Below are 57,671 nucleotides of genomic sequence, written 5' to 3'. Positions count from 1 at the left end.
GTTATCCACACCCTCGTTCAACCTATTTGTGCACAAGCCGACGAAATTGCCTGTTTTTTGATCAATCACATCAAAGGCTTGCAGCGCAAGGGCCGCATACGGGTGTCCGCAGGTTATCCACAGGCAGACGCATCAAAAAACTGAATAAGTGCCTCATGGGTGTCGAGAGGCTGGCTTAAAGAGGGTCGTGCTCCAGGTTCAGCTCCACCATCAACTCATCGGCCAAGGTCTCAAGCCGTTCCTGTAACGTCTCCAGCGAAAGGCCCGCAGGTAGGCCCAGCAATGCGTGGGCACGAAACAGCAGCTCGCTGCTCATCGGGGCCGGCTCCACGCTCGTCTCCAGTTCTTCAACGTTAACCCCTTGCTCGGACAACACTCGAGACAGGTCACGCACGATTCCGGGCCGATCGTTTCCCACCAATTCCATGCTGATTGGCTTCCACGCATTTACTGGCTCATTGCCCAATTCCGCGAATTGCACGCGAATGCCGTGGATCGTCAGTTCTTGCAAAGCCGCCTTCAAGGCAGGTTGGCCCTCGAGGGGCGCCCCGATGCGCACGATTCCGGCGAACTGCCCCGCCAGATGGCTCATACGGCTTTCCAGCCAATTGCCGCCGTGATTTGCGATGCATGAGGCGATCCGCTCGACCACCCCAGGTTTGTCTGGGGCGAATACGGTCGCAATGAGATAGTCCATGGTCCACTCCTGATGGTCTTGTGAGTACAAGCCGATGAACGAAGCCTGCACAGGGATCGACCGAGTATAGGCAACCGCACCCAATGCGCGATTGAGGCCTGAGGAAACATTTTGTGTACTATTTATTCAAATCCATGGAACAATTCACCCTCTTCTTGAGAACATCCGTAACCTTGATGTGACTCTGCGAAGAGATTCAGTCGCTTGGTGACATATTTAGTCTGATTTTCACAACGCAACTCATCATGTAGTATCCGGCAGCGTTCACTACATAAGCACTACCACAACGAAGAAACAATGCCTGACTTAGCATCGCCGCCCCTGAAAGCCTGTTCCGCAAAGTGGATCACGCCTCGTTTCAGGTTACCCCTTCGGCCCAGCCGCCTGACAGGGCATGTTCTGGCAAGGGTAAGCGGCGATCACGATGGCTTTAACAAGAGAGCGCTCGAAGCGCACATAGCTAAGCAGAGTGAGGCAAGCAATGACTGAACACGTTCAAGTCGGTGGTCTTAAGGTCGCCAAAGTCCTTCTGGAATTCGTGAACAACGAGGCGATCCCCGGGACCGGCATCGACGCCACTGCATTCTGGGCCGGTGCCGACAAGCTGATCCATGAGTTGGCCCCGAAGAACAAAGCCCTGCTCGCCAAACGTGACGACTTCCAGGCGCGCATCGACGCCTGGCACCAGGCCAATGCCGGTAAAGCGCACGACGCCAAGGCCTACAAGGCCTTTTTGCAGGAGATCGGCTACTTGCTGCCGGAAGCGGCAGACTTCCAGATCACGACGCAAAACGTCGACGAAGAAATAGCCTCCATGGCCGGGCCGCAACTGGTGGTCCCGGTCATGAACGCCCGCTTCGCCCTCAACGCATCCAATGCCCGTTGGGGCTCGCTGTACGATGCGCTGTATGGCACCGACGCCATCTCCGAAGAAGGCGGCGCGGAAAAAGGCAAGGGATACAACAAGGTTCGGGGCGATAAAGTCATTGCGTTCGCTCGGGCGTTTCTCGACGAAGCCGCCCCTTTGGCGACCGGTTCCCACGTCGACTCCACCGGCTACAAGATCGTCGACGGGGTGCTGATTGTCGGCCTCCAGGACGGCAGCAACACCGGTCTGAGTGATGACACGCAACTCATCGGCTTTCAAGGGGAAGCCTCGGCCCCCACTGCGCTGCTCCTGAAACACAATGGCCTGCACTTCGAAATCCAGATCGACGCTGGCAGTCCGGTCGGCCAGACCGACGCGGCAGGTGTCAAAGACGTGCTAATGGAAGCGGCGCTGACCACGATCATGGACTGCGAGGACTCCATCGCCGCCGTCGACGCCGAGGATAAGGTGGTGGTCTATCGCAACTGGCTGGGCCTGATGAAGGGGGATCTGGCCGAAGAAGTGGCCAAAGGCGGTACAACGTTCACCCGCACCATGCATCCGGATCGGGTCTACACCTCGCCAAAAGGCGAGCCTGTGACGCTGCATGGACGTTCGCTGCTGTTCGTGCGCAATGTCGGGCATCTGATGACCATCGACGCGATTCTCGACAATCAGGGTAATGAGGTGCCTGAAGGCATTCTCGACGGTCTGCTGACCAGCCTGGCCGCCATCCACAACCTCAACGGCAATACCTCCCGAGCCAACAGCCGCACGGGGTCGGTGTACATCGTCAAACCGAAGATGCATGGTCCGGAAGAGGTCGCGTTCACACACGAACTGTTTGGTCGCGTCGAAGACGTGCTGGGCCTGCCGCGCAACACGCTGAAGGTCGGAATCATGGATGAAGAACGACGGACGACGGTCAATCTGAAAGCCTGCATCAAGGCCGCGAGTGAGCGCGTCGTGTTCATCAATACCGGTTTTCTGGATCGCACCGGTGACGAGATCCACACGTCGATGGAGGCCGGCCCAGTCGTGCGCAAGGCGCAGATGAAGGCCGAAAAGTGGATTGGCGCTTACGAGAATTCCAACGTCGATATCGGCCTCAAATGCGGCCTTCCAGGGCGTGCGCAGATCGGCAAAGGCATGTGGGCGATGCCAGACCTGATGGCCGCCATGCTCGAGCAGAAAATCGCTCACCCCTTGGCCGGGGCCAATACCGCCTGGGTCCCGTCACCGACCGCCGCAGCGCTGCACGCCTTGCACTATCACAAGGTCGATGTGTTTACCCGTCAGGCTGAACTGGCGCAGCGCGCACCGGCATCGGTGGACGATATCCTGACCATCCCGCTGGCCCCGAATACCGACTGGACACCTGAAGAAATCCAGAACGAATTGGACAACAACGCGCAGGGCATCTTGGGGTACGTGGTGCGCTGGATCGATCAAGGCGTGGGATGCTCGAAGGTGCCGGACATCAATGATGTCGGCCTGATGGAAGACCGTGCAACGCTGCGGATTTCCAGCCAGCTCATCGCCAACTGGTTGCGCCACGGCGTGGTCAGCGAGCGCCAGGTGATGGATAGCCTCAAGCGCATGGCGCCGGTTGTTGACCGACAAAACGCCCATGACGCGCTATACCGCCCGCTCGCACCGGACTTCGACAGCAATATCGCCTTCCAGGCGGCGGTCGAATTGGTGATCGAAGGCACGAAACAACCGAACGGCTACACCGAGCCGGTGCTGCATCGCCGCCGCCGCGAGTTCAAGGCCAAAAACGCTCGCTGAGCCGGGGAAACGAAGACGGTGTGTCTGCCAGGCACACCGTCTTTTTTATCGGCCAGGACCGACTGCCGTGCCTTCGGCCATCACGCGAGAGACTGGACTACGGATCGACACTTGCCGTCATGCCATCCCCAACTCGCGTTTCACCACCTGCAGCAACTGCTTGGTGTTGATCGGCTTGAGCAGAAAATCCACCACGCTGAGGTGCATTGCGTCGATGGCATCGCGCAAGTGAGCGTCGCCCGACACGATAATGATCGGCATCGCAGCGCGCTCCGAATCCCTGACCTGGCGAATCAGGTCCAGACCGTCGCAAGGGGCCATCCGCAGGTCAGTGATCAACAGCGCTATGGAAGGTCGGGTCTGCAGCAAATGCATGGCGCTGGTCCCGCCCGCCGCCGTGATGCAACTGATGTCATTGAGGCTGAGAATCTCGGCCAGAATTTCCCGGGCATCCTTATCGTCATCGACGATCAACACCCGTTGTGGCGATTGCGATGGAGGCGCCAGCATGACCTCATTGAGGGCATCGCGCTCTTCATCACTCAAAATGTCGTGATCGAACATACCCGTCTCATCTTCCCGTCGACTTCATACTGACAGCGTCATCAGACCGATACGCTGCATCCCTTTGCTGGCTTGCAACCAGACCTACACAGCCGTTACGTGATGCGGTTCTACACCAAGCGAACATCGCACTCCACTGTCGATTGGATGCCTAAGACTTACGTCCAATGGGCACTGCCCGATAAGCGGTTGACCATGGGGCCATAAAAACAAGCGGTATCGGTCATGAGCAAAGCGGACGCTTTCACCCAGGCAGGCAAGACAGCCGTGCTGCAGAACATTCACGGGACCATGCAATTCCTGCAAAAATTCCCGCCGTTCAGCCAGATGGAGCACGCCCACCTCGCCTACCTGGTCGAACAATGCCAGCTGCGTTTCTACGCTACGGATGAGAGCATCATCAAGCCTGGCGATGGGCCAGTAGAGCACTTCTACATCGTCAAGCAAGGTCGCGTTGTCGGAGAGCGCCCGCACTCGGCCAAGGGCGGCACTGAAACCACATTCGAAATCACCACCGGCGAATGTTTTCCATTGGCCGCCCTGTTGGGCGAACGTGCCACCCGGACCGAACACCTTGCAGGTGAAGATACGTTCTGCCTGCAATTGAACAAACAGGCGTTCATCAAGCTGTTTGCGCTTTCCAGTAGCTTCCGCGACTTTGCGCTGCGCGGCGTGAGCAGTCTGCTGGAGCAGGTGAACCAGCAAGTCAAGCAGAAGGCGGTGGAAACACTGGGGACGCAATATTCCCTGAACACGCGGCTGGGTGAACTGGCGATGCGACACCCCGTGACCTGCTCCGCGGACACGCCCCTGCGCGACGCGGTCAAACTGATGGACGAGCAGCAGGTGGGCAGCATCGTGATCGTCGATCAAGCCAAGGCACCCTTGGGCATCTTCACCCTGCGTGATTTACGGCAGGTGGTGGCCGACGTCCACGCCGACTTCGCAGACCCCATCAGCCGCAGCATGATTCAATCGCCTTTCCATCTGAGCCCGGATGCCAGTGCGTTCGACGCGGCCATCGCCATGACCGAACGGCACATCGCCCACGTCTGCCTGGTCAAAGACAACCGCCTGTGCGGCGTGGTCTCCGAGCGTGACCTGTTTTCCCTGCAGCGAGTGGACCTGGTGCACCTGGCACGCACCATTCGCACCGCCCCGCGTATCGATGCACTGAGCAACCTGCGCGGCGATATCGTGCAGTTGGTGGATCGCATGCTGGCCCACGGCGCTTCGTCGACCCAAATCACCCAGATCATCACCTTGCTCAACGATCACATGGTCTGTCGGGTCATCGAGCTGACACTGGAGGAAAAAGGCGACCCCGGTATCCCGTTCAGTTGGCTGTGCTTCGGCAGCGAAGGGCGTCGCGAACAGACCCTGTACACCGATCAAGACAATGGCATTCTTTTCGAAGCCAGGGACGCGGCCCATGCCGCCGAGATTCGCGGCCGTCTGCTGCCAATTGCCGATCGCATTACCCAAGCGCTCGCGCTGTGTGGCTTTGCTTTGTGTAAAGGCGGAATCATGGCCAGCAACCCTGAGCTGTGCCTGTCACGCATTGAGTGGGCGCGTCGCTTCAGCGGCTTCATTCGTGAGGCGACCCCGGAGAACCTGTTGTCGTCCAGCATCTACTTTGACTTGCGGGTGGTCTGGGGCGATGAGAGCGGTGGCGAGCAACTGCGCCAAAGCATTCTGGACCAAGTGGCAGACAACAAGCTGTTTCAGCGCATGATGGCCGACAACGCCCTTCGTCAGCGACCGCCGGTGGGGCGTTTCAAAGACTTCGTGGTAGCCCGTAAAGGCAGCGAAAAAGACACGCTGGACCTCAAGACCCAGGGACTGACCCCGTTCGTCGACGGCGCCCGGCTGTTGGCGCTGGCCAATGGCGTGCCCGCCAACAACACCCTTGAACGCCTGCGCCAACTGGTCGCGAAGGGCGTCATCGATCCGCTGGATGGCGCCGCTTATGAAGAGGCGTATCACTTCATTCAGCAGACCCGAATGCAACAGCACCAGCTACAGGGCCGACAAAACCTGCCGTACTCGAACCGGATCGACCCGGATGTGTTGAACCATCTGGATCGGCGCATCCTCCGTGAATCGTTTCGACAGGCGCAGCGTCTGCAATCCAGCTTGACCTTGCGTTATCAACTTTAAGCGACCGATCGATGAAGCTGTTTCAGTGGTTCAAACACGCCAGGCACAACCCGGCACCCGAGTTGCTCGCCGAACACCTGCTGCGCCTCAGCGAGTTGCCTCAAGCAGCGCCGCTCGGCGACACGTCGCTGCGCGACCAGCGCTGGGTGGTGCTGGATCTGGAAACCAGCGGCCTGAACATGAACCGCGACCAGGTGCTGTCCATTGGCGCCGTGGTGATCGAAGACGGCGCCATTGATCTGGGCCAGCAGTTCGAGCGCACGCTCCTGCGCGCCGATCACAAACTCAGCCCAAGTGTATTGATTCACGGTCTGGGGCCCGATGCGATCGCCGCAGGCAGTGAGCCTGTCGAGGCGCTGCTGGACTTCATGGCATTCGTCGGCGACAGCCCGCTGCTGGCATTTCATGCGCCCTTCGACCAGCACATGCTGGGCCGGGCGCTGAAAGAAAGCCTTGGCTACAAGCTGCAGCATCCATTCTTCGACGTGGCAGACATGGCGCCGCTGTTGTGTCCCCAGGCCTGTGCGCGTCAAGCGGGGCTGGATGACTGGACGGCTTTTTTTGGTTTGCATGCCCAAGAGCGTCACCATGCCAGTGCCGACGCGCTGGTGACCGCCGAACTGGCGCTGATCCTCTTCAGCCATGCGCGAAAGCAGGGAATAAACAGCCCCTTACAGTTGGAGCAATGCCTGGCGAAATGGCGTCGAAGACAGCAGTCGCATTCATTCTGAAGGGCGATGCCGTCATCGTCGGACCGGGGCGCTTTGGCACGTGCGCAACAAGCCGGGCTAGACTGGGAGCAATGGGTACCGTTCCTAAGCACCTTCAGCCGACAGCATCCGTTCCCAATTCCCACAACAATTGCTCGGCTCGTTCCGATAAGCGCCAATTGCCAGCATTCAATCGCTCTGACACAATCGCGAATAATTCTCGTTAGTTACTTTGTTTTCTTCGGTGCCCTTGTGTCGTCATTCCAAAGTCCTCAACATCAGCTCGTCGGAACGCTCTATCGCGATCATCGCAGCTGGTTGCTGGCTTGGCTGAAACGAAACGTCGCTTGCCCGCAACGCGCCGAAGACCTGAGTCAGGACACCTTCACTCGCCTGCTTGGCCGGGAGCGCCTGGAAACTCCCCGCGAACCCCGGGCGTTTCTGTTGCAGGTGGCCAAAGGACTGCTGTTCGACCATTTCCGTCGCGCGGCGCTGGAACAGGCCTACCTGAACGAACTGATGCTGATTCCCGAGGCGGAACAACCGTCGCTGGAGCAGCAACAATTGATCCTCGAAGACCTTAAAACCATCGACCGTTTACTGGGCAAGCTTTCCAGCAAGGCAAGGGCCGCGTTTCTGTACAGTCGGCTGGACGGCCTGAGCCACGCCGAAATCGCACAAATGATCGGGGTCTCCGTTCCCCGCGTGCGCCAGTATCTGGCCCAGGGGACGCGCCAATGCTATGTCGCCCTGTACGGCGAACCGACATGAGCATCAGCACCCGCCCCGTCTCATCCAAAGTGCTCGACGCCGCAATCGCTTGGCAGCTCTGCCTGGACGGAGGACAAGCCAGCGAAGCGGACCGCGAGGAATTCGCCAAATGGTATGCAGCCAGCGACGAGCATGCCCGCGCCTGGAGACAATTGGGGATGCTCGACCAGCGTTTCGCCAGCACCACCGGCCCCGCACGGTCAGCTTTGATCCGCTCGCGCGAAGGTGTCAGCCGGCAGATGCGCAAGCTGGGGCGCGGCGTGGCCGGTATCGCAATCGCCCTGGGGCTGACCCTGGTCCTGGGCGAGCGTTTTGTGCCGATCGACTACTGGCTGGCGGACCAACGAACGGCCACCGGCGAGCAACGTACCATTCGGCTGTCCGACCACACCTTGATCCGACTCAACACCCACAGCGCGCTGGACGTGAAGTTCGATGCCAAGCAGCGTCGGATCATTCTTCAGGCAGGCGAAATTTTCGTCGAGACCGGCAGCCATAACGACCCCAGGCCGTTCATCGTCGAAACAGACGAAGGGCAGATGCGCGCCCTGGGAACGAAATTTCTGGTCAAGCGCCGGGACGACGGCACACTGCTGAGCGTCCTGCAATCGGCCGTGGCCGCGCATCCTCGCGCCACCGGTAACGAAATGATCCTGCACGAAGGCCAGCAGATGCTCATCCAGCGCCACAGCCTGGGCCCGATGGTGGCACTGGAGCCTGGCGCCGATGCCTGGCTGCGCGGGATGTTGGTGGTGGATAACGCCCCCCTCAAGGATGTTATCGCGGAGCTGAGCCGCTACCGGCCCGGCTACCTGAGCGTGGCGCCCAGCGTCGCAGACCTGCGCATCACGGGCAGCTTTCCACTGAACGACACTGACCTGGCGCTCAAGGCGTTGACGCCCACGTTACCCGTGGCCATCGAAGCGCGGACCCACTGGTGGGTGACCGTGATCCCCAGCGACACCCGGGAAACCCGCAAGCTCTAGATTCAAGCGCTAGGCCGAAGTCGCGCGCAAAGCGGCAGCAATCTGTGCTCAAGCGACAGACCTGACCCCACGCGCGCCGGCGATGGAACCGTCATGCAACCGATCGCCCAATCGACCCCGCCCTGTCAGCGGCGGTCAAAAAATACGTCAAAATGTAAATCTAAATTATTTTCGATTCGGCCCTATCACTTTGTCCTTTTCGTTCGGCACATAGGCATTGAGAACCCTTCCACTCAGGAGCCGCCCATGTCTCGCACGCTTCAAACCTATCTGCGCCCGAGCCTGCTGGCCGTCGCTGTCGCCCTCGCTTCGCCCCTGGCAAGCAACCCATTGCTGGCGGCCTCGCAGGCATCGAGCGTTCGTGCCTACAACCTGCCTGCCGCCGCGCTGTCGACCACGCTGACCCAGATCGCCAGCCAGGCCGGTGTGGCCCTTTCGCTGGACCCCGCCTTGGCGGCCGGTCGCACCTCGGCGCCTGTCCAGGGTCAGTTCGACGCACCGGGTGCGATGGCTCAGGCCTTGCGCGGCACCGGCTTGCAGCTGAGTCAGACCACGGCCGGCACCTACAGCCTCGTCGCCGCGCCGGAAGGTGTGATGGCGTTGCCGGAGACCAGCATTCAGGGCCGTCAGGATGGTCTTGAAAGCGCATGGGGGCCTGCCGAGGGCTATGCCGCCACTCGCACCGCAGCCGGTACCAAGACTGACACTGCACTGGCCGAGGCGCCCCGCTCGGTCTCGGTCGCGACCCGTCAGCAAATGCAGGACCGCGCCGTTCAGAACCTCGATGACGCGGTGCGTTACATGCCGGGCGTGGTGGCCAGCAGCTACGGCAGCGACACGCGGGCCGAGTGGCTGAAGATTCGCGGCTTCGAGCCGACCCAGTTTCTCGATGGCCTGCCATTGCCGAAAGGCGCTTACGCAATGCCGAAAATGGAAACCTGGGACTTGGAGCGGGTAGCCGTGCTGCGCGGACCGGCGTCTTCGGTGTATGGCCAGACGCCGCCTGGCGGCCTGGTGGACATGGTCAGTCGTCGTCCGCAGGCCGAAGCCAGCCATGAGGTCCAGGCTCAGGTGGGCAGTTATAACCGCAAGCAAATCAGTTTCGACAGCACGGGCAAGATCGACGATGCCGACACGTTCGAATACCGTGTCAGTGGCGTCGTCCGCGACAGCGGCACCAGCGTCGACCATATCGACGACAAGCGTTACAACATCGCGCCCAGCCTGACCTGGAACATCGATCCAGACACCAAGCTCACGTTCCTGAGCATGTTCACCCGGGACGATACCGGTGCGACCAGTCAATTCCTGCCTCTGCAAGGCACGCGTCTTTCCACGCCCGCGGGCAAGGTCGGCAGCCACGAGAACCTCGGTGATCCGGACTGGGAGTTCTACGACCGGACCTATTATTCGCTGGGCTATGCGTTCGAACACCGCCTCAATGACGTGTGGCAATTCCGCCAAAACCTGCGCTACACCAAGAGCGATCTGTCGTTCCAGACCATCACCTCGGGAGGCAGTGCGTTTGCCGTCCAGGACGATGGCACCTTGAGCCGCGGTGCCAACGTGGTCAACGAGGACATCAGTCAGTTCGCGCTGGACAACAACTTCGAAGCCAACTTCGACACTGGCGTCATCAAGCACACGTTGCTGCTGGGCGCCGATTACCAGCGCATCAACCACAATTACAAATGGCTGTTCGGATCGGCGCCCGATGGCAACATCATCACCCACCCTTATGGTCTCGACTTCAGCAACGTCTCCTATTTCGCATTTCAGAACTACAACCAGAAAACCGATGATTTCGGCGCCTACGTCCAGGATCAAATGGCGCTCGACAATTGGCGCCTGACGCTGGGCGGTCGCCAGGACCTGCTCAAGACCAAAACCAAGTTCTACAACCTGGCCGATGACCGCGACGATCGCACCGACAGTGCCTTCACCGGCAACGCGGCTCTGAGCTACGTCTTCGACTCAGGCTTCACCCCGTATATCTCCTACGCAGAGTCGTTCCAGGCCGAGCAAGGTGGCGCGGCCAACGCCCAGACCGGCCAGAGCAGCGCCTTCAAACCGGGAACCGGCAAGCAATATGAAGCAGGCATCAAGTATCAGCCGCCAGGCACCGACATGCTGTTCACGGCCGCCGCGTATGACCTGACCCGCCGTGACATCGTGCTCAGCGACACCTTCGGCACGTCCCGCCCGTTGGGTGAAGCAAAAGTGCGCGGTTTCGAACTGGAAGCGGTCGGTAACGTCACTGACGAGCTCAAGCTCACAGCGTCCTACACCTACGCCAACAGCAAAATGACCAAGGTCACTGACCCGCGTGACAAGAACCGTCCACTGCCGCTCGCCCCGGAAAACGCTGCCTCGGTATGGGCTGACTACACCTTTCATACCGGGCTGCTGGATGGCTTCGGACTGGGCTTCGGCGCACGCTACATCGGCGAAACCGACAACATCGCGATCGGAAGCCTGGACTTCGTGCGAGACACCGACGACGGGCACAGCTCGTCCTATACGGTTTACGACGCTGCCGTTCATTACGACCTGGGACGCATGAACACTTCGCTCAAAGGCCTGAGCGTGGCGGTCAATGCCAATAACGTGTTCGACAAGGAATACCTATCCACCTGTGACGGTTTCTACTGCTATGCCGGCGACCGCCGCAATGTACTCGCCAGCGTGAACTACAAATGGTAATCGCTTAGAATCCCATTGCTGAAAACAAGGGCCGCTCGCTACAGCGGCCCTTTTTGCTTTCGCTCAACCGGGTACCCGCACCATGAAGAGCCAAACCATCCGCCGCTGGTCATTCATTCACACGTGGAGCAGCCTGATCTGCACGCTGTTTCTGCTGATGCTGGCGATCACCGGTCTGCCGCTGGTGTTCCATCACGAGATCGACCATTTGCTGGGTGATGCCCCGCAAATCAAGGAAATGCCGGCCGATACCCCGCGCATGGACCTTCAGCGATTGGTGAAATCCGCTGAAGCCCATCGTCCCGGCGAGGTCGTCCAGTACTTCGGCTGGGATGAAGACGAACCCAACGGCATGTACGCCTTCATGGGCAAAACGGCGGGCGGCGATCCCAACGATACCCACACGTTCATGCTGGATTCGCGTACTGGGGAAGCGGTCGAAACGCCCTCGGCCAACGGCGGCTTCATGATGGTGATGCTGCGTTTGCATGTCGATATGTACGCCGGGTTGCCCGGAAAGCTGCTGTTGGCGTTCATGGGTTTGCTGTTTGTATTAGCGATTGTTTCCGGAGTGGTGCTATACGCCCCCTTCATGAGACGGCTGGATTTCGCCACCGTGCGCCCGAACAAATCGACGCGCGTGCGCTGGCTCGACCTGCACAACCTGATCGGCGTCGTGACCCTGACCTGGGCCTTCGTCGTGGGGTTGACCGGCGTGCTCAACGCCTGCGCCGATTTGGTCATCGCCCAATGGCGCAATGATGCGCTGGCGGCGATGGTCGCGCCTTACCACGATGCTCCGCCACTGACCGAACGCGCCCCGGCCACCCGCCTGCTGGACATCGCCAAAACTGCCGTGCCCGGCAGTGAACCGTCGTTCATTGCGTTTCCCGGCTCGCGGTTTTCCAGCGAGCACCACTATGCGGTGTTCATGAAGGGCAGCACCCACCTGACGTCGCATCTGCTGACCCCGGTATTGATCGATGCGAAGGACCTGAGCGTCACCGCCATCGTCAGCAGCCCGTGGTACATGGATGCCTTGCTGTTGTCGCAGCCCTTGCACTTCGGCGATTACGGTGGAATGCCCATGAAGATCCTGTGGGGCCTGCTCGACGTACTGACCATCATCGTGCTCGGCAGCGGTCTTTACCTGTGGTGGGTGCGTCGCCGTGCAGCGGCGGGCGCGAATGTCCCTCAAGCGGTGGAGGCGGCATGACTCGACACAAGAAACACCCCGCCTTCTGGAAAACCTTCGGCAACCCGATCTGGATCGCGCTGCTGACTGCCACCGGCCTTTTCGCCGCATTGTTGGGCGATGGCGCCTGGGATGTGCTGTCGTGGCTCGGCATGGGCATTCCGGCGTGGTTGAGTCTGAAGGGGCTTTTGGTTCGGCGCCGGGCCTGATCCGCACCGGATCGGCACAAGGGTGGCTGCCTTGTGAAAAATGGCGTGCGAATCGGGCTCATCCATCCACACGCCATGCCGACACAGTGAAGGACGCCGAGCCGATGACTCGTTTGGTGGCCAGTTTGAAAAGAGGAATGTCAATGTCTGCCCCCAGCATGACGCTGTACTACAGCGCCGCTTCGCCTTTCGCACGCAAAGTAATGCTTCTGCTTCACGAAACCGGCCAGACAGATCGGGTCAGCCTCAAACCAGTCACGGTCACGCCGGTCAGCCCCGACGCGCAAGTCTGTCACGACAATCCCTGCGGCAAGATCCCAGCCCTGCGTCTGGCGGATGACAATGTGATTCACGACAGTCGGGTCATTCTCGATTATCTGGATCACCAGCATGTCGGCAATCCGCTGATACCGCGGGATGGATTCGCGCGCTGGAGACGCCTGACACTGGCCTCGCTGGCGGATGCCATTCTCGACGCGGCGGTGTTGATTCGCTATGAAACCTATCTGCGCCCCGAAGCGAAGCGCTGGACCGACTGGCAGGACAGCCAAGGGGAAAAAATCTTTCGCTCGCTGTCCTATTTCGAAACCGAAGCGGTGACCGAGTTGAGTTCGAACTTCGACATCGCAGCGATCAGCCTCGCCGCCGCCCTGGGCTATCTCGATTTCCGCCAGCCGGACCTGGGTTGGCGCAGCAGCTTCCCACGGCTGGCCAACTGGTTTTACGAGATCAGTGAGCGGCCCTCGATGAAGGAGACGATGCCGCCCGCGTAACGGTCTGCGGTGTCGTCAGCACTCTGGCTTGTCGGCGGTATACCGGCGCGCCGGGTTCACCGCTGCGCCAAACTCGCGCAGGGCCTTGGCGCCGATCAGCAGCGGGTAGTTGAAGTGACTACGGTCCACCAGGTTGACTTCGACGGTGCGCTTGACGTCACCCAAGCACAGCTCCAAGTCCACGACTGGACGCTTGGTCGGGTCGACCGGCTCGTCTTCATCTTCGCCATCCGACCGCCCTTTGATGCGGCTGATGCGCGACACCTTGTGTTCATAGACCTTGTTGTCGGCATCTTTGGTGGCGAGACGGAAGCGCACCCAGTCATCGCCATCACGCTTGAACATTTCGATGTCCTTGGCCGACAGCGAGGCGGTGAGTGCGCCGGTGTCCATCTTCGCCTTGAAGGTTTCACCCAGCTCAGAAACCTGGATGTATTCGTAACGGCCATAAATCGTGGGCTCAGCGGCCATGACGGGCAACGCCAGCAAAGACAGAAGCGCCAGAAGGGATTTCACGTAACCATTTCCTCTCGATGGTGGGACGTTGCATGAGCCCGATTTTAGACCGCAACTTTGCGTAGGGTTCGCTTACAAACAAACATCGTGACCCTACAGGTAATCAAGTGAAACATTTGTCGGCGACAGTCGGATTTGGCTCAGATGCTCAGGCTGCTTATCATTGCCGCCCCACTCCCGACCTTGAGTGATGTATGCGTCATTTGCTCACCGGAATTGCCGTTACCTTGTTGCTGCTGCTCAACACGTTGGTGTTGTTCGGACCTCTGATGGTCTTCGCGCTGCTCAAACTGGTGTTTCAGAGTGAAATGCGCGATCGCTGCTCATGGGCGGTCATGTGGATCGCCGAGACCTGGATCGAGATCAACAAGCTGATTTTCAGGCTGTGCATTCCGACACGCTGGGAGATCAGGGGCGATGAAAATCTGCGCGGCGACACCTCTTATCTGGTCATCAGTAACCACCAGTCGTGGGTGGATATCCCGGCATTGGTGCAGGCGCTCAACCGCCGCACGCCGTTCTTCAAATTCTTTCTCAAAAAAGAGCTGATCTGGGTGCCGTTTCTGGGGCTGGCGTGGTGGGCCCTGGATTACCCGTTCATGAAGCGCTACAGCAAGGCCTTCCTGGCCAAACACCCGGAGCTCAAAGGGCAGGATCTGGAAATCACCCGCCAGGCCTGCGAACTGTACAAACGCCAACCCGTGACCGTGGTGAACTACCTCGAAGGCACCCGTTTCACGCCCGCGAAGCATGCCGAGCAGAAATCGCCCTATCGCTACCTACTCAAGCCCAAGGCCGGTGGCGTCGCCTTCGTGCTGGCTGCCATGGGTGAACAACTGGATGCCATCCTGGACGTGACCGTGGTGTACCCGCAGCCACACATCCCAGGCTTCTGGGAGTTGATCTCCGGCCAGGTGCCCCGGGTGATCGTCGACATCGAGACCCGCGTACTCGAACCCGCGTTATGGCAAGGCGACTACGAGAACGATCCGGTATTTCGTGAGTATGTGCAGGAATGGGTCAATCAACTGTGGATCGAGAAGGATGAGCGCATCGCGGCGCTGAGGGAAGACGGCTCGCGCTCCTGACGCGGTGCAAGGCCTCCAAAGGGGGCCTGTGCGCGGCTATCTCAGAGCCGCCGAGGTCTTCGTCGACGGGCCTGAGATGTCACCGGAAAGCTTGCCCGGCAGGGTTGCCAATGGCTTCGTAGTTATTTCGCGCCCCAGACTCCACTCAGCGCCGACAGGGCCGATCCACTGGCACCTTGCTGCCCGAGGTACTGCAGGATCACCGGGACAAACTGGCTGACCATCCCACTGTCCATGCCCAGCGCGCTGAACGCCTTGTTCACGTCGCCCATGCTCTGCACGTTGCCCAGCGCATTGTTGACCGCCGATTGGCTTCCCGCATTGCCGAGCATGCCACTCAGCCCTCCCAAGCTGCCGAGGGCGGAGGTGCCGGACAGCTGATCAAGCCCGGGGACCGATTGACTCAGCTGTGAGAAGTCATTGCTGGAAAGCTTGTTCTTGGCCAGCCCCAGGAGTGCGCCGGTGCCACCCACCGCCTGTTGCGGCGTCACGTTCAATTGGCTACCCAGTGCGTTGAGCAGGCCAGCGGCTTCCGGTGCGGTCGTGGCTTTCTGCTGACCACCGGTGGCATTGGAAACGGCATTGGCCGCGTCATTCAGATTGAAAGCGAATACCGGGCTGGTCGCCAGCGCCATCAATGCCGCCAGCGAGACACCGCGCGCGACTCTCATCGAAACCTTCATTGCATTCACCTCACTTTCCAGGAAACCCTGCCACCGAGAAGAATGGCATGGCCGGATAAACACGCGTTGGACCATGACCCGGAAGGAAGTTCAAACGGTCACGCGACTGGCATGGGTCGCGCGCGACAGCGCCAGTCACCGAGTATCGAGCAACCAAGTGCTTGGTCCACATTGCGCAATAAGCAATCTGGTGGTTACTTCCAATCGATAGCAAAACTGTCATTTCTGACAGTATGCGGAAATAAACGACCTTCGCAGAATGACTACTTCAATGACCCCAAGGAAAACTCATTATGCGAAACGGACTCATGATCGTGCTAACGAGCTTGTGCATCGTCAGCTACTCCTACGCAGATGTTTCTGTCTGCCCAAAAACTTCAGACATAAAGGCTTCTGCCTTCACATCCCCCGACACGCCGGCGCCTTACAACGAAGGCTTCAAATATGAGGCGCCCGCCTCTGGCGGTAAAAAGTGGGAAGGTGAAACGATGGCCACCAGCGATACGTTTCTGGAGCCAAAATACGAGTTGAAACCTCTGTCCGTGGAGGAACAACCTGCAAAAACCATTTGCAGCTATGGCGGTAAGACGATTGAGCAGAATGGCGAAAAGTCCACGCCTTACCTGAAGATGACACTGGCAAAATAAATAAAAAAGGCGACTCACAGGTCGCCTTTTTTATGACAGACAAATGGTTTACGCCGCGCTGAACATCTTGTGCGGGTCGATCACGAATTTTTTCGGCACGCCTGCATCGAACTCGCCGTAACCGCGTGGTGCATCGTCCAGGCTGATGACCTGTACGCCCACCACTTCGGCGATATTGATGCGGTCCCACATGATGGCTTGCATCAAGGCGCGGTTGTATTTCATGACCGGGGTCTGGCCGGTGTGGAAGCTGTGGGATTTCGCCCAGCCCAGGCCAAAGCGCACGCTCAGCGCACCGACCTTGGCCGCAGCGTCCACGGCGCCTGGATCCTCGGTCACATACAGCCCAGGAATACCGATCTTGCCGGCCACTCGGGTCACCTGCATCAGCGAGTTGAGCACGGTGGCCGGGGCCTCATGCTTGGCACCTTCATGACCATGGCCACGGGCTTCAAAACCCACCGCATCGACAGCGCAATCCACTTCGGGCTCGCCCAGGATTTCGACGATCTGCTCATGCAATGGCGTGTCCTTCGACAAGTCGACCACTTCAAAACCCTGTGCCTTGGCGTGAGCCAGACGCGCCGGGTTGAGGTCACCCACGATGACGACGGCAGCGCCCAGCAGGCGAGCCGACGCCGCCGCGGCCAGACCGACCGGGCCAGCACCGGCCACATAAACGGTGCTACCGGGGCCGACGCCAGCCGTCACCGCACCGTGGTAACCGGTGGGCAGAATGTCGGACAGGCAGGTCAGGTCACGGATCTTTTCCATGGCCTTGTCACGATTTGGCAGTTTGAGGAGGTTGAAGTCGGCGTAAGGCACCAGCACGTACTCGGCCTGGCCACCGGTCCAGTCGCCCATGTCGACGTAACCATAAGCGCCACCGGCACGGGCCGGATTGACGGTCAGGCAGACGCCAGTGTGTTGTTCCTTGCAAGACCGGCAGCGGCCGCACGCCACGTTGAACGGCACGGACACCAGATCACCGATTTTCAGGTTTTCGACGTCGCTGCCCTTCTCGACCACTTCGCCGGTGATCTCATGGCCCAGCACCAGGCCGACTTGAGCAGTGGTACGACCGCGAACCATGTGCTGGTCCGAGCCGCAGATATTAGTGGATACCACGCGCAGGATGACACCGTGCTCGATCTTCTTCCCGCGCGGGTCTTGCATTTTGGGATAGTCGATCTTCTGTACTTCGACCTTGCCTGCGCCGAGATACACCACACCACGATTACCAGACATGCTTTTCACCTCGCTAAATTGTTTTTATGGATACAGCTGTGTAGCGGAGAAATGCGTTGCTTGGGTGTTGCCGCAACGCAATGGTTGCTCTGGGTATTTCGTTAGATTTTGATCGCCTGTAGGAGCGCGCTTGCCCGCGACGGCGTCCTACCGATGTTTGTTGATCGTATTGATCGTTCCCACGCTCTGCGTGGGAATGCCGCTCAGGACGTTCTGCGTCCTTCACATGGGACGCAGAGCGTCCCGGGATGCGTTCCCACGCGGAGCGTGGGAACGATCATCGCTCCTACCGTTTACAGCACCACTGTGCGATTGGCGTTGAGGAACACCCGACGCTCAATGTGATACCCCACCGCTCGCGCCAGGGTCAGACATTCGATGTCGCGGCCTTTGGCGATCAGGTCTTCAGGGTAATGACTGTGATCCACCACCTCGACGCCCTGAGCGATGATCGGACCTTCGTCCAGGTCGTTGTTGATGTAATGCGCCGTCGCGCCCACCAGCTTCACGCCCTTGTTATAAGCCTGGTGATAGGGTTTGGCGCCTTTGAAGCCCGGTAAGAGTGAGTGGTGAATATTGATGGCCTTGCCGTCGAGCTTGCGGCACAACTCCGGTGAGAGCACCTGCATGTAGCGGGCGAGGATCACCAATTCAGCGCCAGACGACTCGATCACCTGCCAGACCTTGGCTTCCTGCGCCGGCTTGTCGTTCGGATCGAGCGGGAAGTGGTAATAGGGGATGTCGTGCCAGCGCGCCAAGGGTTCCAGATCCGGATGGTTGGAAACCACCGCGACCACGTCCATCGACAGTTGGTTGATGCGCTGGCGGTACAGCAGGTCGTTGAGGCAGTGGTCCGCCTTGGAGACCATGATCACCACTTTGGGCCGATAATTCGGCGCCGTCAGCTCGAAGTTCATGCCAAAGGCATTGGCGCGCTCGCTCAAGCCCGAGCGGAACGACGCCTCATCGAGGCCGTCCGGCTGACGGAATTCGACGCGAATGAAAAAGCGGCTGGAGAGCCGATCATCGAACGAATGGTGCTCGGTGACGTAGCAACCCTGCTCGAACAGAAAGCGCGTCACCGCATCCACCGTGCCCAGCACACTGGGGCAGTCGGCGGTCAGAATCCAGGTATCGGGGGCGCGGCTCATACTTTCTCCTCAATCGCGGATCGTTCCCACGCTCTGCGTGGGAATGCGGTTCAGGACGCTCCGCGTCCATCACATGAGACGCAGAGCGTCCCGGGATGCGTGCCCACGCGGAGCGTGGGCAAGATCAAAATTCGCTGTAGGAGCGCGCTTGCCCGCGATTGGGCCGCCGCGGCGAATCAGGCAGACTGCGTCACCGGTAATCGCGGGCAAGCGCGCTCCTACAGGGTCAGGCAGCGATACCGAGACCGTATTCGGCGCTCGCATCCTGCAGCCACAACCACCAGTAATCGGCGAAGCTGCGGCGGATGACCAGTTCCCAGGTCTCTTCGCCGGTACGGCGAATCACCAGTTGCGACTTGGCGAAGACAGTGCCCACCGCTTTGCCCACGGGGAAGTTGCTGGGGTGCACGTCGTAGCTGGTGGACTTCATCAGCACATCACGCACGTTCGGCCCCGTCAGCTCCAGCAACGACTGGCCACCGGAAACGTTCACGACCTGAATGTGCAGCCCCGCCAGCGCTTCGCGCAGCTTATGCTCGGTGGCGAACTCCTCGCCGGTCGGCACGATCAGCAGCCATTCGTCCGGCCCCATCCATTGAATCGAGCTTTCGCCGCTGGACACCAGCGTCAACGCGGCAGGCAGTTCCATGCCCAGCGCTTTGTGTACACCGGCAGCGAACGCCGGATCATGGGCATCGCCACGAAGGGTCAGATGGCCCAGCAATTTTTTCTCGCGCAGCACCACACCGGGGTTGGTGCGGCCTTTGCCGACCAGGCTTTTCAGGTCGGCGTGAAACAGTGGCGACTCGGCTTTGACGTCGGTCGATGGCCGCTGTTGGTAAACGTTGGCTGTGGTCATAAAGCACCTGTCTTGGATTCTGTTGTATCGGCCCTGTAGGAGCGCGCTTGCCCGCGATGGGGGTGTGTCAATCGACATCAATGCCGGATGGTATGACGCCATCGCGGGCAAGCGCGCTCCTACAGGTCGGGACCGTGGAGCGGGCTGATATCCGCTTTTACTCCACGTTCTGCCGGTCACCCTTCGGATCGAAGAACACCGAGGACACGATTTCCGCCTCGATGACGCTGCCGTCCGCTTGTGGCGAGAACACCCGTTCGCCCATGCGCTTCAGACCGCCCTTGACCACACCCATGGCGAACGAATAACCCAGCGAGTTCGCCGCGTAGCTCGACGTCACGTGGCCGACCATGGTCATAGGGATCGACTGCTTGGGATCGAACACCAACTGCGCGCCTTCCGGTAGCCATTTGTTCGGATCGATCGGTTTGAGGCCGACCAGTTGCTTGCGATCTTCCCGCACACAGTCTTCGCGTGCCATGCCGCGCTGGCCAATCCACGAGAACGGCTTGGTCCGACCCACGCACCAGCCCATGTTCAGGTCATCGGGCGTCATTGAGCCATCGGTGTCCTGGCCCACGATAATGAAACCTTTCTCGGCACGCAGAACGTGCATGGTTTCAGTGCCGTACGGGGTCAGGTTGTACTTCTTGCCCGCCTCGGCGATTTTTTCCAGAACGCCCATCGCGTAGTCGGCCTGGATGTTCACCTCGTAGGACAGCTCACCGGTAAACGAGATACGGAACACACGGGCCGGCACCCCGGCCACGAGCCCTTCTTTCCAGGTCATGAACGGGAACGCTTCGCGGTCCAGATCGATGTCGGTCACTTCGCTGAGCAGCTTGCGGCTATTCGGGCCCGACAGGGTCAAGGTCGCGTAGTGGTCGGTCACCGACGTGAAGTACACCTTCAGATCTGGCCATTCGGTCTGCTGATAGATCTCCAGCCACTGCAGGACGCGAGCCGCGCCGCCTGTGGTGGTGGTCATGATGAAGTGGTTGTCGGCGACGCAGGCGGTGACACCATCGTCGAAGACCATCCCGTCTTCTTTACACATCAGGCCGTAACGCGCCTTGCCTACGTCCAGTTTGGTCCAGGCGTTGGTGTAGATGCGGTTCAGGAACTCGCGCGCATCAGGGCCTTGGATGTCGATTTTGCCGAGGGTCGAGGCGTCCAGCAGGCCGACGCTGTCGCGCACGGCTTTGCATTCGCGGCGGACAGCAGCATGGATGTCCTCGCCCGCTTTCGGGAAGTACCAAGGACGTTTCCACTGACCCACATCTTCGAATTCGGCGCCGTTCTTGACGTGCCAGGCGTGCAGCGCGGTGAAACGCACAGGCTCGAAGATATGGCCACAGTGACGACCGGCCACCGCGCCGAACGTTACCGGCGTGTAGTTCGGGCGGAACATGGTGGTGCCCATCTCCGGGATGGACACGTTCAGCGAGCGGGCCGCGATGGCCAGACCGTTGACGTTACCCAGCTTGCCCTGATCGGTACCGAAGCCCAGTGCGGTGTAGCGCTTGACGTGCTCGACCGATTCAAAGCCTTCACGGGTCGCCAGTTCGATGGCGGCCGCAGTGACGTCGTTCTGCAAATCGACGAATTGCTTCGGCGCTCGGGACGTGCCCTTCTCGTGCGGTACCTGGAACATGGCCAGCGTGGGCTCTTCCACGCGGCTCAACGCTTTCGGAATCACGCCTTCCACAGGTTGAAAGCCCGCTTCGGTGGATGCGCGAACACCGCCCTCGAAGCCGTCAGCCAGCGCATCGCCGAGGGCATACACACCGTTCACGCCACCTACACACACGCGCTTCTGCGGCGCCTCGCCCGGTACGAAACCCAGGATATCCTCACGCCAGATCGGTTTGCCGCCCAAATGGGACGCCAAGTGAACGACCGGGCTGTAACCGCCGGAGCTGGCGATCAGGTCGCAATCAAGCCATTCGCCGGGGCTGGTCACTTTGTGTGCCTTGACGTCGATGGCCGCCACGCGGGCACCACTGACGCGCTTGCTGCCACGGGCCTCGATCACAGCGCTGCCGGTGAGGATACGAATGCCTTTGGCACGCGCCTCCTCGACCAGCGCGCCCCGTGGATTGTGGCGAGCGTCCGCAACGGCGACCACTTGCAGACCGGCGTCGAGCCAGTCCAGGGCCACGCGATAGGCGTAGTCGTTATTGGTCGACAGCACCAGCTTCTTGCCTGGGGCCACACCGTAACGGCGGACATAAACCGAAACGGCACCGGCCAGCATGTTGCCCGGCACGTCGTTGTTTGCATAAACCAGCGGACGCTCGTGGGTCCCGGTGGCCAGCACGACGCGCTTGGCGCGAACGCGGTGCATCCGCTGACGCACCTGACCGATCGGGGCGCGATCGCCGAGGTGATCGGTCAGACGCTCATGAATGGTCAGGAAGTTGTGGTCGTGATAGCCGTTCACCGTGGCCCGTGGCAGCAGGGTCACGTTAGCCAACCCCTTGAGCTCGGCAACGACGGTCGCAACCCACTCGGCGGCAGGCTTGCCGTCGAGGCTTTCGCGGCTGTCCAGAAGGCTGCCACCGAACTCTTCCTGTTCGTCAGCGATGATCACACGAGCACCGCTGCGCGCAGCAGCCAGCGCCGCCGCCAGGCCTGCAGGGCCGGCACCCACCACCAGCACGTCGGCATGGTGGTTCATGTTGTCGTAGGTGTCTGGATCGTTCTCGGTCGGCGAACGGCCGAGACCTGCGGCCTTACGAATGTATTTCTCGTAGGTCATCCAGAACGATTGGGGGTACATGAAGGTTTTGTAGTAGAAGCCCGGCGGCATCAGTTTGCCGCCGACTTTCCCGAGAATCCCCATCACATCGGTGTTCACGCTCGGCCAGCCATTGGTGCTGGTGGCGACAAGCCCAGCGTACAGTGCCTGCTGGGTGGCGCGAACGTTTGGAATCTGGGTCGCCTCAGTCGCGCCGATTTGCAATACAGCGTTCGGCTCTTCGGCGCCCGCTGCGAAAATGCCGCGAGGACGCGAGTACTTGAAGCTGCGACCGATGATGTCGACGCCGTTGGCCAGCAAGGCCGATGCCAGGCTATCGCCTTCGAAGCCTTGGTATGTCTGGCCGTTGAAGTTGAAGTTCAGGACCTTGCTGCGGTCGATGCGGCCGCCATTGGGCAGACGATTGGACTGGCTCATGCTTTATCTCCCTTTCCGACCGCGGGCACCGGGTTCACGAATTGCGGTTTGGTGCCAATCAGATAGGTTTCGAGAATTTCGTAAGTCACGGTGTCACGCGTGGCGTTGAAGTACTGACGGCAACCGGCCGCATGAATCCACAACTCGTGGTGCAGGCCGCGCGGGTTGTCGCGGAAGAACATGTAGTCGCCCCACTGTTCGTCGGTGCAGGCGGCCGGGTCCAATGGACGCGGAATGTGCGCCTGGCCGGACGAGTGGAATTCCTCTTCGGAGCGCAGTTCGCCACAGTGAGGACAGAAGATGTGCAGCATCGGGATTTCTCCTGTAAGTGGTTAGTGCGCGACCGCAGCGGCGCCGTGCTCGTCGATGAGCGCGCCGTTGTGGAAACGGTCGATTGAGAACGGTTTGGCCAATGGGTGCATTTCGCCTTTTGCCAGGCTCGCGGCGAAGACGTTGCCCGAACCTGGCGTGGCCTTGAAGCCACCGGTGCCCCAACCGCAGTTGAAGAACATGTTCGGAACGGGCGTCTTGGAGATGATCGGGCATGCGTCCGGCGTGGTATCGACGATACCGCCCCACTGGCGGTTCATGCGCACGCGAGACAGGACTGGGAACATCTCGACGATGGCCTGGATGGTGTGCTCGATCACGGGGTACGAGCCACGTTGGCCATAGCCGACCCAGCCGTCGATCCCGGCGCCGATTACCAGGTCGCCCTTGTCGGACTGGCTGATGTAACCGTGAACGGCGTTGGACATGATGACGCTGTCGATGATCGGTTTGATCGGCTCGGACACCAGTGCCTGCAGCGGATGCGATTCGACCGGCAGGCGGAAGCCCGCGAGTTTGGCCATGTGACCAGAGTTACCCGCCGTCACCACACCGACGCGCTTGGCGCCGATGAAGCCTTTGTTGGTTTCAACGCCGACGCAAACGCCATTTTCCTTGCGGAACCCAATGACTTCAGTCTGCTGGATCAAGTCCACGCCCAACGCATCAGCGGCACGGGCGAAGCCCCAGGCCACCGCGTCGTGACGCGCAACACCGCCACGACGTTGAACCGTCGCGCCGATAATCGGATAACGGGTGTTCTTCGAGCAGTCCAGGTAAGGAATTTCTTCAGCGACCTGTTTGGCGTTCAGCAGCTCGCCATCGACGCCATTCAGGCGGTTGGCGCTGACACGACGCTCGGAATCACGCATGTCTTGCAGGGTGTGGCACAGGTTGTACACCCCGCGCTGGGAGAACATGACGTTGTAGTTCAGATCCTGCGACAGGCCTTCCCACAGTTTCATCGCGTGTTCGTACAGATGGGCCGATTCGTCCCACAGGTAATTGGAACGCACGATGGTGGTGTTACGGGCGGTGTTGCCACCCCCCAGCCAGCCTTTCTCGACCACGGCCACGTTAGTGATACCGTGCTCTTTGGCCAGGTAATACGCGGTCGCCAGACCGTGACCGCCGCCGCCAACGATGACCACGTCGTACACCTTCTTCGGGGTCGGCGTGCGCCACATGCGTTGCCAGTTTTCGTGGTGGCTGAGGGAGTGTTTGAAGAGGCCGAAGCCCGAGTAATGCTGCATGGTGCGACTCCTGACTCAGCGGTAAACCGGGAAATCGGCGCACAGCGCGGCGACCTGGCTCGCGACATTGGCCTCGACATCGGCATCGCCGAGGTTGTCGAGAATGTCGCAGATCCAGCCTGCCAGCGTGACGCATTGGGTAACTTTGAAGCCGCGAGTGGTAACGGCCGGGGTGCCGATGCGCAGACCCGAGGTCACGAATGGCGACTGTGGGTCGTTGGGTACGGCGTTCTTGTTGACGGTGATGTGCGAACGGCCCAGCGCGGCGTCGGCATCTTTACCGGTCAAGCCCTGACGGATCAGGCTGACCAGAAACAGGTGGTTGTCGGTACCGCCCGAGACAACGTCGTAACCGCGATCGATGAACACCTGAGCCATGGCCTGGGCGTTCTCGATGACCTGCTGTTGATAAGCTTTAAAACCTGGCTCCAGCGCTTCCTTGAAGCAAACAGCCTTGGCGGCGATGACGTGCATCAGCGGGCCGCCTTGAGCGCCGGGGAATACGGCGGCGTTCAGTTTCTTTTCGATTTCTTCGTTGGACTTGGCCAGGATCAGACCGCCCCGTGGACCGCGCAGGGTCTTGTGGGTCGTGGTGGTGACCACATCGGCGTACGGCAGCGGGTTCGGGTACAGACCAGCAGCGACCAGACCGGCCACGTGCGCCATGTCGACGAACAGCAGCGCGCCGACTTTGTCAGCGATCTGGCGGAAGCGAGGGAAGTCGAGGGTTTTCGAATAGGCCGAGAAACCGGCGACAATCATTTTCGGCTTGTGCTCGACTGCCAGGCGCTCGACTTCGTCGTAATCGATCAGGCCAGTGGTGGTGTCGATGCCGTACTGAACCGCGTTATACAGCTTGCCCGAGGACGACACCTTGGCACCGTGGGTCAAGTGGCCGCCGTGGGCCAGGCTCATGCCCAGAATGGTGTCGCCGGCTTGCAGCAGGGCCAGGTAAACGGCGCTGTTGGCGGACGAACCGGAGTGTGGCTGCACGTTGGCATAGTCGGCGCCGAACAATTGCTTGGCACGCTCGATGGCCAGTTGCTCGACCTTGTCAACGTATTCACAGCCGCCGTAGTAACGCTTGCCCGGATACCCCTCGGCGTATTTGTTGGTCAGGCCGCTGCCCTGAGCTTGCATCACGCGTTTGCTGGTGTAGTTTTCCGAGGCGATCAGCTCGATGTGATCTTCCTGACGCTGCTCTTCGGCATTCATTGCCGCCAACAGTGCATCGTCATAACCCTGGATTTGGTCTTGCTTGCTGAACATCGCGGTTCTCCCAGCGGCGGCGCGGCGCCTGAGTTGTCGAGTCAGAGCGTTTGAATCGCTCTTTGATGGCGATACTAGGGCTGACGCAAACAGACCAGATGCCTACGCACGCCACGCAAAGGCGCGTTTACGACATGGGTTTGGAGAGACCGGCAGATGCGCGATTACGACACCCTTTTTGATCGTTCCCACGCTCCGCGTGGGAATGCATCTCGTGACGCTCTGCGTCACTGCGGTAGAGGGCGCAGAGCGCCCGAGACGGCGTTACCACGCGGAGCGTGGGAACGATCAGTTTCAAACAAAAAATCCCCGGGCTGGGCCGGGGATTTTTAGAGGAGGCGATGTCGCAATCAGACCGGTTTGCCTGGCAGCAATCCGTCGGCCCTGAACATTCCGCGAATACCGCGCACTGCCTGACGAATCCGGTCCTGGTTCTCGATCAGCGCAAAGCGCACGTGGTCGTCGCCGTATTCGCCGAAACCGACACCCGGCGAGACACACACTTTGGCTTCGGCGAGCAACTTCTTGGCGAATTCCAGCGACCCTAAGTGCGCATAGGCCTCTGGAATCTTGGCCCATACGTACATCGACGCTTTCGGGTTTTCCACCATCCAGCCCAGTTCGTGCAGGCCCTTGACCAGCACATTGCGGCGCTGGCGGTATTGCTCGGCGATGTCGAGCACGCATTGTTGATCGCCTTCCAGCGCCGCGATGGCCGCCACTTGCAGCGGGGTGAAGGTGCCGTAGTCGTGATAGCTCTTGATCCGTGCCAATGCGTTGACCAGTTCCGGATTGCCGACCATGAAGCCGATCCGCCAGCCGGCCATGTTGTAGCTCTTGGACAGGGTGAAGAACTCGACCGCAATGTCCTTGGCGCCCGGCACTTGCATGATCGACGGGGCTTTCCAGCCGTCGTAGACGATGTCGGCGTAGGCCAAGTCGTGAACCACCAACACGTCGTACTGTTTGGCCAGCGCGACCACGCGCTCGAAGAAGTCCAGCTCCACGCACTGCGCGGTCGGGTTGGACGGGAAGCCCAGAATCATCATCTTCGGCTTGGGAATCGAGCCGCGAATGGCCTTTTCCAGTTCGGCGAAGAAGTCCACGCCCGGGATCAGTGGTACAGAACGCACCTGCGCCCCGGCGATCACGGCGCCATAGATGTGAATGGGGTAGCTGGGGTTCGGCACCAACACCGTGTCGCCTTGATCGAGGGTGGCGAGCATAAGATGCGCCAGGCCCTCTTTCGAGCCGATGGTGACGATGGCTTCGCTTTCGGGGTCGATGTCGACCTCGTAGCGGGTTTTGTACCAACTGGAAATCGCCCGACGCAGACGTGGAATGCCACGCGAAGTCGAGTAGCCGTGAGTGTCTTCACGTTGGGCGACAGTGACCAGCTTCTCGACGATGTGCGGCGGCGTTGCCCCATCGGGGTTGCCCATGCTCAGGTCGATGATGTCTTCACCACGACGGCGAGCGGCCATTTTCAGCTCGGCGGTGATGTTGAACACGTAAGGGGGGAGTCGATCGATGCGCGCAAAGCGGCGCGGCGAACCTTGGTCAGCCATGAGAGCCTCTAGAAGACGTAAGCGCCCGGAACCGTCCGAGCGACGCTGGCCACTGCGGTGGCCTGTGCGGAAGATAAGGGCCGTGATGGCGGTTTGTCTACAGCGATTTATCCGCTGTCGTCGCACGAATCCGACATCACACATCCCTTGGAGCAGTCCAGCTTTCTTCAGTCTTGTAGGAGCGCGCTTGCCCGCGAATCGCGGAGTGCCCGTGACGAATTTGTCGCCTGACACATTGTCATCGCGGGCAAGCGCGCTCCTACAGGATCAGCGTTCGCAGTGCGTACAACATCAGGAAATGCAGCGGATAAATCAGGTAAGCCCACCTGCGCATTGGCCAGACCCCGAATGCAGGTCGCCATCGCAACAAAGCCAGCCCCAACGCCGGTCCGAGTAAACAGCTGACCAACGCACCGATGGCTATCGGGTCGCCCCAGAGCATGCCGTCGATGATCTTCGGCCACTCGTTGCTCAACAGGCACACCACCCCAGGGACCACCGCCAGCCACAACGAGCCACGCAACACCAGCAGAAAAGCAGTGGGCAGCAACACGCCGAACGCACCGAACATCAGTTGCGGCGCAAACACCACGCCCGTGACCAACGCCAGAAGCCCCAACATCCGCGCCTGCAACGAACGGGCAATGGCGCCCTGTGCGACCAGCAAACCCAACGCTAAGGTGGGCAGAACATTGAATGTGGTCACCTCGTCCGCCATGAACAGCCGATATGGAAACTCTGCAAGCACGGAAAAAACTGCGAGCCATGTCAGGTATTTCCAACTCACGCGGGCACCTGTCGAACCTCGTCCGACGTTCATCGCAATTGCCAGGCAAAACCAAGCAAACGCCAGACGTCCCGGTACGTAGAGCCAGTTCGCCTGCCAACCGACATACCGCAAATGGTCCATGACCATGGTCAGCACCGCCAGCCACTTGAGCAGATCCAGTGCCCTGTCGCGTACCGGGCCAATCGCGGACGATGCCTCGCTTACCACACTGTTTTGCTCCTCGACTGTTTTCATAAATGTTCTGACGCAAGAATGCATGACCAAACCGCTCGTTCTTGGTTACAGTCCCAGCCTTCGATTACAAGGAACCGGCCATGTCAGACCAAAGCCAGCAGTTTGCCAGTGACAACTACTCGGGCATCTGCCCGGAAGCCTGGACGGCGATGGAACAAGCCAACCATGGACACCAACGCGCCTATGGCGACGACCAATGGACAGCACGCGCCGCCGATCAATTCCGGCAGCTATTCGAGACCGACTGCGAAGTGTTCTTCGCCTTCAACGGCACGGCGGCCAACTCGCTGGCCCTGTCGTCCTTGTGCCAGAGTTACCACAGTGTCATCTGCTCCGAAACGGCCCACGTCGAAACCGATGAATGCGGCGCGCCGGAGTTCTTCTCCAACGGGTCGAAGCTGCTGACCGCCCGCAGTGAGAATGGCAAGCTGACACCCGCTTCGATTCGCGAAGTTGCGCTCAAGCGCGCGGACATCCACTACCCCAAGCCTCGGGTCGTGACCCTGACTCAAGCCACGGAAGTCGGCAGCGTCTATGTGCCGCAAGAGCTCAAAGCCATCAGCGACACCTGCAAGGAGCTAGGCCTGAACCTGCACATGGACGGCGCGCGTTTCGCCAACGCCTGTGCCTACCTGGGCTGCACGCCTGCTGAATTGACCTGGAAGTCAGGCGTCGACGTGCTGTGCTTCGGTGGCACGAAGAACGGGATGGCGGTGGGCGAGGCGATTCTGTTTTTCAATCGCAACCTGGCGGAAGACTTCGATTACCGCTGCAAGCAGGCCGGCCAGTTGGCGTCGAAGATGCGCTTTCTGTCAGCACCGTGGGTCGGACTGCTGGAAAACGACGCTTGGCTCAAACACGCCAGTCATGCCAATGGGTGCGCGCAACTGCTGGCAGAGTTGGTCAAGGACATCCCGGGTGTGGAACTGATGTTCCCAGTGCAGGCCAACGGCGTGTTCCTGCAATTGTCGGAAGCGGCCATCGCCGCGCTGACTGCCCGGGGCTGGCGCTTCTACACCTTCATCGGCAGCGGCGGCGCGCGGTTCATGTGCTCGTGGGACACCGAGGTGGCTCGCGTACGGGAACTGGCTGCGGATATCCGCTTGGTGATGGGCGCCTGAGAACAGAAGTGCCCCCTCCCCCCTGCAGGAGCGCGCTTGCCTGCGACGGCGGTGGTGAATCCACCACATTCATCGCCTGAAACACGGCCGCCGCAGGTGAGCGCGCCTTTAGGTGAGCAACGCATTCACCCTTGGGCGATGGTCTTCTCGATCACCTCGACCGTTGCACTGACCTGCTGCTCATACCGGCTCAACTCAGCCGCATGCTGCTGGTTGAGTTCGATCTGTTTCGAGCACAGGTTCAACGCAGCCAGTACCAGCAGACGGTCGCCGATCAGGGTCGGGTAGTTGCGCTTGGTTTCCGACAATGCGGATTTGAGCAACACCACGGCGTCCATCAGCGTCTGCTCCTGACCTGTCGGCGCCTTGATCGTGTAATCGTTGCCAAGAATGGATATGACCTTGGTGGTGTCGCGGTCGTTGATCATGCATTGACCGCGCTGGCGCTGGTGGCCCGGTCAACCAACGCCTGGATGCGGGCGGCCGTAGCGCCCTGCTTTTCTTCCTGCTCCAGCAAGCTCAACTGCAGGCTGTCGTTTTCATCCCTGGCGTGTTTCAACTCTTGGGCCAGTTGAGCGTTCGTGTTCTGCAGCTCCTGATTTTGCTGTACCAGGTCACTGACAAGCTTTTCCAATTGGCTGAGGGATGCTTCCAACATTTTGATTTTCCAGGCAAATTTCAAAGGGCGCGTACGATAAAGAAAAGTCACTCCAGCTACCAGTGAAATCAGGGCACTCACGCCACAACACCGACCAGAAAAAGCACATCTTTCACTTCAATTGCGCAAACGCATAACGGACCCGATTGACTACGATTTGCCCCTGTTGTTCCTGCTGTTCGTCAGGTCGGACCGACTGCGGCATAAGCGCGCAGGCCCGACCAAAGAGTTCAAGTGTTGCGCGGCCTGACCGATAAGGCAGGCATTCCTTATTCACTTCCCTCTCTGCACGCACGGATCGCGGCTTTCTCAGGAACCGTCATGTCCCTTCGCAATATGAACATCGCACCCCGCGCTTTTCTGGGCTTTTCCATCATTGGCCTGTTGATGCTGGCGCTCGGCATCTTTGCGCTGGCGCAAATGAGCAAAATCAACGATGCCACCGAAACCATAACCTCCAACAGCATGCCGAGCATCAAGGCACTGGATAAGCTGACCGAAGCCAGCATTCGCCTGCGAGTACTGTCATACCGCCTCATGCTCAATCGCGAAGCGGATACGCAGCAGAAAACCCTCGAATTGCTGGCCATGCGCAATCGCCAGATCGAGGAAGCACGGTCTATCTACGTCAAATTGATTGCCTCGCCAGAAGAACAAGCGACTTATGATCAATACATAAAGCTGCTGAATGACTACCGCCAGCTTGAAGAGCGCATGAAATCGCTCAGTGGCGCCAGCAAGCTGGATGAGTTGGCCAAACTGCTCAACAACGACTTGCAGACCAACTCCGACCAGATGAACACCGTCCTGGCGAAACTGGTGGACATCAATACCCAGCAACTCAATGATGCCAAACGGACGGCTTCCGATCAGTATTCCACCGCAATCACCATGGTCGTCACTCTGCTGATCGTCGCCACGCTGCTGACCTTGCTGTTCGCCTGGCTGCTCACCCAGAGCATTACCCGCCCTATCGCTTCGGCGCTGCACGCCGCTGAAGAGATTGCCGAGGGCGACCTCAGCCGAACCATTCATGCCGACGGCACGGACGAAGCGGGCCGACTGCTGGCAGCCATGTTGAAGATGCAATCCAGATTGCGCGACACCCTGCAAAGAATCTCGGGCTCCGCTTCGCAACTGGCCTCAGCCGCCGAAGAGTTGAACGCTGTCACCGACGAAAGCGCGCGTGGCCTGTCGCAGCAGAACAACGAAATCGAGCAGGCCGCGACCGCAGTCAACCAGATGACCAGCGCTGTGGAAGAAGTCGCCCGCAACGCCGTAAGTACGTCTGAAGCCTCGAAAAACGCCACCGCCTCCGCCAGCGACGGGCGTGATCTGGTTCAGGAGACTGTCAGTGCCATCGAGCGAATGAGCAGTGACGTTCAGGGCACCGCGACGCTGATCGGTAACCTGGCCGACGAGTCCCGTGATATCGGCAAGGTGCTGGACGTGATCCGCGGCCTGGCCGATCAGACCAACCTGCTGGCCCTCAACGCTGCCATCGAAGCGGCCCGTGCAGGTGAAGCCGGACGCGGGTTTGCCGTCGTAGCAGACGAAGTGCGTGCCTTGGCTCATCGCACCCAGCAGTCGACCAGCGAAATCGAGCGCATGATTGGCAGCATTCAAGGCGGCACGGAGCAAGCCGTGAACTCCATGCGCAACAGCACCGAGCGCGCGGAGTCGACGCTGAATATCGCCAAAGGCGCAGGGGTTGCGCTGGACACCATCAACAGCGCGGTGGTGGAAATCAACGAACGCAACCTGGTCATCGCCAGCGCAGCCGAGGAACAGGCACAAGTAGCGCGTGAGGTGGACCGCAACCTGGTCAACATCCGCGACCTGTCCACTCAGTCGGCGACCGGCGCCAACCAGACCAGCGCGGCCAGCAACGAGTTGTCTCGCCTGGCGGTGGATTTGAACGGGATGGTCGCGCGGTTCAGGTTGTAAGCCGCGGACATCGCCCTGTAAGACCGCGCTTGCCCGCGAAAACCAACCCGTAGGAGCGCGCTTGCCCGCGATGGCGGAGTGTCAGGCAACAGATTTGCCACAGACACACCGCCATCGCGGGCAAGCGCACCTACAAGGTCATGCGTTCAATCTCAATACTCGATCCGAACATCCCCTTTCGGCACACTGCAGCACGACAGGATGTAACCCTCTTCCACATCGTCATCGGTGATGCCGCCGTTGTGCTCCATCTCCACTTCGCCGCTCAGTTTCATGACTTTGCACGTCCCGCAAATGCCCATGCCGCAGGCTTTCGGGATCATCAGGCCCAACTTGGCCGCAGCAGCGTGCACGGTTTCGCCCGGTGCGACGCGGATACTCTTGCCGGTGTCGGTGAACTCCACCTGATGCAATTCCGCCACATCGACTTCCGGCGCTTCGGCCGCTTGCTCCGCATGTTCGACGGCGTCAGCACGGGCTTCTGGCGGAGTCGCACCAAAAGACTCCTCGTGATACTGGGCCATGTTGAAGCCGTTGGCCTCAAGCAGGCGCTTCACGGCGTTCATATAGGGTGTGGGGCCGCAGCAGAAGACTTCACGGTCCATGAAGTCGGGCGCCATCAATTCCAGCATTTTCTGATTGAGGTAGCCGCGGTAGCCGGCCCACGGCTCACCCAGCCCGTGTTTCTCACAGACGATGTGCAGTGAGAAGTTGTTGATCCGCGACGCCATCTGCTCGAGCTCGCGGTGATAGATGATGTCCTTGGGCGAGCGGGAGCTGTGCACGAAAACCATGTCGACGTTTGCGTTGGTGTCGTAGTACCAGCGGGCCATCGACATGACGGGCGTGATCCCGACGCCGCCGCTCAGGTAAAGAATTTTCGGATTCGGGAAGTCGATGGCATTGAACAGCCCGACCGGCCCATGCACCGCCAGCTCCTGGCCTTCGTGCAGGTTGTCGTGCAGCCAGTTGGAGACCTTGCCGCCTGGTACACGCTTGATGGTGACCGAAAAGCTGTACGGCACCGATGGCGAGCTGGAAATGGTGTAGGAGCGCATGACCGGCACGCCTTCGATTTCCAGCTCCAGGGTGACGAATTGGCCCGGCTTGAAGAAAAACAGGATCGGCTGGTCAGCCATGAAGCAGAAGGTGCGAACGTCCCAGGTTTCCTGGATCACTTTGACGACCCGCACCACGTGACGGCCATTGGCCCAGGTCTGGGTGTTGACCGGATTTAGGAAACTCTGGGACATGTTTACTCTCCACGGCCGCCTGTCGGCCTCTTATGGTGGCGATTCTGCGTAACGCACAGGACGCCTATTTACCTATCAGCGACATTCACATACTTATGGCGACCAGCCCCGATCTATAGGGCTTACGTAGTCGGAAACGGATTCGGCCATGTCGCCCATGGATAAGGTTCACGTCGCGCCCGGCTCCACACTCGCGGCTAAATCGAGACACATTATTTACACCCATAAACATGAGCGACAGCGTGAAGGTCGCCTCGCGTGCCAGCAACACAACACAACCGTATTAGCCACATTTCTAGATCGCTGAAAGCGCGGTCTGAGGACTTGAACGATGGACGTCACCGCAACGCTGAGCCTGGGCGATCCGCTGGAACCTGCACGCAAGGCAACCGCCGAGATGCTTCAGACCCGCGAGCGCACCTACTCGCTGCCACAGCCTTTCTACAACGATGACCGCCTGTTTGAAATCGACATGCAGGAAATCTTCCAGAAGGAATGGCTGATCGCGGGCATGACCAGCGAAATCCCGGCCAAGGGCAACTTCCTGACCCTGCAAGTTGGCAAGAACCCGATCCTCGTCGTTCGCAAGCCGGACGGCTCGATCAACGCGTTCCACAACGTGTGCCGCCACCGCGGCTCGCGCCTGTGCACCAAAGAAAAAGGCAAGGTCGCCAAACTGGTGTGCCCATACCACCAGTGGACCTACGAGCTCGACGGTCGTCTGCTGTACGCGGGTACCGAAATGGGCGCCGACTTCGACATGAAGGACTTCAGCCTCAAGCCGGTGCACTGCAAGGTTTCTGGCGGCTACATCTTCATCAGCCTCGCGGAAAACCCGCCAGCCATCGACGAGTTCCTGCAGACGCTCAATCACTACATGGAACCGTACGACATGGAAAACACCAAGGTGGCGGTGCAAACCACCTTGATGGAAAAAGCCAACTGGAAGCTGGTGATCGAAAACAACCGCGAGTGCTACCACTGCAGCGGCTCGCACCCTGAACTGCTGAACACGCTGTTGGAGTGGGACGACACCAACGATCCGCGCGCCGACCAGAAATTCAAGGACCATGTGGCCGAATCCGCCGCCGCGTGGGAAGCCGAGAAAATCCCTTACCTGCACAAGAGTTTCGGCCTGCGTAACCGCATCGTGCGCATGCCACTGCTCAAAGGCACCGTTTCCATGACCATGGACGGCAAGCAAGGCAGCAAGAAACTCATGGGCCGCATCCAGAACCCGGACTTGGGCTCGATGCGCATCCTGCACCTGCCGCACTCTTGGAACCACTGCATGGGCGACCACGTCATCGTGTTCACCGTCTGGCCAATCAGCGCCCAAGAGACCATGGTCACCACCAAATGGCTGGTGCACAAGGACGCCGTCGAAGGCGTGGACTACGACATCGCGCGCTTGCGCGAAGTCTGGGACGCCACCAACGACCAAGACCGTCTGCTGGCCGAAGAAAACCAGCGGGGCATCAACTCCATTGCCTACCAGCCTGGCCCGTACTCGAAGACCTATGAATTCGGCGTGGTCAATTTCATCGACTGGTACAGCGCCAAACTGCTGGAGAACATGGGAGCCGAGCCTGCGCCGTATTTGAAGGGTGTGGCGGTTAACCACGAGTAAGGCTTCAAATCGATCGCGCTTGTACCGACGTCATCGCGGGCAAGCGCGCTCCTACAGGTGGGCGAGTCCACTGTGGAAGCGCGCTTGCCCGCGATGCGTTTTGGAGCGGCACCTAGACCTTGATCAAAAAACGCTCAATCTTCATTCACATCCCTGCGGATGCCTCTCCTTGGCGTGCAGACATAACTTATGCACAGCTCAGGCCACAGCTATGGTGGGAAACTCGATCCGATCCCATGTAAAAGCCGGACAAAGCCAAGACTTATTCACCCCCGACGTGAATCAAAAACCCTTGATCATATTTTAACCAACTCTCTGTAGGCCTCGTCATATAAGGGCTGAAGCAGACCGCAAACACCTTATCCACAGAGCCGCCAACAGAGATTGTGCGCAACTCAAAGGTTCTTGCCTAAGGTTGTGGAAAAAATTCGTACGCAGCAGGAATAAATTCCAGTTCGCCCAAAAAATACCGGATCGGTTAAATAGTGATCAAATCTCTGGAAGCCGCTCGCTATGGGCCTTGTAGAAGGTGGCGAACAACTTATACACACAGGCGCTCACAGACATTGTGGGCAAATACCTATGACCACTCACGGTGGTGGTAGCGAAAAAGCCTTCGAAAACCGTGGGATAGCTTGGTCACTTTTTAAACAAAGGCCTGTAGCCCCCGGATAGTAAGGTGTTCGGCGATGGCCGAACAGCTTATCCACAGGCAGATCAACAAAGATTGGGGGTATGTGGACAGGCGATAGAGCTGACGGATGAGAATCGTCCGACAACGTCGTTTCTCCAGGGGCTCTAAACTCGCCACCTTCGAACTCAGACTAAGAGCATTCAACGGCGCCACAGGAAGCAGGGGCGCCTTCACGCTTGATGAAGAAGCGCTTAACGAACCACCCCCTCCTCCACCAACAGTTTCAAAATCGCCGCAGCGCCTTCCTGTGGACTCACGCCCTTGAGCACCTGCCCACCGCCACCACTGGCCTTCGCCGTCGCAGCCTTCATTCGATCCGCCCCACTTTTCGCCTTGATGACTTTCAGGCGCTTCGGACGCGGTTTGGCCGGGGTGAGTTCGGCGCCTGTGAATAACTCGTCGATGGTGACTTCGATCTGTCCCACATCCAACGTTCCGCGCTGCGCCGGGCCAAAAGCGCTCTGGCGAGGCTTGGGCGCGGCGTTATCCACAGTGGCGAGAAACGGCAGACGTACCTTGAGGCGGCGGCGTTGGCCGCGTGGCAAGGCTTGCAGCACTTGGGCGGAGCCGTTGCTGATGGACTCCACTTCAGCCAGGCCCACAACCAGCGGCCAGCCGAGTTTTTCGGCCAACAAGTAAGGCAACATGCCTGAGCCTTCTCCGGTTTCGGCCTGAGTGCCCGCGAGCACCAGTTGAACGCCGGATTCGCGGATGTAGTCGGCCAAGCCTGGCAGTGCGTCGGCGCCTTGGGGCTGGTCGAGCACATGCAGCTCTTTCAAACCCATACCGAGGTAGGCACGCAACGCTGGCTCGTCGGCGTTACCCGCGTGGAGGACGTGCAAGTTATCCCCAGCCAATCTGAGCCCCAACTCGACGGCTCGTGCATCTTGCTCGGCGCGGCGGGGACGACCCGAGGTCGGGTGCGCGCCGATGGAAACGAGGCTGATCGCGTGGAAGGAGCTTTTATCCACAGAGAGGTTATTTTCAGGCTGCATCGCGTTTCGCCTCATTACGGTAGGCCTCGATCGCCTCAATCAGCGCGTTGAGAATCTCAGCGCTTTCGCCGATCACTGACAAGTCGGCACGCTTGATCATGTCGCAGGTGGGATCGAGGTTGATGGCCACCACTTTGTCGCAAGCACCGATGCCTTGCAGGTGCTGGATCGCCCCCGAGATACCGACCGCCACATAGACCCGGGCCGTGACCCAGGTGCCGGACGCACCGACCTGACGGTCACGGGTCATGAAGCCATCGTCCACCGCCACGCGGGAGGCGCCTTCGGTGGCACCGAGAGCCGCGGCCGTACGGTGAAACAGGTCCCAGTCTTTGACCCCATTGCCGCCAGAGAAAATGAACTCCGCTTCGGCCATGGGGATAAGTGCCGGATCGACCGCCACGGCCCCAAGGTCCTCGATGCGAGGCAGGCTGCGGGCGATGGTTGTGGACAACTCAACCGGTATCACTTCATGGCGGGTTTCGCTGACCGGATCGGCGCACTCGGCAGCGGCCAGAATCAGGCGTGAAACCGGACGGGCGATGTCTTCACGCCCTGCACCTGCGCGACCTGTAGCTTGTTCGTCCTTGACCTGCCAGACACGCGTCGCCGGGCGTTCGCCCAAGCTGGCAGCGAACCGACGCCCCAACTCGCCACCACCGGTGCGACTGTCAGGCAGCAACCAGTGACGTGGATCGAACTGGTTATCCACAGCGCGTAAGCCCTGGACGCGTTGCTCGGGTGCATAACCGGCGAATTCAACACCGTCCAGCACCAGCAGCCGGTCAACGCCTGCCGTGTCGAACGCGTTTTCTTTATGCTCGCCAAAGACCACTGCCAGCACTGCGCCAGCGTTCCCTGCCAGTCCGTGAGCCAGGCCCAACAGATCGCGGTCGTGGCTGCTCAGGCGGCCCCCGACCATGTCCGGCACGACGGCGATATAGAAGGCAGGCTCGGCGATGTGATGAAGCGGCAGTTGTACTTCAACCGACGCTGAGCGCTTGGTGGTGCCACCTTGTTGGGCGCCACTGCGGTCGATGCGCTTGATGCCGTTGGGCCCGATGAACCCAATGCCGTGCACATTCTTGCGAATGATGCCATTCGGCCCCATCCAACTGCTTTGCGCGGGCTGCATCGCAGCGTGCAAAGGATGAAGCCGGTTGCGGGCGATCCACTCGGCTCGAGGGTCACGGCGGATAATGTCACTCATCAGTGCGCCTCCGCAGGTTCACGTTTGACGGGTGCCGGTTTGGTCGGCGCTGCATCTTCTACCAACGCATCGGCGACCAGTTCGGCGAGGTCCTTGATCATCGGTCTTGGCTCGACCACGCCTTCCAGCATCGCCGTGCATTGTGGACAACCCACGGCCACTAGCTCGGCGCCGGTTTCGCGGATGTCTTCCATGCGCATGTCAGGGATACGTTGTTTGCCCGGAATGTCGGTGATCGGCGCACCGCCACCGCCACCGCAGCAGCGAGAGCGGAAACCAGAGCGCTGCATTTCCTTGACCTCAATGCCCAACGCCTTGAGTACCTGACGCGGTGCCTCGTACTCGCCGTTATAGCGGCCCAGATAGCACGGGTCGTGGTAGGTCACGCTGGAGCCTTTGTGCTGACCAAGGCTTAGCGCACCGTCACCGATCAGTTCCGACATGTAAGTGCTGTGGTGCTGCACGAGGTAGTTGCCGTCGAAAGCGCCGTATTCGTTTTTCAGCACATGGAAGCTGTGCGGGTCGCAGGTGACGATACGGTTGAAGGTGTATTTGGACAGCGTTTGAATGTTGCGTTTGGCAAGCATCTGGAAAGTGGCTTCATCGCCCAGACGACGTGCCACGTCGCCGCTGTCGCGCTCTTCCAGGCCCAATACGGCGAAGTCGACTTTGGCGGCTTTCAGTACTTTGACGAACGCGCGCAGGGTGCGTTGGTTGCGCATGTCGAACGCACCGTCACCCACCCAGAACAGCACGTCGGTGCTCTTCTTGTCGCTCATCAAGTTGAGGTTCAGATCAGCCGCCCAGTTCAAACGCCCGCCCGGCGCAAAGCCGCCCGGGTTATCCGTGGCGATAAGGTTTTCCAGCACTTCGGCGCCCTTGTTCGGCGTCGCGCCTTTCTCAAGGGTCAGGTGACGACGCATGTCGACGATGGCGTCCACGTGCTCGATCATCATCGGGCACTCTTCGACACAGGCACGGCAGGTGGTGCATGACCACAGCGTTTCGGCATCGACCAGCCCGTTGACGATGGGTTGATGAGGATTGCCGCCATGCTCGCCCACAGGCTTGCCTGGGTAAGGGCTACCGGCAAATTTCGCGTCAGTGCCACCTGCCAGTCCGACGACCATGTCCTGAATCAGTTTTTTCGGGTTCAGCGGTTGGCCTGCAGCAAACGCCGGGCATGCCGCTTCGCACTTACCGCATTGCACACAGGCGTCGAAGCCCAGCAACTGATTCCAGGTGAAGTCCTTGGGTTTTTCCACGCCCAAAGGAGCGCTCGGGTCTGCCAGATCCAGCGGTTTGAGGCCCGTGGAACGGCCGCCGCCAAAGCGCTCGGCGCGGCGGTGCCAAGCCAGATGAAGAGCGCCGGCGAAGGCGTGTTTCATCGGTCCGCCCCAGGTCATTCCGAAGAACAGCTCGGAAACACCCCACAACACGCCAATCCCAAGAATGATTGCCAGTAGCCAGCCACCGAAGTTTTCCGGAAGGATGCCTGCAACGGGCAAGGTCACCAGAAAGAACGAACCGGAAAAAGCCAACAGGCTTTTCGGCAGGCGCATCCAGGGGCCTTTCGACAGGCGGGCGGGCGGGTTGAGTCGACGTTTGTAAACGAAGAGCGCGCCGACGAACATCACGGCGGTCATCAACAGCAGCGCATAACCGAGGATGCGGTTATGCAGGCCGAAACCGTGAACCAGGATCGCCAGTGCGATAGAGGCCACCGCTCCGCCCGCCGTCGCGACGTGGGTGTTGGCGATGTATTTATCCCGCGCGACCACATGGTGCAAATCGACCATGTAGCGTTTGGGCATGGCCAGCAGGCCGCCGATCAGATCGACCTTGGCCGCACGCCCGTTGCGCCATAGGGCCACCCGCCGCAGAGCACCGAGGATCGCAAGACCCAAGGCGGCGAACAGCAGGATGGGAAGAAGGGTATTTAACATGATGGCTCCTACAGGTTCACCATCAAAAGTCTTTGCAGAGTCGCAGTGCGTCATAAATGGCAGCGTGGGTATTACGCTGCGCCACGCAATCACCGATACGGAACAGCAGGTAGCCTTCACCCGGTTGGCTCAACGAGGGCTGTGGCTGGATCGCGAACAAGGCTTCGATGTCGATCTGGCCCTTGTTGCGCGAGCCTTCCTTGAGGCCGTAATACAGCTCTTCGTCAGGGCGCACGCCGTTTTCGATGACCACCTGATCGACCACCCGCTCCTCTTTGGCGCCGGTGTATTCGTTCTCCAACACGGCCACGACCTTATCGCCTTCGCGATAGACTTTTTCCAGCATCATGTCCCCCGTCATGATCACTTCTTTCGGGTACATGCTGCGGTAGTAAGTCGGGAACGAGGTACCGCCGATGGCGACGCCCGGCTTGATGTCATCGGTAACGATCTCGACCTGGCTGCCCTTGTCCGCTATGAAGTCAGCCACCGACATCCCGGTGAATTCGCAGATGGTGTCGTACACCAGCACGTTCTTGCCGGGGGCAACTTTGCCGTCGAGCACGTCCCAACTGCTGACCACCAACCCCTCGGCCGCACCCCAGTGCTCATTCTGTTCCAGGAACGGATGACCACCGACGGCCAACACCACGACGTCAGGACGCAAGTCCATGATGGTCGGAATATCCGCCGCCGTGCCCAGGCGAAGATCGACCTTCAGCCGCGCCAGCTCCAGTTGGTACCAGCGGGTGATACCGGCGATCTGATCGCGCTGCGGCGCTTTCGACGCCGTGACGATCTGCCCGCCAATCACGTCCTTTTTTTCGAACAGGGTGACGTCATGGCCGCGTTCCGCGGACACCCGCGCTGCTTCCATTCCCGCAGGACCGGCACCGACGATCACCACTTTGCGTTTCACGCCAGTGGTTTTCTCGATGATGTGCGGCAGGCCCATGTACTCGCGGGAGGTCGCGGCGTTCTGGATGCACAGCACGTCCAGGCCTTGGTACTGTCGGTCGATGCAGTAGTTGGCACCCACGCACTGACGAATCTGGTCGACCTGGCCCATCTTGATCTTGGTGATCAGGTGCGGGTCGGCAATGTGCGCGCGGGTCATGCCGACCATGTCCACGTAGCCGCCTTCCAGAATGCGCGTAGCCTGGTTCGGGTCCTTGATGTTCTGTGCGTGCAGAACCGGGGCCTTGACCACCTCTTTGATACCGGCCGCCAGGTGCAGAAACGGCTCCGGTGGATAACTCATGTTCGGAATCACGTTGGCCAGGGTGTTGTGCGTGTCGCAACCCGAGCCCACCACACCGATGAAGTCGATCATGCCGGTCTGGTCGTAGTACTTGGCGATCTCTTTCATGTCTTCATGGCTGAGACCGTCCGGGTGGAATTCGTCACCGCAGATGCGCAGGCCTACGCAGAAATCGGGGCCCACTTCCTTGCGCACGGCCTTGATCACTTCCAGACCGAAACGCATGCGGTTTTCGAAACTGCCGCCCCATTCGTCGGTCCGCTTGTTGACCCGCGGGCTCCAGAACTGGTCGATCATGTGCTGGTGCACCGCCGACAGCTCAACACCGTCCAGGCCGCCGGCCTTGGCACGGGCAGCCGCGCTGGCGTAGTTGCCGATCACGCGCCAGATTTCTTCCGGCTCGATGGTTTTACAGGTCGCGCGGTGCACCGGTTCACGGATGCCCGAGGGCGACATCAGCGTCGGCCAATGGTCGCCGTCCCAGCGGGAACGACGGCCCATGTGGGTAATCTGGATCATGATCTTGGCGCCGTGCTTGTGCATGGCGTCGGCCAGATTCTGGAAATGCGGGATGATTTTGTCGGTTGCCAGGTTGACCGACTTCCACCAGCCCTGCGGGCTGTCGATGGCAACGCTCGACGAACCGCCGCAGATGGCCAGACCAATACCGCCTTTGGCTTTCTCCTCGTAGTACTTCACATACCGGTCGGTGGTCATGCCCCCGTCTGTGGCATAAACCTCGGCGTGCGCAGTACTGAGAACGCGGTTGCGGATTGTCAGTTTGCCGATCTGGATCGGCTGAAACATTGCTTCGAAAGCCATCTCACGGTCCTCGGCTTACAACGGTTTTACGACGAACAGGCCATCTTCGTGGCCCTCTTCCGATCCGCCGTACACCTGTTCGGCTACAGTGCGAACGGAGCTGCCTTTGGCAGCGAGAATCTGGTCCATGGCGCCTGCGAACCAGCCGGTGAACATGTAGTCGACCTTGCGACCGACCTTGCCGTAGACGTACACGAAGGCCGAGTGCTCGAGCTTGACGCTGCAAGTGCCCTTGTCCAGGTCGATATCCTGAATCTTGAACAGGCCCCAGCCACGTTGGGACAGACGGTTCATGTAGTGCTCGAACACCGCGACGCCTTCGATGCCATGGCATTCGGCCTCTTTCTCGCACCAGTGCCAAGCGGACTTGTAACCGGCCTTGTAGAGGATCTCGGCATAGGCGTCGGCGCCCAATACTTCCTCGATGCCCATGTGGTTGTTCACGAAGAAGTGACGTGGCACGTACAGCATCGGCAGGGCATCGGTGGTCCAGACACCGGTCTCGCTGTCGACTTCGATGGGCAATTGCGGGGCGATCTTGGCCATGGAAACTTAACTCCAGAAAATTTATTTGGTTGAAAACAAAGCACGTTGCTTTGCTTTTAAAGATGTTCGCCGGTGGTTTCAGCGCCTTAGCGAGCAAGGTCAAGAGCAAGGAAGGACCGGAGCGAAAGGTGAGGCTGTACGCATGTACGGCGAACCTTTCGCGAGGCCCTGACGCAGCTATTGGCCCGCGCAGTAGGCGCTGGGCGGCCTACCTCATTCGCCCCAGACGTCGCCCAGAACCCTCACCCAGTTCTCGCCCATGATCTTGCGCAGAACGCGCTCCGAATGGCCGCGTTTGAGCAGGGTTTCGGTCAGGTTCGGGAATTCGCCGACGGTGCGGATGCCCAGCGGGTTGATGATCTTGCCGAAGTTGGTGAGGCGACGGGCGTAGCCCTTGTCGTGGGTCAGGTACTCGAAGAACTCCTGGCCGTGCCCCTGGGTAAAGTCGGTGCCGATGCCGATGGCGTCTTCGCCGACGATGTTCATCACGTATTCGATGGCTTCGGCGTAGTCGTCGATGGTCGAATCGATGCCTTTGGCCAGGAACGGCGCGAACATGGTCACGCCGACGAAGCCGCCGTGGTCGGCGATGAACTTGAGCTCAGCGTCTGACTTGTTGCGAGGGTGTTCTTTCAAGCCTGAAGGCAGGCAGTGGGAATAGGTCACTGGCTTCTTCGATTCGAGGATGACCTCTTCGGAGGTCTTGGAACCGACGTGGGACAGGTCGCACATGATGCCAACGCGGTTCATTTCCGCGACGATTTCACGGCCGAAGCCCGACAGGCCACCGTCGCGCTCATAGCAACCGGTGCCGACCAGATTCTGGGTGTTGTAGCACATCTGCACGATGCCCACGCCCAACTGCTTGAAGATCTCAACATAGCCGATCTGATCCTCGAACGCATGGGCGTTCTGGAAGCCGAACAGGATGCCGGTCTTGCCCAACTCCTTTGCCTTGCGGATGTCGGCGGTGTTGCGCACCTGGATCACCAGGTCGCTGTTCTCCCGGATCAGCTTCTGGCTGGACGCAATGCTGTTGACGGTCTGCTGAAAGCCCTCCCACACCGAAACCGTGCAGTTGGCCATGGTCAGGCCGCCTTTACGCATGTCTTCGAACAGCTCACGGTTCCACTTGGCGATGATCAGCCCGTCAATAACGATGCTGTCGGCGTGTAATTCGGCTGGGCTCATCAGGCTGTCCCCTTTAAGTTAATCACGCACCGAATCGTCTGTCGGCGCTTTGGGGCCAGCATATGCCTGCGGGTCGGACGAGCCGGGTGCAAAAACGACAGGGGAATTGCCGAAAGCGTCAAGAAGCGACAGAGGGCAACCGCATATGCCTGCGGCCTGCGTTTGTTAACTGTTCTTTGCCGCGCGCTTGGGCGAGAATCTTGCGCATCAATGAATCGGGAAGCCCCAATGAAGACGACTTTTCTGGCTCTGGCTCTATTCGCGACAGGTGCACACGCAGCGAGCAACCCTGACGCAACGCCCTGCGATGGCGTGGATGAAGATAAACAGACTCTGGAATGCTCGGTGTACAGCCGCGACACCGCCGTCAAATTGCTGGATGAGAATTTCCAGAATCTGCTGGAGCGGGTGAATGTGCAGTTCGGCGCCAACAAGACCCAGGCTGATGAATTCGCCGCCAAACTGAAGACCGCCCAGGATGCCTGGAAAAAACTGCGCGACGCCGATTGCGCCGTGGAAGTGTTCCCTGCCAAGCCGGGCACCAAGGAATTCAACATTGGCCAGAACGACTGCCTGGCGCGCATGAGCGACGAACGTTCGGAGTACTTGGAAAGTATCGCGCAGTCTGAGTGACCCCCGAATGGGTTACCCTGACGCTTTTCAAGGCTCAAGGTCAGCACATGAACATCTGCGGCGTAGAAATCAAAGGCAGCGAAGCCATTTTCGCTGTCGCCACTCGCACGTCCGGCGCGCCCGAACACCTGCCGCTGGCAACCAAAAAGATCGCCCTCGAAGACGATGACGAAGCGGCCAACGTCAAAGCCTTTGCCCGCCAAATAGCGACCTTTGTCCACGAAAACGCCATCACCCACCTCGCCATCAAGAAACGCAGCAAGAAAGGTGAGTTCGCCGGCGGCCCGACCACGTTCAAGATCGAGACCGTCTTTCAATTGCTGGATGCCTGCGAGGTGGTGCTGCTGTCATCCCAGACCATCAATGCGCAGATGAAAAAACACAATTTCGAACTGCCAGCGGCGTTGAACAAATATCAGCATGAGGCGTACAAGGCGGCGTGCACAGCGTTGATGAAGGGCGTGAAATAGTGCACCCGTGCTGCGAGAGTGAATTCATTCACCCTCATCAGGCAGGACTCACTGAGCTTGTGCTTTTGCCGGTACGCCGAGGCGCTGCCAGGAAAAGTCCCGATGAGTAATCATGCAGGCCTTAACCCATCAAACCTCGCGCGATGGTGAGCGCGAGACCTTCGCGCCTGAATACAAAGCCGATACGCTTTGCCATGTTGTATACCCGATTATTGTCACAACCATAATTTATGGTCGGAGGTGTAATTCACCCTAATCGGGCGTCAAACGACCTTGGACTCACGCACGACTCGTCCACGATCCTCCCGCGGGCACACCCCATGGCGCGCCTTGTAACTGCGCGTGAAATACGACGGCGACTCGAACCCGCAAGCAATGCTGACTTCCAGTACGCTCATCTCACTCTGGCGCAGCAATTGCCGGGCTTTTTCCAGGCGTAGCCCAAGGTAGAAATTGCTCGGCGTGTCATTCAGGTGCAAACGAAACAGTCGTTCCAACTGGCGACGCGTCACTTGAATGCCCTCCGCCAGCTCGAGCGTGTTCAAGGGCGGCTCGGTGTGCTGCTCCATCATGCCGATCACTTGAACCAGCTTCTTGTTGTTGATGCCATAGCGGGTCGCGATCTGCATGCGCTGGTGGTCCTTGCGCTGGCGGATTCGACCCAGCACGAACTGCTCAGACACCTTGATCGCCAGATCAGGGCCATGGGCCTGACCGATCAAGTCGAGCATCAGATCAATAGACGCCGTACCGCCTGCTGAGCTGATGCGCCGTCGATCGATTTCGAACAATTCCTGAGTGGCCTGCAACCCGGGGTAGGTTTCCTTGAAGGCGTTCAGCGCCTCCCAATGCAAGGTCAAGCGGTAACCCGCCAGCAACTCTGCTTCGGCCAACACGAAGCTGCCTGTGTCAATCGCGCCCAGGACCACGCCTTCCAGATCGAGCCGCCGCAGCCAGTGTTCCAGCGTGGAGGAATAGGATTTCAATGGATCGACGCTGCTCATCACGCACAGCGTCGCGCCTTTCTTGAGCGGCTCCAGGGCGGCATCGGCGTTCACGGACATGCCATTGCTGGCGATGACCGGCCCGCCATCGACGCTCAACACATGCCAACGATACAGCTCACCACCGAACCTGTTGGCCACCCGCAACGGTTCGATGGCCGACACGAACCCCATCATCGAGAAACCGGGCATCAGCAGAAAGTAGAAATCCTGGGGCATCGTCGAAAAAGTCCTTGAGAGCACCGCCGACCGCATAGGAGCGCGCTTGATGGCACATCACTACACCTGTTCCAACAGCCAAGCAATAACACAGGTCGCTACCGTGCAAGAGCTTGTCGCCGCTGTGCGTTTTGAGCGGCCTTGGGCTGCGTAGTTTTGCACCTCAAAAGCGGGTGACGAAAACCCGCCTCTCACACGCTCTGGCCTGCAAGGAACCTCGCTCATGAATCACGACGTCATCATCACCTGCGCACTCACCGGTGCTGGCGACACGACCGGAAAAAGCCATCTGGTCCCGATCACACCCAAACAGATCGCCGAAGCGGCGGTCGAGGCGGCCAAGGCCGGCGCCACCGTCGTGCATTGCCATGTGCGAGACCCGCAAACCGGTAAATTCAGCCGCGACGTCGAGCTGTACCGCGAAACCATGGACCGCATTCGCGAGGCCGACATCGATATCATCGTCAACCTGACGGCTGGTATGGGGGGCGATCTGGAAATCGGCCCGGGCGAGCGTCCGACCGACTTTGGTCCAGCGACCGATCTGGTTGGCCCACTGACGCGCCTGGCCCACGTTGAAGCGCTGCTGCCCGAAATCTGCACCCTGGATTGCGGCACGCTGAACTTTGGCGATGGCGACACCATTTATGTCTCCACTCCCGCGCAATTGCGGGCCGGCGCCAAACGCATCCAGGAGCTGGGCGTCAAGGCCGAGCTGGAAATCTTCGATACCGGGCACCTGTGGTTCGCCAAGCAAATGATGAAAGAAGGCCTGCTGGACAATCCCCTCTTCCAACTGTGCCTGGGTATCCCATGGGGGGCTCCGGCTGACACCACCACCATGAAAGCGATGGTCGACAACCTGCCCGCCGACGTGGTCTGGGCCGGTTTCGGGATCGGCCGCATGCAGATGCCGATGGCGGCACAGGCCGTTCTGCTGGGCGGTAACGTGCGCGTCGGCCTGGAAGACAACATCTGGCTGGATAAAGGTGTGCTGGCGAGCAACGGCGCACTGGTCGAACGCGCCAGCGAAATCCTCAGCCGCATGGGCGCGCGGGTCATGACGCCCGCGGAAGGCCGCGTGAAGATGGGCCTCAAAAAACGCTTCTGATCCAGATCCAACACCTTCCCTGTAGGAGCGCGCTTTGTCTGGGCCGCACCCGGACGATTGCGGTGTGTCAGAGAAACATCTGGCACAGACAGACGGCGATCGTCCGGGTGCGGCCCAGACCAAGCGCGCTCCTACGAATCCTCTGCGAATTCGAGATCCTTTATGACCTTCATCACCAACATCAAAACCTTCGCAGCCCTGGGCAGCGGCGTCATCGGCAGCGGTTGGGTCGCTCGCGCACTGGCCCATGGTCTTGACGTCGTGGCATGGGACCCAGCACCCGGTGCAGAGGCGGCATTGCGCAAGCGCGTCGCTAATGCCTGGCCTGCCCTCGAGAAGAAAGGCTTGGCCCCAGGGGCTTCGCAGGAGCGGCTGCGCTTCGTGGCGACCATCGAAGAATGCGTGCGCGACGCTGACTTCATCCAGGAAAGCGCCCCGGAAAGGCTCGAGCTCAAACTGGATCTGCACAGCAAGATCAGCGCGGCAGCCAAACCCAACGCAATCATCGGTTCCAGTACGTCAGGCCTGCTGCCATCGGAGTTCTACGAAAGCGCAACGCACCCTGAGCGCTGCGTGGTAGGCCATCCGTTCAACCCTGTGTACCTGCTGCCATTGGTCGAAGTCGTCGGCGGCCAGCGCACGGCGCCAGAAGCGGTAGACGCCGCGATCAAAATCTATGAGTCCCTAGGCATGCGCCCACTGCATGTGCGCAAGGAAGTCCCAGGCTTCATCGCTGACCGCCTGTTGGAAGCGCTTTGGCGCGAAGCCCTGCATTTGGTCAACGACGGCGTGGCGACAACGGGCGAAATCGACGACGCCATCCGCTTCGGCGCCGGCCTGCGCTGGTCCTTCATGGGTACGTTCCTGACCTACACCCTGGCTGGAGGCGACGCCGGTATGCGCCATTTCATGTCGCAATTCGGGCCTGCACTGCAATTGCCATGGACCTACCTGCCCGCGCCCGAGCTCACTGACAAACTGATCGACGACGTGGTGGACGGCACCAGTGAACAACTCGGCAGCCATAGCATTTCCGCCTTGGAGCGCTACCGCGATGACGCGCTGCTGGCGGTGCTGGAAGCCGTCAAGAAAACCAAAGAGAAGCACGGTATGGCGTTCGAGGACTGATCCCCGACCTCGTTGTTCGAACCAACGCTGTCACGGGCAAGCGCGCCCCTACTGGAGAGCGCCATCCTCTGTAGGAGCGCGCTTGCCCGCGACAAGGCCCGCCCGGCCCATCCACGGACTACAGACTTAATCCGGTAACGACTATGCCCGCTTTGACCACCTACAACACCCCGATCATCCAGGATTGGGTCGACTACAACGGCCATCTACGCGATGCGTTCTATCTGCTGATCTTCAGCTTCGCCACCGACGCGTTCATGGACCGCATTGGTCTGGCCAGCGATGACCGCGCGGCCAGTGGTCACTCTTTGTTCACGCTCGAAGCCCATATCAACTACCTGCACGAGGTGAAGCTCGGAGAGGAGGTTGAGGTCCGCACCCAGATCGTCGCCCATGACAGTAAGCGGGTGCAGCTTTACCACAGCCTGTACAAAGTCGGCGGCGATACTGAGCTGGCCGCCAGCGATCAGATGTTGCTCCATGTGGATCTGGCTGCCGGGCCAAGGTCGGCCCCCTTCAGCGAGCAGTCGCTGGAGGCATTGCGAGTACTGGTTGAAGCGCAGCACGATCAACCGGTTCCGGCCTATATCAATCGCACCATCGGCCTACCCGCCAAACCCTGAACCACCTGTAGGAGCGCGCTTGCCCGCGAAGAACGATGACGCCGTTTGCCTGACGGACCGAAGCGCTTGAATCGCGGGCAAGTGCGCTCCTACAAATTCCGACAGCACGGCGTCCAGACGGCGGACGATGTCCAATCGTGCAAACAAAAAAAAGCCCGCATCGCTGCGGGCTTTTTCATGCCGGTCAAATAACGATCAGTTGACCTTGGCGTTCAGTTCGCCTTTGGCATAGCGTTCGAACATCTTTTCCAGCGAGATGGGTTTGATCTTTGAAGCATTGCCGGCGGTGCCGAACGCTTCGTAACGGGCAATACAGACATCGCGCATGGCCGATACGGTCTTGGCCAGGTATTTACGCGGGTCGAACTCGCTCGGGTTCTTGGCCATGAACTCGCGGATGGCGCCCGTAGAGGCCAGACGCAGGTCGGTGTCGATATTGACCTTGCGCACACCGTGCTTGATGCCTTCAACGATTTCCTCGACCGGCACGCCGTAGGTCTCTTTGATGTCGCCGCCGTATTCGTTGATGATTTTCAGCCATTCCTGAGGAACGGACGACGAACCGTGCATCACCAAGTGCGTGTTTGGAATGCGCTTGTGGATTTCCTTGATGCGTTCGATCGCCAGGATATCGCCGGTGGGGGGCTTGGTGAACTTGTAGGCGCCGTGGCTGGTGCCGATGGCGATGGCCAGGGCATCAACGTTGGTTTTTTTCACGAAGTCGGCGGCTTCTTCGGGGTCGGTCAGCATCTGGCTGTGGTCCAACTGGCCCTCGGCGCCGACACCATCTTCTTCGCCTGCCATACCGGTTTCCAACGAACCCAGAACGCCCAGCTCACCTTCGACGGACACGCCGCAGGCGTGGGCCATGGCGACAACGCGCTGAGTGACGTCGACGTTGTATTCGTAAGTGGTTGGGGTCTTGCCGTCGGTGCCGAGCGAGCCGTCCATCATGACCGAGCTGAAGCCCAGTTGCATGGAGCGCTGGCAAATGTCAGGGCTGGTCCCGTGGTCCTGGTGCATGACCACCGGGATATGAGGGAATTCTTCGATCGCAGCCAGGATCAGGTGACGCAGAAACGGTGCGCCTGCATATTTGCGCGCACCGGCCGAAGCCTGAACGATCACCGGGGAATCGGTCTTGTCGGCCGCTTCCATAATGGCGCGCATCTGTTCCAGGTTGTTCACGTTGAATGCAGGAACGCCATAACCGAATTCGGCGGCGTGGTCCAACATCTGGCGCATGCTGATAAGTGCCATTGTCTGTCTCTCTCCCGGTAGGGTCGTTGATCGCGTGTGCCTGCCGTAACGGCGGCTATTCAAATTATAGGGGCGGAAAACCTACGGACTCGCCCGGTATTACATCGGTCGGATTACCCGGCGCCTTACGGCGCCTTGCAACCGCGACCGATCAAATCGTTGGTAGCGTCCCAGTACACCAGGCCTTCGCTGCCCTTGTTGTCAAAGGCCAGCACACCGTTGCTGTAAAGCGCTCCGGAAGCACCGGGCGCGGCCTGCAGACGGAACACTTGCTCGCTTTGGTTGAGGCGAACATCGACCTCTTTCTTCGCGGCGTCAGCGTAGCGCCAGTAAACCTCGGCCTTGCTGTCGCAGACCCAATGTGTCCACGACGCCGCCGGTTCAGACGCCTTCATGCTGGCACAACCGCCCAGCAGCACCAGTGTCGCAAGGGCAATCAAACCTTTCATTACCACTCCCGAACCCCTGCGAAACGGCGTACTCGCCTTCGTTCGATCGCCAGGGGCGATTCTGTTTCTGATGTTCACGCTCGCCATCGGTTCAGATTCAGCGACAGGCTACCGGACCGACAGCGGGCATGAACTCGTATTTTTCCCAGACCTCGGGGCCGCCTCGTTTGTACACGATCGGTACGGTTTCAGCCTGCCAGCCCGCCTGATAGCAACTGACCTGAAGTGGCGCGCTGTCCAAGGCCGTCTGCGCTTCGGGCTTGCTTGAACAGCCGACGAGCAAACCCGCCATGATTAATAGCGGTAATGGCTTGACCATGTCACTCCCCTTCACCTTGGCCTGATGCTCAGGCCTTGGCGCGTTGTTCCAAAACTTCCACGGCAGGCAGTACCTTGCCCTCGACGAATTCGAGGAACGCACCACCACCCGTAGAGATGTAGGAGATCTTTTCGGCCACGCCGTATTTGTCGATGGCCGCCAATGTATCGCCGCCACCAGCGATGGAAAACGCTTCGCTGTCGGCAATGGCCTGGGCCAGAACCTTGGTGCCATTGCCGAACTGGTCGAACTCGAAGACACCCACTGGACCATTCCAGAGGATCGTCTTGGAGGACTTGAGCAGATCGGCGAATTGCGCAGCGGTTTTCGGGCCGATGTCGAGAATCATGTCGTCGTCGGCCACGTCGGCGATGGCTTTAACGGTCGCTTCGGCATCTTGAGCGAACGCTTTGGCGACCACCACGTCGACGGGCAGCGGCACGCTGACTTTGGCCGCGATCGCTTTGGCAGTGTCCAGCAGGTCCGGCTCGTACAGCGACTTGCCGACCTTGTGGCCGGCAGCGGCCAGGAAGGTATTGGCGATACCACCGCCAACGATCAACTGGTCGCAGAGGGTGCTGAGGCTGTTCAAGACATCCAGCTTCGTCGACACCTTGGAGCCCGCAACGATCGCAGCCATCGGCTTGGCAGGGTTGCCCAGCGCTTTGCCCAAGGCCTCCAGCTCGGCCGCCAGCAGCGGGCCAGCAGCAGCGACCTTGGCGAATTTGGCCACACCATGAGTTGAGCCCTCGGCGCGGTGAGCGGTGCCAAACGCATCCATCACGAACACGTCGCACAGGGCTGCGTATTTCTGCGCCAGGTCATCGGCGTTTTTCTTTTCGCCTTTGTTGAAGCGTACGTTCTCGAACAGCACGATATCGCCCGCCTTGACGTCGACGCCGTCCAAGTAATCAGCAACCAGCGGAACTTCACGACCCAGTGCTTTGCTCAGGTAGTCGGCAACCGGTTTCAAGCTGTTTTCAGCGGAGGATTCGCCCTCGGTCGGGCGACCCAGGTGCGAGCAGACCATGACGGCAGCGCCCTTTTCCAGCGCCAGTTTGATAGTCGGCAGCGAAGCAAGAATGCGTGCGTCGCTGGTGACGACACCGTCCTTGACCGGGACATTGAGGTCTTCGCGAATCAGCACGCGCTTACCTTGCAGGTCGAGGTCGGTCATCTTCAACACGGTCATGTGGCGTTCCCTGTTTATTACTGTTGTTAATGGATACTGCGCAGATAGTGATCAGCGACATCCAGCATTCGATTGGCAAAACCCCATTCGTTGTCGAACCACGCCAGAACGTTCACCAGCCGAGGGCCCGAGACCCGTGTCTGACTGGCATCGATGATGGCCGAATGAGGGTCATGGTTGAAATCACAACTGGCGTGCGGCAATTCGGTGTACGCCAGCAGGCCTCTGAGCGGGCCCGTGGTGGCAGCCTCGCGCAGAATCCGGTTGATCTCTACGGCGTCCGTGTCACGCGCAACCTGCAGCGTGATGTCCAGGCATGAGACGTTCACCGTCGGCACACGAACTGCTTTGGCCTGAATTCGGCCTGCAAGTTCCGGAAGCAACCGCTCGATCCCCCGTGCCAGACCGGTGGACACCGGAATGATCGACTGGAAGGCCGAGCGAGTGCGACGCAGGTCCTCATGATGATAGGCGTCAATCACAGGTTGGTCGTTCATGGCCGAGTGAATCGTGGTGATGGTCACGTATTCCAGGCCCAGTTCTCGGTTCAGCAGGTCCAACAACGGCACGCTGCAATTGGTGGTGCAGGACGCCGCGGACACCAGCCGTTCTTCGCCCGTGAGCGTTTGCTGATTGATGCCGTAGACGATGGTGGCATCGACATCCGCTTCGCTGGCCATCGGCTGGGAAAATAATACTCGGGGCGCGCGGGCGGCGAGGAATCGGTCGCCATCGGACCGTGTGTGGTACACACCGGAACACTCCAACACCAGATCCACACCCAGGGCGCTCCAGTCGATACCTTCCGGCGTCGAGCTGCGGAACACTTTGATGACATGATCGTTGATGTGCAGAAAATCACCCTCGACCCGCACGTTACCGGGAAACCGGCCATGGGTTGAGTCGAAGCGAGTCAGGTATTCGAGGCTGGCCATGTCGGCCAGATCGTTGATCGCCACCACCTCGAAACCCGCGTTCGCCCCGCGCTCGCACAGCGCGCGCAGAACGCAGCGACCAATGCGACCGTAACCATTGAGGGCAACTTTGAAAGGACGTGGTTGAGGCATGGGGACTCTCGCAAATGCGGGCGTTGCATAGATCCCTGTAGGGGCGTGCTTGGCCTGGGCCGCACCCGGACGATTGCGGCATGTCTGTAACACCTGTGGTGAATGACACGACGCAATCGTCCGGGTGCGCCCAGGCCAAGCGCGCTCCTACACAAGGGGGAGCGCAGGCTTATTCGTCTTCCAGCAGCTCTTCGGCAGTGTTGATGACGTTCTCCAGCGTGAAGCCGAACTCTTCGAACAGGGCAGGCGCAGGCGCCGACTCGCCGAAGGTCGTCATGCCAATCACACGGCCTTCCAGGCCAACGTACTTGTACCAGTAGTCGGCGTGTGCCGCTTCGATCGCGATACGCGCGCTGACTTCGAGCGGCAGAACCGATTGCTTGTACAGCACGTCCTGCGCTTCAAAGACGCTGGTGCACGGCATCGAGACCACGCGTACGTTCTTGCCGGCTGCGGTCAGCTTGTCGAATGCCTGGACCGCCAGCCCGACTTCCGAGCCCGTGGCGATCAGGATGAGATCAGGCTCGCCATTGCAATCACGCAGCACGTAACCGCCGCGGTTGATGTTTTCCAACTGCAGGGCATCACGAGTCTGATGCGGCAGGTTCTGACGAGAGAAAATCAACGCCGACGGACCATCGTCGCGCTCGATGGCGTGTTTCCATGCCACCGCGGACTCCACCGCGTCGGCTGGGCGCCAGGTGTCCATGTTCGGTGTGGTGCGCAGGCTGGTCAATTGTTCGATCGGCTGGTGCGTCGGGCCGTCTTCGCCCAGACCGATCGAGTCATGGGTGAACACATAGATCGCACGCTGTTTCATCAACGATGCCATGCGCACGGCATTGCGCGCGTATTCCATGAAGATGAGGAAGGTTGCGCCGTACGGCACGAAACCACCGTGCAGAGCGATGCCATTCATGATGGCGCCCATACCGAACTCGCGTACGCCGTAGTGCAGGTAATTGCCGCTGGCGTCTTCACCGGTGATGCTCTTGCAACCTTTCCAGATGGTCAGGTTGGAGCCCGCGAGGTCCGCCGAACCGCCCAGCAGCTCCGGCAGGAGCGGGCCGAGGGCGCCGAGGGCGTTCTGGCTGGCTTTGCGGCTGGCGATGGTCTCGCCCTTGGCATTGACCTCGGCGACGTAGGCAGCGGATTTCTCGGCGAAATCGGCAGGCAATTCACCGCTCATGCGACGAATCAGCTCATTTGCCAATTCAGGGAAAGCGGCGGAGTAAGCTGCAAAGCGCTGGTCCCACTCGGCTTCGGCGGCCAGGCCTTTTTCCTTGGCGTCCCACTCCTTGTAAATGTCGGCAGGGATTTCGAAAGGGCCGTGTGTCCATTTCAGCGCTGCACGGGTCAGGGCGATTTCGTCGTTGCCCAGTGGCGCGCCGTGGCACTCTTCCTTGCCCTGCTTGTTGGGCGAACCGAAACCGATGGTGGTCTTGCAGCAGATCAGCGTCGGCTTGTCGCTCTTGCGAGCGGTGTCGATGGCGGTCTTGATTTCGTCGGCGTCGTGGCCGTCGACATTGCGGATCACCAGCCAACCGTAGGACTCGAAACGCTTCGGCGTATCGTCGGTGAACCAGCCCTCGACCTCACCGTCGATGGAAATGCCGTTATCGTCGTAGAAAGCGATCAGCTTGTTCAGGCGCAGGGTGCCTGCGAGCGAAGCGACTTCGTGGGAAATACCTTCCATCATGCAGCCATCACCCATGAACACGTAGGTGTGGTGGTCGACGATGTTGTGGCCCGGCCGGTTGAATTGCGCGGCCAGCGTCTTCTCCGCGACAGCGAAACCGACGGCATTGGCGAAGCCCTGACCCAACGGGCCCGTGGTGGTTTCGACGCCAGGGGTGTAGCCATATTCAGGATGGCCCGGCGTGCGGCTGTGCAACTGGCGGAAGTTCTTCAGATCGTCGATGGACAGGTCGTAGCCGGTCAGATGCAGCAGCGAATAGATCAGCATCGAACCGTGACCGTTGGACAGAATGAAACGGTCACGGTCGGCGAACTTCGGATTGGCCGGGTTGTGCTTCAGGTAGTCCCGCCAGAGGACTTCAGCGATATCCGCCATGCCCATCGGGGCACCTGGGTGGCCGCTGTTGGCCTTTTGCACGGCATCCATGCTGAGTGCACGAATGGCATTGGCACGCTCACGACGGCTTGGCATCGCTGATCTCCTGAGGCAGAAAGAGTGGATCTGAAAAAGGCGGCCATTTTCCCTCAGGCATTGCTTCGGAGCAATGACAGATAAAGGCTCTGACGCGATTTTCCACGGTTGCGCAGGATATTTCTGCGGTGCGCGAGGGTTTTGTCCCCGAACGGCGTGGCCCCGGCTCGCCAAAGTCGTCGGCAACCGATCAATATCAAAACTTTTTGATATTGGCCTTGCGGCTCGTGCAGCGGATAACTAGACTGCCTGACTTATGAATCTCAGTGCGCCGACCATCATTCATGAGCAAAGCGACGAACTGGCAGCCTTGTGCAAGGCCGCTGGCGATCCGTTGCGGCTGAATGTATTACGCGCCCTTTCCAACGATTCCTTTGGCGTGCTGGAGCTGGCGCAGATTTTCGCCATGGGTCAATCGGGGATGAGCCACCATTTGAAAGTGCTGGCGCAGGCCGATCTGGTAGCCACTCGCCGCGAAGGCAACGCGATCTTTTACCGTCGTGCCCTGCCCCATATCGACCAGGTCGGCGGCAAGCTGCACGCGGCTTTGCTGGAAGAGGCCGACAACTTGACACTGCCCGATGACGTACGGGCTCGCATCGGCCTGGTTCATCGCCAGCGCGCCAATGCCAGTCAGGACTTCTTCGCGCGCACTGCCGAAAAATTCCGGGCTCAGCAGGACCTGATCGCAGGACTGGCCCAATACCGCGACAGCCTCCTGTCGCTGTTGGACAAACTGAGTTTCGATGCCGATGCCACCGCAGTGGAAGTCGGTCCTGGGGACGGCGGCTTTCTGCCTGACCTCGCACAACGCTTCCGGCATGTCACGGGGCTGGACAACAGCCCGGCCATGCTCGATCTGGCGCGCACGCTTTGTGAACAGAAGGCACTGGACAATGTGGAGCTGAAACTGGCTGACGCGCTGTCCATCGCGAATGTTTCGAGCGACTGCGTTGTCGTGAACATGGTGCTTCACCACTTTGCAGCGCCAGCTGACGCATTGAAGCAACTGGCCAACCTGTTGCAACCAGGCGGCAGTCTGTTGGTGACGGAGTTGTGCAGCCACGACCAGAGCTGGGCCAAGGAAGCCTGCGGCGACCTCTGGTTGGGATTCGAGCAAGAAGATCTGGCCCGTTGGGCCATCGCTGCGGGGCTGGTCCCCGGGGAAAGCCTGTATGTGGGCTTACGTAATGGTTTCCAGATTCAGGTTTGCCATTTTCAGCGGCCGGCTGGCGACATTCACCATCGGTAACACTCAGGAAAACCGTCGAGATGAGCGAATACTCCCTTTTCACCTCCGAGTCCGTGTCCGAAGGGCACCCGGACAAAATCGCCGACCAGATCTCCGATGCGGTGCTGGACGCCATCATTGCTCAGGACAAACACGCACGCGTTGCAGTGGAAACCCTGGTCAAGACGGGCGTCGCCATCGTAGCGGGCGAAGTCACCACCAGCGCATGGGTGGACCTGGAGCAGATCGTTCGTGACGTGATCAGCGACATCGGCTACACCAGTTCCGACGTCGGCTTCGACGGCGCGACCTGCGGCGTGATGAACATCATCGGCAAGCAGTCTCCGGACATCAATCAGGGCGTTGACCGCGCCAAGCCCGAAGATCAGGGTGCAGGCGACCAAGGTTTGATGTTTGGCTATGCCAGCAACGAAACAGCCGAGCTGATGCCCGCACCGATCGCGTTCTCTCACCAACTGGTGCAGCGTCAGGCGGAGGCTCGCAAATCCGGTCTGCTGCCGTGGTTGCGTCCGGATGCCAAATCCCAAGTCACCTGCCGCTACGAAAACGGCATCGTGGTCGGCATCGACGCGATCGTACTGTCGACCCAGCACAACCCTGAAGTGTCGTATGCCGATCTGCGTGAAGGCGTGATGGAACTGATCGTCAAGAACGTGTTGCCTGCCAACCTGCTGCATAAGGACACCCAGTTCCACATCAACCCAACGGGGCAGTTCATCATCGGCGGCCCAGTGGGCGACTGCGGCCTGACCGGCCGCAAGATCATCGTCGACAGCTACGGCGGCATGGCACGCCACGGCGGCGGTGCGTTCTCCGGCAAAGATCCGTCCAAGGTTGACCGTTCGGCGGCATACGCCGGTCGTTACGTCGCCAAGAACATCGTTGCCGCTGGCCTGGCCGAGCGTTGCGAGATTCAGGTCTCCTACGCCATCGGCGTCGCTCAGCCAACTTCGATCTCGCTGAACACCTTCGGCACCGGCAAGATCAGCGATGACAAGATCATCAAACTGGTCCGCGAGCACTTTGACCTGCGCCCATACGCGATCACCAAAATGCTCGACTTGCTCCATCCGATGTATCAGGAAACCGCAGCCTACGGCCACTTTGGCCGCACGCCGCAGACCAAGACCGTGGGTGAAGACACCTTCTCCACCTTCACTTGGGAAAAAACCGACCGCGCCGACGCCCTGCGCGCTGCTGCTGGTCTGTAATCCCTCAGCGGTTGTTTATGGAAAGCCCCTGACGATGCGAGTCGTCAG

General features: G+C 59.8%; 50 protein-coding genes. 21 read left to right on the top strand and 29 right to left on the bottom strand.

Going from position 1 to position 57,671, the window contains the following annotated elements; translation table 11 throughout:
- Nucleotides 1–175: 175 nt before the first annotated feature.
- Nucleotides 176–697: an ACT domain-containing protein gene (locus N5D61_RS13610; protein WP_108237768.1), complete on the bottom strand. Its 522-nt coding sequence runs from the start codon at nt 695–697 to the stop codon at nt 176–178.
- A gap of 481 nt (nt 698–1,178) precedes the next feature.
- On the opposite strand from N5D61_RS13610, the gene N5D61_RS13605 reads away from it, so the two are divergent.
- The gene (locus N5D61_RS13605) at nt 1,179–3,356 is read left to right on the top strand and encodes a malate synthase G (RefSeq protein ID WP_279893221.1); all 2,178 of its coding nucleotides are present in this window, start codon (nt 1,179–1,181) and stop codon (nt 3,354–3,356) included.
- A gap of 117 nt (nt 3,357–3,473) precedes the next feature.
- On the opposite strand, the gene N5D61_RS13600 is transcribed toward N5D61_RS13605, so the two are convergent.
- Nucleotides 3,474–3,920, bottom strand: a complete 447-nt coding sequence (locus tag N5D61_RS13600; protein ID WP_108237766.1) for a response regulator — start codon at nt 3,918–3,920, stop codon at nt 3,474–3,476.
- Nucleotides 3,921–4,145: 225 nt separating this feature from the next.
- Here N5D61_RS13600 and N5D61_RS13595 point away from each other — a divergent pair, with 225 nt between their 5' ends.
- From N5D61_RS13595 to N5D61_RS13560, 8 genes are all read left to right on the top strand, one after another.
- Nucleotides 4,146–6,080, top strand: a complete 1,935-nt coding sequence (locus N5D61_RS13595; protein WP_108237765.1) for a putative nucleotidyltransferase substrate binding domain-containing protein — start codon at nt 4,146–4,148, stop codon at nt 6,078–6,080.
- Between the two features lie 11 nt (nt 6,081–6,091).
- Nucleotides 6,092–6,811 carry a 3'-5' exonuclease gene (locus N5D61_RS13590; protein WP_108237764.1) on the top strand — a complete coding sequence of 240 codons (720 nt, stop codon included), beginning with the start codon at nt 6,092–6,094 and terminating at the stop codon, nt 6,809–6,811.
- A 231-nt stretch (nt 6,812–7,042) separates the two neighbouring features.
- Nucleotides 7,043–7,561 (top strand): RNA polymerase sigma factor, encoded by a 519-nt coding sequence (locus N5D61_RS13585; RefSeq protein WP_279893220.1) that lies wholly within the window; start codon nt 7,043–7,045, stop codon nt 7,559–7,561.
- A complete protein-coding gene (locus N5D61_RS13580) occupies nt 7,558–8,547 on the top strand; it encodes a FecR family protein (protein ID WP_279893219.1) in 990 nt (329 codons plus the stop codon). The genes N5D61_RS13585 and N5D61_RS13580 overlap by 4 nt, the downstream gene beginning before the upstream one ends.
- A 246-nt stretch (nt 8,548–8,793) precedes the next feature.
- A complete protein-coding gene (locus tag N5D61_RS13575; protein ID WP_279893217.1) occupies nt 8,794–11,250 on the top strand; it encodes a TonB-dependent siderophore receptor in 2,457 nt (818 codons plus the stop codon).
- An 82-nt stretch (nt 11,251–11,332) separates the two neighbouring features.
- A complete protein-coding gene (locus tag N5D61_RS13570; RefSeq protein WP_279893216.1) occupies nt 11,333–12,466 on the top strand; it encodes a PepSY-associated TM helix domain-containing protein in 1,134 nt (377 codons plus the stop codon).
- On the top strand, nt 12,463–12,654 hold the full coding sequence (locus N5D61_RS13565; protein ID WP_108237759.1) for a hypothetical protein: 192 nt from the start codon (nt 12,463–12,465) through the stop codon (nt 12,652–12,654). Before N5D61_RS13570 ends, N5D61_RS13565 begins: the two co-directional genes overlap by 4 nt.
- Before the next feature lie 143 nt (nt 12,655–12,797).
- Nucleotides 12,798–13,427, top strand: coding sequence for a glutathione S-transferase (locus N5D61_RS13560; RefSeq protein WP_108237758.1), 630 nt, complete (start codon nt 12,798–12,800; stop codon nt 13,425–13,427).
- 15 nt (nt 13,428–13,442) lie between these two features.
- On the opposite strand, the gene N5D61_RS13555 is transcribed toward N5D61_RS13560, so the two are convergent.
- Nucleotides 13,443–13,943: an ATP-dependent zinc protease gene (locus tag N5D61_RS13555; RefSeq protein ID WP_279893215.1), complete on the bottom strand. Its 501-nt coding sequence runs from the start codon at nt 13,941–13,943 to the stop codon at nt 13,443–13,445.
- Between the two features lie 194 nt (nt 13,944–14,137).
- On the opposite strand from N5D61_RS13555, the gene N5D61_RS13550 reads away from it, so the two are divergent.
- Complete coding sequence (locus N5D61_RS13550; protein ID WP_279893214.1) at nt 14,138–15,031, top strand: acyltransferase; 894 nt, start codon at nt 14,138–14,140, stop codon at nt 15,029–15,031.
- A gap of 122 nt (nt 15,032–15,153) precedes the next feature.
- Here the strand turns inward: N5D61_RS13550 and N5D61_RS13545 are convergent, their stop codons facing one another.
- Nucleotides 15,154–15,702: a DUF2780 domain-containing protein gene (locus N5D61_RS13545; protein WP_279893213.1), complete on the bottom strand. Its 549-nt coding sequence runs from the start codon at nt 15,700–15,702 to the stop codon at nt 15,154–15,156.
- Between the two features lie 305 nt (nt 15,703–16,007).
- On the opposite strand from N5D61_RS13545, the gene N5D61_RS13540 reads away from it, so the two are divergent.
- Nucleotides 16,008–16,361, top strand: coding sequence for a hypothetical protein (locus tag N5D61_RS13540; protein ID WP_279893212.1), 354 nt, complete (start codon nt 16,008–16,010; stop codon nt 16,359–16,361).
- 48 nt (nt 16,362–16,409) lie between these two features.
- Here the strand turns inward: N5D61_RS13540 and fdhA are convergent, their stop codons facing one another.
- From fdhA to N5D61_RS13495, 9 genes are all read right to left on the bottom strand, one after another.
- The gene (gene fdhA, locus N5D61_RS13535) at nt 16,410–17,609 is read right to left on the bottom strand and encodes a formaldehyde dehydrogenase, glutathione-independent (protein ID WP_108237753.1); all 1,200 of its coding nucleotides are present in this window, start codon (nt 17,607–17,609) and stop codon (nt 16,410–16,412) included.
- 293 nt (nt 17,610–17,902) lie between these two features.
- Nucleotides 17,903–18,760 (bottom strand): formyltetrahydrofolate deformylase, encoded by an 858-nt coding sequence (gene purU / locus N5D61_RS13530; RefSeq protein ID WP_108237752.1) that lies wholly within the window; start codon nt 18,758–18,760, stop codon nt 17,903–17,905.
- A gap of 226 nt (nt 18,761–18,986) precedes the next feature.
- Nucleotides 18,987–19,619, bottom strand: a complete 633-nt coding sequence (gene soxG, locus N5D61_RS13525; protein ID WP_279893210.1) for a sarcosine oxidase subunit gamma family protein — start codon at nt 19,617–19,619, stop codon at nt 18,987–18,989.
- A 157-nt stretch (nt 19,620–19,776) separates the two neighbouring features.
- Nucleotides 19,777–22,797, bottom strand: coding sequence for a sarcosine oxidase subunit alpha (locus N5D61_RS13520; RefSeq protein ID WP_108237750.1), 3,021 nt, complete (start codon nt 22,795–22,797; stop codon nt 19,777–19,779).
- Nucleotides 22,794–23,108, bottom strand: coding sequence for a sarcosine oxidase subunit delta (locus N5D61_RS13515; protein WP_108237749.1), 315 nt, complete (start codon nt 23,106–23,108; stop codon nt 22,794–22,796). Before N5D61_RS13515 ends, N5D61_RS13520 begins: the two co-directional genes overlap by 4 nt.
- Nucleotides 23,109–23,129: 21 nt before the next feature.
- Nucleotides 23,130–24,380 (bottom strand): sarcosine oxidase subunit beta family protein, encoded by a 1,251-nt coding sequence (locus N5D61_RS13510; protein WP_108237748.1) that lies wholly within the window; start codon nt 24,378–24,380, stop codon nt 23,130–23,132.
- Between the two features lie 15 nt (nt 24,381–24,395).
- Nucleotides 24,396–25,649 (bottom strand): serine hydroxymethyltransferase, encoded by a 1,254-nt coding sequence (glyA, locus tag N5D61_RS13505; protein WP_108237747.1) that lies wholly within the window; start codon nt 25,647–25,649, stop codon nt 24,396–24,398.
- A 350-nt stretch (nt 25,650–25,999) separates the two neighbouring features.
- Nucleotides 26,000–27,217 carry an alanine transaminase gene (gene alaC / locus N5D61_RS13500; RefSeq protein ID WP_108237746.1) on the bottom strand — a complete coding sequence of 406 codons (1,218 nt, stop codon included), beginning with the start codon at nt 27,215–27,217 and terminating at the stop codon, nt 26,000–26,002.
- A gap of 259 nt (nt 27,218–27,476) precedes the next feature.
- Nucleotides 27,477–28,241, bottom strand: coding sequence for a TraX family protein (locus tag N5D61_RS13495; RefSeq protein WP_279893209.1), 765 nt, complete (start codon nt 28,239–28,241; stop codon nt 27,477–27,479).
- Nucleotides 28,242–28,321: 80 nt separating this feature from the next.
- On the opposite strand from N5D61_RS13495, the gene N5D61_RS13490 reads away from it, so the two are divergent.
- Entirely contained in the window at nt 28,322–29,362 is a 1,041-nt protein-coding gene (locus tag N5D61_RS13490; RefSeq protein ID WP_279893208.1) for a low specificity L-threonine aldolase, read from the top strand.
- Nucleotides 29,363–29,487: 125 nt separating this feature from the next.
- On the opposite strand, the gene N5D61_RS13485 is transcribed toward N5D61_RS13490, so the two are convergent.
- Nucleotides 29,488–29,790, bottom strand: coding sequence for a cell division protein ZapA (locus N5D61_RS13485; protein ID WP_108237743.1), 303 nt, complete (start codon nt 29,788–29,790; stop codon nt 29,488–29,490).
- Nucleotides 29,787–30,020, bottom strand: coding sequence for a hypothetical protein (locus N5D61_RS13480; RefSeq protein WP_108237742.1), 234 nt, complete (start codon nt 30,018–30,020; stop codon nt 29,787–29,789). The genes N5D61_RS13485 and N5D61_RS13480 overlap by 4 nt, the downstream gene beginning before the upstream one ends.
- Nucleotides 30,021–30,341: 321 nt before the next feature.
- Here N5D61_RS13480 and N5D61_RS13475 point away from each other — a divergent pair, with 321 nt between their 5' ends.
- The gene (locus N5D61_RS13475; protein ID WP_279893207.1) at nt 30,342–31,967 is read left to right on the top strand and encodes a methyl-accepting chemotaxis protein; all 1,626 of its coding nucleotides are present in this window, start codon (nt 30,342–30,344) and stop codon (nt 31,965–31,967) included.
- Nucleotides 31,968–32,119: 152 nt separating this feature from the next.
- Here N5D61_RS13475 and gbcB read toward each other — a convergent pair whose 3' ends face one another.
- Nucleotides 32,120–33,220, bottom strand: coding sequence for a glycine-betaine demethylase subunit GbcB (gene gbcB / locus N5D61_RS13470; RefSeq protein ID WP_279893206.1), 1,101 nt, complete (start codon nt 33,218–33,220; stop codon nt 32,120–32,122).
- Nucleotides 33,221–33,551: 331 nt separating this feature from the next.
- On the opposite strand from gbcB, the gene gbcA reads away from it, so the two are divergent.
- On the top strand, nt 33,552–34,850 hold the full coding sequence (gene gbcA / locus N5D61_RS13465) for a glycine-betaine demethylase subunit GbcA (protein WP_108237739.1): 1,299 nt from the start codon (nt 33,552–33,554) through the stop codon (nt 34,848–34,850).
- A gap of 885 nt (nt 34,851–35,735) precedes the next feature.
- Here the strand turns inward: gbcA and N5D61_RS13460 are convergent.
- The 6 genes from N5D61_RS13460 to N5D61_RS13435 form a co-directional block, all read right to left on the bottom strand.
- Nucleotides 35,736–36,539, bottom strand: a complete 804-nt coding sequence (locus N5D61_RS13460) for an electron transfer flavoprotein subunit beta (protein ID WP_279893205.1) — start codon at nt 36,537–36,539, stop codon at nt 35,736–35,738.
- Nucleotides 36,529–37,749, bottom strand: a complete 1,221-nt coding sequence (locus N5D61_RS13455) for an electron transfer flavoprotein subunit alpha/FixB family protein (protein WP_279893204.1) — start codon at nt 37,747–37,749, stop codon at nt 36,529–36,531. The genes N5D61_RS13460 and N5D61_RS13455 overlap by 11 nt, the downstream gene beginning before the upstream one ends.
- Nucleotides 37,749–39,695, bottom strand: coding sequence for a dimethylglycine demethylation protein DgcB (dgcB, locus tag N5D61_RS13450; protein ID WP_279893203.1), 1,947 nt, complete (start codon nt 39,693–39,695; stop codon nt 37,749–37,751). Before dgcB ends, N5D61_RS13455 begins: the two co-directional genes overlap by 1 nt.
- A gap of 22 nt (nt 39,696–39,717) precedes the next feature.
- The gene (dgcA, locus tag N5D61_RS13445) at nt 39,718–41,778 is read right to left on the bottom strand and encodes a dimethylglycine demethylation protein DgcA (protein WP_108237735.1); all 2,061 of its coding nucleotides are present in this window, start codon (nt 41,776–41,778) and stop codon (nt 39,718–39,720) included.
- 15 nt (nt 41,779–41,793) lie between these two features.
- On the bottom strand, nt 41,794–42,324 hold the full coding sequence (locus tag N5D61_RS13440; RefSeq protein WP_108237734.1) for a DUF5943 domain-containing protein: 531 nt from the start codon (nt 42,322–42,324) through the stop codon (nt 41,794–41,796).
- 213 nt (nt 42,325–42,537) lie between these two features.
- The gene (locus N5D61_RS13435) at nt 42,538–43,515 is read right to left on the bottom strand and encodes a dipeptidase (protein ID WP_279893202.1); all 978 of its coding nucleotides are present in this window, start codon (nt 43,513–43,515) and stop codon (nt 42,538–42,540) included.
- Between the two features lie 228 nt (nt 43,516–43,743).
- On the opposite strand from N5D61_RS13435, the gene N5D61_RS13430 reads away from it, so the two are divergent.
- Entirely contained in the window at nt 43,744–44,148 is a 405-nt protein-coding gene (locus N5D61_RS13430; protein WP_108237733.1) for a lysozyme inhibitor LprI family protein, read from the top strand.
- Nucleotides 44,149–44,195: 47 nt separating this feature from the next.
- Nucleotides 44,196–44,618, top strand: a complete 423-nt coding sequence (locus N5D61_RS13425; RefSeq protein ID WP_279893281.1) for a DUF3010 family protein — start codon at nt 44,196–44,198, stop codon at nt 44,616–44,618.
- A 263-nt stretch (nt 44,619–44,881) separates the two neighbouring features.
- Here N5D61_RS13425 and N5D61_RS13420 read toward each other — a convergent pair whose 3' ends face one another.
- On the bottom strand, nt 44,882–45,841 hold the full coding sequence (locus N5D61_RS13420) for a GlxA family transcriptional regulator (protein ID WP_279893201.1): 960 nt from the start codon (nt 45,839–45,841) through the stop codon (nt 44,882–44,884).
- Nucleotides 45,842–46,064: 223 nt separating this feature from the next.
- Between N5D61_RS13420 and N5D61_RS13415 the strand changes: the two genes are divergently transcribed.
- The 3 genes from N5D61_RS13415 (at nt 46,065) to N5D61_RS13405 (ending at nt 48,703) form a co-directional block, all read left to right on the top strand.
- Entirely contained in the window at nt 46,065–46,952 is an 888-nt protein-coding gene (locus N5D61_RS13415; protein ID WP_279893200.1) for a 3-keto-5-aminohexanoate cleavage protein, read from the top strand.
- A 162-nt stretch (nt 46,953–47,114) separates the two neighbouring features.
- Nucleotides 47,115–48,080, top strand: coding sequence for an L-carnitine dehydrogenase (locus N5D61_RS13410; protein ID WP_279893199.1), 966 nt, complete (start codon nt 47,115–47,117; stop codon nt 48,078–48,080).
- 143 nt (nt 48,081–48,223) lie between these two features.
- Complete coding sequence (locus tag N5D61_RS13405) at nt 48,224–48,703, top strand: thioesterase family protein (protein WP_279893198.1); 480 nt, start codon at nt 48,224–48,226, stop codon at nt 48,701–48,703.
- A gap of 195 nt (nt 48,704–48,898) precedes the next feature.
- Here N5D61_RS13405 and fba read toward each other — a convergent pair whose 3' ends face one another.
- The 6 genes from fba to tkt all read right to left on the bottom strand — a co-directional run bounded on the left by fba (nt 48,899) and on the right by tkt (nt 55,160).
- Nucleotides 48,899–49,963: a class II fructose-bisphosphate aldolase gene (gene fba, locus N5D61_RS13400; protein ID WP_108237728.1), complete on the bottom strand. Its 1,065-nt coding sequence runs from the start codon at nt 49,961–49,963 to the stop codon at nt 48,899–48,901.
- Between the two features lie 125 nt (nt 49,964–50,088).
- Nucleotides 50,089–50,412: an MliC family protein gene (locus tag N5D61_RS13395; protein ID WP_279893197.1), complete on the bottom strand. Its 324-nt coding sequence runs from the start codon at nt 50,410–50,412 to the stop codon at nt 50,089–50,091.
- Nucleotides 50,413–50,509: 97 nt separating this feature from the next.
- The gene (locus N5D61_RS13390) at nt 50,510–50,731 is read right to left on the bottom strand and encodes a hypothetical protein (protein WP_108237726.1); all 222 of its coding nucleotides are present in this window, start codon (nt 50,729–50,731) and stop codon (nt 50,510–50,512) included.
- Nucleotides 50,732–50,759: 28 nt separating this feature from the next.
- Nucleotides 50,760–51,923 (bottom strand): phosphoglycerate kinase, encoded by a 1,164-nt coding sequence (locus N5D61_RS13385; protein ID WP_108237725.1) that lies wholly within the window; start codon nt 51,921–51,923, stop codon nt 50,760–50,762.
- Between the two features lie 26 nt (nt 51,924–51,949).
- Entirely contained in the window at nt 51,950–52,990 is a 1,041-nt protein-coding gene (epd, locus tag N5D61_RS13380) for an erythrose-4-phosphate dehydrogenase (RefSeq protein WP_108237724.1), read from the bottom strand.
- Between the two features lie 169 nt (nt 52,991–53,159).
- Nucleotides 53,160–55,160 (bottom strand): transketolase, encoded by a 2,001-nt coding sequence (gene tkt / locus N5D61_RS13375; protein ID WP_279893196.1) that lies wholly within the window; start codon nt 55,158–55,160, stop codon nt 53,160–53,162.
- A gap of 256 nt (nt 55,161–55,416) precedes the next feature.
- On the opposite strand from tkt, the gene N5D61_RS13370 reads away from it, so the two are divergent.
- Nucleotides 55,417–56,412, top strand: a complete 996-nt coding sequence (locus N5D61_RS13370) for a metalloregulator ArsR/SmtB family transcription factor (protein WP_279893195.1) — start codon at nt 55,417–55,419, stop codon at nt 56,410–56,412.
- Nucleotides 56,413–56,432: 20 nt separating this feature from the next.
- Nucleotides 56,433–57,623, top strand: coding sequence for a methionine adenosyltransferase (metK, locus tag N5D61_RS13365; protein ID WP_108237721.1), 1,191 nt, complete (start codon nt 56,433–56,435; stop codon nt 57,621–57,623).
- Nucleotides 57,624–57,671 lie beyond the last annotated feature (48 nt).

This window comes from Pseudomonas sp. GD03842, from assembly GCF_029841165.1.
GTDB lineage: Bacteria > Pseudomonadota > Gammaproteobacteria > Pseudomonadales > Pseudomonadaceae > Aquipseudomonas.
The sequence above is the reverse complement of the archived record's forward strand: the minus strand, read 5'-3'. Positions and strand labels throughout refer to the sequence as shown.

Bases quoted from the DNA above. Each gene is read 5' to 3' on its own strand.
- N5D61_RS13610 (WP_108237768.1), bottom strand. From the start codon at position 697: ATGGACTATCTCATTGCGACCGTATTCGCCCCAGACAAACCTGGGGTG.
- N5D61_RS13425 (WP_279893281.1), top strand. From the start codon at position 44,196: ATGAACATCTGCGGCGTAGAAATCAAAGGCAGCGAAGCCATTTTCGCT.
- N5D61_RS13590 (WP_108237764.1), top strand. From the start codon at position 6,092: ATGAAGCTGTTTCAGTGGTTCAAACACGCCAGGCACAACCCGGCACCC.
- dgcA (WP_108237735.1), bottom strand. From the start codon at position 41,778: ATGGCTTTCGAAGCAATGTTTCAGCCGATCCAGATCGGCAAACTGACA.
- fdhA (WP_108237753.1), bottom strand. From the start codon at position 17,609: ATGTCTGGTAATCGTGGTGTGGTGTATCTCGGCGCAGGCAAGGTCGAA.
- N5D61_RS13550 (WP_279893214.1), top strand. From the start codon at position 14,138: ATGCGTCATTTGCTCACCGGAATTGCCGTTACCTTGTTGCTGCTGCTC.
- gbcB (WP_279893206.1), bottom strand. From the start codon at position 33,220: ATGTCCCAGAGTTTCCTAAATCCGGTCAACACCCAGACCTGGGCCAAT.
- N5D61_RS13430 (WP_108237733.1), top strand. From the start codon at position 43,744: ATGAAGACGACTTTTCTGGCTCTGGCTCTATTCGCGACAGGTGCACAC.
- N5D61_RS13605 (WP_279893221.1), top strand. From the start codon at position 1,179: ATGACTGAACACGTTCAAGTCGGTGGTCTTAAGGTCGCCAAAGTCCTT.
- fba (WP_108237728.1), bottom strand. From the start codon at position 49,963: ATGGCACTTATCAGCATGCGCCAGATGTTGGACCACGCCGCCGAATTC.
- N5D61_RS13515 (WP_108237749.1), bottom strand. From the start codon at position 23,108: ATGCTGCACATCTTCTGTCCTCACTGTGGCGAACTGCGCTCCGAAGAG.
- N5D61_RS13490 (WP_279893208.1), top strand. From the start codon at position 28,322: ATGTCAGACCAAAGCCAGCAGTTTGCCAGTGACAACTACTCGGGCATC.
- purU (WP_108237752.1), bottom strand. From the start codon at position 18,760: ATGAGCCGCGCCCCCGATACCTGGATTCTGACCGCCGACTGCCCCAGT.
- N5D61_RS13560 (WP_108237758.1), top strand. From the start codon at position 12,798: ATGTCTGCCCCCAGCATGACGCTGTACTACAGCGCCGCTTCGCCTTTC.
- N5D61_RS13520 (WP_108237750.1), bottom strand. From the start codon at position 22,797: ATGAGCCAGTCCAATCGTCTGCCCAATGGCGGCCGCATCGACCGCAGC.
- N5D61_RS13545 (WP_279893213.1), bottom strand. From the start codon at position 15,702: ATGAGAGTCGCGCGCGGTGTCTCGCTGGCGGCATTGATGGCGCTGGCG.
- N5D61_RS13475 (WP_279893207.1), top strand. From the start codon at position 30,342: ATGTCCCTTCGCAATATGAACATCGCACCCCGCGCTTTTCTGGGCTTT.
- N5D61_RS13460 (WP_279893205.1), bottom strand. From the start codon at position 36,539: ATGCAGCCTGAAAATAACCTCTCTGTGGATAAAAGCTCCTTCCACGCG.
- N5D61_RS13485 (WP_108237743.1), bottom strand. From the start codon at position 29,790: ATGATCAACGACCGCGACACCACCAAGGTCATATCCATTCTTGGCAAC.
- N5D61_RS13480 (WP_108237742.1), bottom strand. From the start codon at position 30,020: ATGTTGGAAGCATCCCTCAGCCAATTGGAAAAGCTTGTCAGTGACCTG.
- N5D61_RS13435 (WP_279893202.1), bottom strand. From the start codon at position 43,515: ATGAGCCCAGCCGAATTACACGCCGACAGCATCGTTATTGACGGGCTG.
- N5D61_RS13395 (WP_279893197.1), bottom strand. From the start codon at position 50,412: ATGAAAGGTTTGATTGCCCTTGCGACACTGGTGCTGCTGGGCGGTTGT.
- metK (WP_108237721.1), top strand. From the start codon at position 56,433: ATGAGCGAATACTCCCTTTTCACCTCCGAGTCCGTGTCCGAAGGGCAC.
- N5D61_RS13420 (WP_279893201.1), bottom strand. From the start codon at position 45,841: ATGCCCCAGGATTTCTACTTTCTGCTGATGCCCGGTTTCTCGATGATG.
- N5D61_RS13565 (WP_108237759.1), top strand. From the start codon at position 12,463: ATGACTCGACACAAGAAACACCCCGCCTTCTGGAAAACCTTCGGCAAC.
- N5D61_RS13415 (WP_279893200.1), top strand. From the start codon at position 46,065: ATGAATCACGACGTCATCATCACCTGCGCACTCACCGGTGCTGGCGAC.
- N5D61_RS13495 (WP_279893209.1), bottom strand. From the start codon at position 28,241: ATGAAAACAGTCGAGGAGCAAAACAGTGTGGTAAGCGAGGCATCGTCC.
- dgcB (WP_279893203.1), bottom strand. From the start codon at position 39,695: ATGTTAAATACCCTTCTTCCCATCCTGCTGTTCGCCGCCTTGGGTCTT.
- N5D61_RS13370 (WP_279893195.1), top strand. From the start codon at position 55,417: ATGAATCTCAGTGCGCCGACCATCATTCATGAGCAAAGCGACGAACTG.
- N5D61_RS13410 (WP_279893199.1), top strand. From the start codon at position 47,115: ATGACCTTCATCACCAACATCAAAACCTTCGCAGCCCTGGGCAGCGGC.
- soxG (WP_279893210.1), bottom strand. From the start codon at position 19,619: ATGACCACAGCCAACGTTTACCAACAGCGGCCATCGACCGACGTCAAA.
- alaC (WP_108237746.1), bottom strand. From the start codon at position 27,217: ATGGCTGACCAAGGTTCGCCGCGCCGCTTTGCGCGCATCGATCGACTC.
- N5D61_RS13540 (WP_279893212.1), top strand. From the start codon at position 16,008: ATGCGAAACGGACTCATGATCGTGCTAACGAGCTTGTGCATCGTCAGC.
- epd (WP_108237724.1), bottom strand. From the start codon at position 52,990: ATGCCTCAACCACGTCCTTTCAAAGTTGCCCTCAATGGTTACGGTCGC.
- N5D61_RS13580 (WP_279893219.1), top strand. From the start codon at position 7,558: ATGAGCATCAGCACCCGCCCCGTCTCATCCAAAGTGCTCGACGCCGCA.
- N5D61_RS13575 (WP_279893217.1), top strand. From the start codon at position 8,794: ATGTCTCGCACGCTTCAAACCTATCTGCGCCCGAGCCTGCTGGCCGTC.
- gbcA (WP_108237739.1), top strand. From the start codon at position 33,552: ATGGACGTCACCGCAACGCTGAGCCTGGGCGATCCGCTGGAACCTGCA.
- N5D61_RS13600 (WP_108237766.1), bottom strand. From the start codon at position 3,920: ATGTTCGATCACGACATTTTGAGTGATGAAGAGCGCGATGCCCTCAAT.
- N5D61_RS13570 (WP_279893216.1), top strand. From the start codon at position 11,333: ATGAAGAGCCAAACCATCCGCCGCTGGTCATTCATTCACACGTGGAGC.
- N5D61_RS13455 (WP_279893204.1), bottom strand. From the start codon at position 37,749: ATGAGTGACATTATCCGCCGTGACCCTCGAGCCGAGTGGATCGCCCGC.
- N5D61_RS13595 (WP_108237765.1), top strand. From the start codon at position 4,146: ATGAGCAAAGCGGACGCTTTCACCCAGGCAGGCAAGACAGCCGTGCTG.
- N5D61_RS13385 (WP_108237725.1), bottom strand. From the start codon at position 51,923: ATGACCGTGTTGAAGATGACCGACCTCGACCTGCAAGGTAAGCGCGTG.
- glyA (WP_108237747.1), bottom strand. From the start codon at position 25,649: ATGTTCAGCAAGCAAGACCAAATCCAGGGTTATGACGATGCACTGTTG.
- tkt (WP_279893196.1), bottom strand. From the start codon at position 55,160: ATGCCAAGCCGTCGTGAGCGTGCCAATGCCATTCGTGCACTCAGCATG.
- N5D61_RS13510 (WP_108237748.1), bottom strand. From the start codon at position 24,380: ATGCAGCATTACTCGGGCTTCGGCCTCTTCAAACACTCCCTCAGCCAC.
- N5D61_RS13405 (WP_279893198.1), top strand. From the start codon at position 48,224: ATGCCCGCTTTGACCACCTACAACACCCCGATCATCCAGGATTGGGTC.
- N5D61_RS13440 (WP_108237734.1), bottom strand. From the start codon at position 42,324: ATGGCCAAGATCGCCCCGCAATTGCCCATCGAAGTCGACAGCGAGACC.
- N5D61_RS13390 (WP_108237726.1), bottom strand. From the start codon at position 50,731: ATGGTCAAGCCATTACCGCTATTAATCATGGCGGGTTTGCTCGTCGGC.